This window comes from Lentzea sp. NBRC 102530 (assembly GCF_030269365.1).
In the GTDB taxonomy this organism is placed as follows: Bacteria; Actinomycetota; Actinomycetes; order Mycobacteriales; family Pseudonocardiaceae; genus Lentzea.
The window spans coordinates 1-55,821 of sequence record NZ_BSTF01000020.1 but is presented as its reverse complement, the minus strand read 5'-3'; the positions used below and the strand labels follow the sequence as shown (position 1 = coordinate 55,821).

At 69.1% G+C, this 55,821-nt stretch carries 57 protein-coding genes, 2 tRNA genes and 1 riboswitch (1 of these 60 only partly in view); of the genes, 22 read left to right on the top strand and 37 right to left on the bottom strand.

Features of this window, described 5'->3' with window-relative positions:
• Window positions 1-212: the 5' portion of a DAK2 domain-containing protein gene (locus tag QSK25_RS38425; protein ID WP_285645780.1), read on the bottom strand. Its footprint begins 1,399 nt before the window's first position; only the first 212 of its 1,611 coding nucleotides appear in the window; it begins with the start codon at window positions 210-212; its stop codon lies off the left edge, out of view.
• 148 nt (window positions 213-360) lie between these two features.
• On the opposite strand from QSK25_RS38425, the gene rpmB reads away from it, so the two are divergent.
• Complete coding sequence (gene rpmB, locus QSK25_RS38420; RefSeq protein ID WP_030467945.1) at window positions 361-552, top strand: 50S ribosomal protein L28; 192 nt, start codon at window positions 361-363, stop codon at window positions 550-552.
• Window positions 553-570: 18 nt separating this feature from the next.
• On the opposite strand, the gene QSK25_RS38415 is transcribed toward rpmB, so the two are convergent.
• The 5 genes from QSK25_RS38415 to QSK25_RS38395 form a co-directional block, all read right to left on the bottom strand.
• Window positions 571-1,746 carry an MFS transporter gene (locus QSK25_RS38415; protein ID WP_285645905.1) on the bottom strand — a complete coding sequence of 392 codons (1,176 nt, stop codon included), beginning with the start codon at window positions 1,744-1,746 and terminating at the stop codon, window positions 571-573.
• A gap of 26 nt (window positions 1,747-1,772) precedes the next feature.
• Window positions 1,773-2,447: a uracil-DNA glycosylase gene (locus QSK25_RS38410; protein ID WP_191300977.1), complete on the bottom strand. Its 675-nt coding sequence runs from the start codon at window positions 2,445-2,447 to the stop codon at window positions 1,773-1,775.
• 183 nt (window positions 2,448-2,630) lie between these two features.
• Window positions 2,631-3,152 (bottom strand): gamma carbonic anhydrase family protein, encoded by a 522-nt coding sequence (locus QSK25_RS38405; protein WP_285645777.1) that lies wholly within the window; start codon window positions 3,150-3,152, stop codon window positions 2,631-2,633.
• 10 nt (window positions 3,153-3,162) lie between these two features.
• On the bottom strand, window positions 3,163-3,573 hold the full coding sequence (locus QSK25_RS38400; protein ID WP_285645776.1) for a GNAT family N-acetyltransferase: 411 nt from the start codon (window positions 3,571-3,573) through the stop codon (window positions 3,163-3,165).
• A gap of 55 nt (window positions 3,574-3,628) precedes the next feature.
• The gene (locus tag QSK25_RS38395; protein ID WP_285645774.1) at window positions 3,629-4,597 is read right to left on the bottom strand and encodes a thiamine-phosphate kinase; all 969 of its coding nucleotides are present in this window, start codon (window positions 4,595-4,597) and stop codon (window positions 3,629-3,631) included.
• Window positions 4,598-4,694: 97 nt separating this feature from the next.
• On the opposite strand from QSK25_RS38395, the gene QSK25_RS38390 reads away from it, so the two are divergent.
• Window positions 4,695-4,928, top strand: a complete 234-nt coding sequence (locus QSK25_RS38390) for an Lrp/AsnC ligand binding domain-containing protein (RefSeq protein ID WP_030467939.1) — start codon at window positions 4,695-4,697, stop codon at window positions 4,926-4,928.
• 23 nt (window positions 4,929-4,951) lie between these two features.
• Window positions 4,952-5,515, top strand: coding sequence for a DUF3515 domain-containing protein (locus tag QSK25_RS38385; RefSeq protein ID WP_285645771.1), 564 nt, complete (start codon window positions 4,952-4,954; stop codon window positions 5,513-5,515).
• On the opposite strand, the gene QSK25_RS38380 is transcribed toward QSK25_RS38385, so the two are convergent.
• Window positions 5,512-6,561: a D-alanine--D-alanine ligase family protein gene (locus QSK25_RS38380; RefSeq protein ID WP_285645770.1), complete on the bottom strand. Its 1,050-nt coding sequence runs from the start codon at window positions 6,559-6,561 to the stop codon at window positions 5,512-5,514. The genes QSK25_RS38385 and QSK25_RS38380 overlap by 4 nt on opposite strands.
• Before the next feature lie 155 nt (window positions 6,562-6,716).
• Entirely contained in the window at window positions 6,717-8,087 is a 1,371-nt protein-coding gene (pdxR, locus tag QSK25_RS38375; protein ID WP_285645769.1) for a MocR-like pyridoxine biosynthesis transcription factor PdxR, read from the bottom strand.
• A gap of 67 nt (window positions 8,088-8,154) precedes the next feature.
• Between pdxR and QSK25_RS38370 the strand changes: the two genes are divergently transcribed.
• A complete protein-coding gene (locus QSK25_RS38370) occupies window positions 8,155-8,799 on the top strand; it encodes a pyridoxamine 5'-phosphate oxidase family protein (RefSeq protein ID WP_285645768.1) in 645 nt (214 codons plus the stop codon).
• Here the strand turns inward: QSK25_RS38370 and QSK25_RS38365 are convergent.
• From QSK25_RS38365 to QSK25_RS38350, 4 genes are all read right to left on the bottom strand, one after another.
• On the bottom strand, window positions 8,780-9,238 hold the full coding sequence (locus QSK25_RS38365) for a cysteine dioxygenase (protein ID WP_285645766.1): 459 nt from the start codon (window positions 9,236-9,238) through the stop codon (window positions 8,780-8,782). The genes QSK25_RS38370 and QSK25_RS38365 overlap by 20 nt on opposite strands.
• A 119-nt stretch (window positions 9,239-9,357) precedes the next feature.
• Window positions 9,358-10,425 (bottom strand): cystathionine gamma-lyase, encoded by a 1,068-nt coding sequence (locus QSK25_RS38360; protein ID WP_285645765.1) that lies wholly within the window; start codon window positions 10,423-10,425, stop codon window positions 9,358-9,360.
• Window positions 10,422-11,432 carry an NAD(P)H-dependent glycerol-3-phosphate dehydrogenase gene (locus tag QSK25_RS38355; protein ID WP_285645763.1) on the bottom strand — a complete coding sequence of 337 codons (1,011 nt, stop codon included), beginning with the start codon at window positions 11,430-11,432 and terminating at the stop codon, window positions 10,422-10,424. The genes QSK25_RS38360 and QSK25_RS38355 overlap by 4 nt, the downstream gene beginning before the upstream one ends.
• 2 nt (window positions 11,433-11,434) lie before the next feature.
• Window positions 11,435-12,142, bottom strand: coding sequence for a lysophospholipid acyltransferase family protein (locus QSK25_RS38350; RefSeq protein WP_285645761.1), 708 nt, complete (start codon window positions 12,140-12,142; stop codon window positions 11,435-11,437).
• A gap of 72 nt (window positions 12,143-12,214) precedes the next feature.
• Between QSK25_RS38350 and cofC the strand changes: the two genes are divergently transcribed.
• The 3 genes from cofC (at window position 12,215) to QSK25_RS38335 (ending at window position 15,178) form a co-directional block, all read left to right on the top strand.
• On the top strand, window positions 12,215-12,838 hold the full coding sequence (cofC, locus tag QSK25_RS38345; RefSeq protein ID WP_285645760.1) for a 2-phospho-L-lactate guanylyltransferase: 624 nt from the start codon (window positions 12,215-12,217) through the stop codon (window positions 12,836-12,838).
• Between the two features lie 54 nt (window positions 12,839-12,892).
• Entirely contained in the window at window positions 12,893-13,867 is a 975-nt protein-coding gene (locus QSK25_RS38340; protein ID WP_285645758.1) for a hypothetical protein, read from the top strand.
• 144 nt (window positions 13,868-14,011) lie between these two features.
• Complete coding sequence (locus QSK25_RS38335; protein ID WP_285645756.1) at window positions 14,012-15,178, top strand: acyltransferase family protein; 1,167 nt, start codon at window positions 14,012-14,014, stop codon at window positions 15,176-15,178.
• Here QSK25_RS38335 and QSK25_RS38330 read toward each other — a convergent pair.
• Complete coding sequence (locus QSK25_RS38330; protein WP_285645754.1) at window positions 15,100-16,632, bottom strand: LVIVD repeat-containing protein; 1,533 nt, start codon at window positions 16,630-16,632, stop codon at window positions 15,100-15,102. The genes QSK25_RS38335 and QSK25_RS38330 overlap by 79 nt on opposite strands.
• Before the next feature lie 322 nt (window positions 16,633-16,954).
• Here QSK25_RS38330 and QSK25_RS38325 point away from each other — a divergent pair, with 322 nt between their 5' ends.
• Together QSK25_RS38325 and QSK25_RS38320 are read left to right on the top strand one after the other, a co-directional pair.
• Window positions 16,955-19,240, top strand: a complete 2,286-nt coding sequence (locus QSK25_RS38325; RefSeq protein ID WP_502881941.1) for an RNA degradosome polyphosphate kinase — start codon at window positions 16,955-16,957, stop codon at window positions 19,238-19,240.
• Entirely contained in the window at window positions 19,240-20,157 is a 918-nt protein-coding gene (locus QSK25_RS38320) for an NUDIX hydrolase (RefSeq protein WP_285645903.1), read from the top strand. Before QSK25_RS38325 ends, QSK25_RS38320 begins: the two co-directional genes overlap by 1 nt.
• A 455-nt stretch (window positions 20,158-20,612) precedes the next feature.
• Here the strand turns inward: QSK25_RS38320 and QSK25_RS38315 are convergent, their stop codons facing one another.
• The 3 genes from QSK25_RS38315 to leuC all read right to left on the bottom strand — a co-directional run bounded on the left by QSK25_RS38315 (window position 20,613) and on the right by leuC (window position 23,502).
• Window positions 20,613-21,302 carry an HU family DNA-binding protein gene (locus tag QSK25_RS38315; RefSeq protein ID WP_285645752.1) on the bottom strand — a complete coding sequence of 230 codons (690 nt, stop codon included), beginning with the start codon at window positions 21,300-21,302 and terminating at the stop codon, window positions 20,613-20,615.
• A gap of 188 nt (window positions 21,303-21,490) precedes the next feature.
• The gene (gene leuD, locus QSK25_RS38310) at window positions 21,491-22,093 is read right to left on the bottom strand and encodes a 3-isopropylmalate dehydratase small subunit (RefSeq protein ID WP_285645751.1); all 603 of its coding nucleotides are present in this window, start codon (window positions 22,091-22,093) and stop codon (window positions 21,491-21,493) included.
• Window positions 22,094-22,095: 2 nt separating this feature from the next.
• Entirely contained in the window at window positions 22,096-23,502 is a 1,407-nt protein-coding gene (leuC, locus tag QSK25_RS38305; RefSeq protein ID WP_285645748.1) for a 3-isopropylmalate dehydratase large subunit, read from the bottom strand.
• Window positions 23,503-23,575: 73 nt separating this feature from the next.
• Between leuC and QSK25_RS38300 the strand changes: the two genes are divergently transcribed.
• The gene (locus tag QSK25_RS38300) at window positions 23,576-24,277 is read left to right on the top strand and encodes an IclR family transcriptional regulator (protein WP_166043375.1); all 702 of its coding nucleotides are present in this window, start codon (window positions 23,576-23,578) and stop codon (window positions 24,275-24,277) included.
• 802 nt (window positions 24,278-25,079) lie between these two features.
• Here the strand turns inward: QSK25_RS38300 and QSK25_RS38295 are convergent.
• The 3 genes from QSK25_RS38295 to QSK25_RS38285 all read right to left on the bottom strand — a co-directional run bounded on the left by QSK25_RS38295 (window position 25,080) and on the right by QSK25_RS38285 (window position 26,260).
• Window positions 25,080-25,152 (bottom strand) — tRNA-Glu (locus QSK25_RS38295).
• 147 nt (window positions 25,153-25,299) lie between these two features.
• A tRNA-Gln gene (locus QSK25_RS38290) sits at window positions 25,300-25,371 on the bottom strand.
• A 151-nt stretch (window positions 25,372-25,522) separates the two neighbouring features.
• Window positions 25,523-26,260, bottom strand: a complete 738-nt coding sequence (locus tag QSK25_RS38285) for an HAD family hydrolase (RefSeq protein ID WP_285645741.1) — start codon at window positions 26,258-26,260, stop codon at window positions 25,523-25,525.
• A gap of 379 nt (window positions 26,261-26,639) precedes the next feature.
• Between QSK25_RS38285 and QSK25_RS38280 the strand changes: the two genes are divergently transcribed.
• Entirely contained in the window at window positions 26,640-27,896 is a 1,257-nt protein-coding gene (locus QSK25_RS38280) for an FAD-dependent oxidoreductase (RefSeq protein WP_285645739.1), read from the top strand.
• Here QSK25_RS38280 and QSK25_RS38275 read toward each other — a convergent pair.
• From QSK25_RS38275 to QSK25_RS38250, 6 genes are all read right to left on the bottom strand, one after another.
• Complete coding sequence (locus QSK25_RS38275) at window positions 27,886-28,545, bottom strand: response regulator transcription factor (RefSeq protein WP_285645738.1); 660 nt, start codon at window positions 28,543-28,545, stop codon at window positions 27,886-27,888. The two genes, QSK25_RS38280 and QSK25_RS38275, sit on opposite strands and share 11 nt — an antisense overlap.
• A 67-nt stretch (window positions 28,546-28,612) precedes the next feature.
• A complete protein-coding gene (locus tag QSK25_RS38270) occupies window positions 28,613-29,371 on the bottom strand; it encodes a fumarylacetoacetate hydrolase family protein (RefSeq protein WP_285645736.1) in 759 nt (252 codons plus the stop codon).
• Window positions 29,372-29,388: 17 nt separating this feature from the next.
• The gene (gene cimA / locus QSK25_RS38265; protein ID WP_285645735.1) at window positions 29,389-30,972 is read right to left on the bottom strand and encodes a citramalate synthase; all 1,584 of its coding nucleotides are present in this window, start codon (window positions 30,970-30,972) and stop codon (window positions 29,389-29,391) included.
• 221 nt (window positions 30,973-31,193) lie between these two features.
• Window positions 31,194-32,174, bottom strand: a complete 981-nt coding sequence (locus QSK25_RS38260) for an ABC transporter substrate-binding protein (protein ID WP_285645734.1) — start codon at window positions 32,172-32,174, stop codon at window positions 31,194-31,196.
• A complete protein-coding gene (locus QSK25_RS38255) occupies window positions 32,175-32,909 on the bottom strand; it encodes an ABC transporter ATP-binding protein (protein WP_285645733.1) in 735 nt (244 codons plus the stop codon). It lies immediately after the preceding gene.
• On the bottom strand, window positions 32,909-33,931 hold the full coding sequence (locus tag QSK25_RS38250) for a FecCD family ABC transporter permease (protein ID WP_285645731.1): 1,023 nt from the start codon (window positions 33,929-33,931) through the stop codon (window positions 32,909-32,911). Before QSK25_RS38250 ends, QSK25_RS38255 begins: the two co-directional genes overlap by 1 nt.
• Before the next feature lie 30 nt (window positions 33,932-33,961).
• Window positions 33,962-34,079, bottom strand: a riboswitch (cobalamin riboswitch).
• Window positions 34,080-34,242: 163 nt separating this feature from the next.
• Between QSK25_RS38250 and QSK25_RS38245 the strand changes: the two genes are divergently transcribed.
• The gene (locus QSK25_RS38245) at window positions 34,243-34,662 is read left to right on the top strand and encodes a YciI family protein (protein WP_285645729.1); all 420 of its coding nucleotides are present in this window, start codon (window positions 34,243-34,245) and stop codon (window positions 34,660-34,662) included.
• 82 nt (window positions 34,663-34,744) lie between these two features.
• Here QSK25_RS38245 and QSK25_RS38240 read toward each other — a convergent pair whose 3' ends face one another.
• The 3 genes from QSK25_RS38240 to serA form a co-directional block, all read right to left on the bottom strand.
• Window positions 34,745-35,782, bottom strand: coding sequence for a 3-isopropylmalate dehydrogenase (locus QSK25_RS38240; protein ID WP_285645728.1), 1,038 nt, complete (start codon window positions 35,780-35,782; stop codon window positions 34,745-34,747).
• A 281-nt stretch (window positions 35,783-36,063) separates the two neighbouring features.
• Entirely contained in the window at window positions 36,064-39,396 is a 3,333-nt protein-coding gene (locus QSK25_RS38235) for a S8 family peptidase (protein WP_285645726.1), read from the bottom strand.
• A gap of 185 nt (window positions 39,397-39,581) precedes the next feature.
• Window positions 39,582-41,177 carry a phosphoglycerate dehydrogenase gene (serA, locus tag QSK25_RS38230; protein WP_502881940.1) on the bottom strand — a complete coding sequence of 532 codons (1,596 nt, stop codon included), beginning with the start codon at window positions 41,175-41,177 and terminating at the stop codon, window positions 39,582-39,584.
• A 35-nt stretch (window positions 41,178-41,212) separates the two neighbouring features.
• Between serA and QSK25_RS45650 the strand changes: the two genes are divergently transcribed.
• Together QSK25_RS45650 and QSK25_RS38225 are read left to right on the top strand one after the other, a co-directional pair.
• On the top strand, window positions 41,213-41,536 hold the full coding sequence (locus QSK25_RS45650; RefSeq protein ID WP_502881939.1) for a hypothetical protein: 324 nt from the start codon (window positions 41,213-41,215) through the stop codon (window positions 41,534-41,536).
• A gap of 334 nt (window positions 41,537-41,870) precedes the next feature.
• Window positions 41,871-42,437, top strand: a complete 567-nt coding sequence (locus tag QSK25_RS38225) for an ATP-binding protein (protein WP_285645723.1) — start codon at window positions 41,871-41,873, stop codon at window positions 42,435-42,437.
• Here QSK25_RS38225 and QSK25_RS38220 read toward each other — a convergent pair.
• The 4 genes from QSK25_RS38220 to QSK25_RS38205 form a co-directional block, all read right to left on the bottom strand.
• Window positions 42,370-42,633, bottom strand: a complete 264-nt coding sequence (locus tag QSK25_RS38220; protein WP_285645721.1) for a DUF397 domain-containing protein — start codon at window positions 42,631-42,633, stop codon at window positions 42,370-42,372. The two genes, QSK25_RS38225 and QSK25_RS38220, sit on opposite strands and share 68 nt — an antisense overlap.
• A gap of 152 nt (window positions 42,634-42,785) precedes the next feature.
• The gene (ilvC, locus tag QSK25_RS38215; protein ID WP_285645720.1) at window positions 42,786-43,799 is read right to left on the bottom strand and encodes a ketol-acid reductoisomerase; all 1,014 of its coding nucleotides are present in this window, start codon (window positions 43,797-43,799) and stop codon (window positions 42,786-42,788) included.
• Between the two features lie 22 nt (window positions 43,800-43,821).
• Window positions 43,822-44,328 (bottom strand): acetolactate synthase small subunit, encoded by a 507-nt coding sequence (ilvN, locus tag QSK25_RS38210; protein WP_030467896.1) that lies wholly within the window; start codon window positions 44,326-44,328, stop codon window positions 43,822-43,824.
• Window positions 44,328-46,160 carry an acetolactate synthase large subunit gene (locus tag QSK25_RS38205; RefSeq protein ID WP_502881938.1) on the bottom strand — a complete coding sequence of 611 codons (1,833 nt, stop codon included), beginning with the start codon at window positions 46,158-46,160 and terminating at the stop codon, window positions 44,328-44,330. The genes ilvN and QSK25_RS38205 overlap by 1 nt, the downstream gene beginning before the upstream one ends.
• A 231-nt stretch (window positions 46,161-46,391) precedes the next feature.
• Between QSK25_RS38205 and QSK25_RS38200 the strand changes: the two genes are divergently transcribed.
• From QSK25_RS38200 to ilvD, 3 genes are all read left to right on the top strand, one after another.
• The gene (locus QSK25_RS38200; protein WP_285645714.1) at window positions 46,392-46,844 is read left to right on the top strand and encodes a PH domain-containing protein; all 453 of its coding nucleotides are present in this window, start codon (window positions 46,392-46,394) and stop codon (window positions 46,842-46,844) included.
• Window positions 46,841-47,266, top strand: a complete 426-nt coding sequence (locus QSK25_RS38195) for a vitamin K epoxide reductase family protein (protein ID WP_285645713.1) — start codon at window positions 46,841-46,843, stop codon at window positions 47,264-47,266. The genes QSK25_RS38200 and QSK25_RS38195 overlap by 4 nt, the downstream gene beginning before the upstream one ends.
• A gap of 77 nt (window positions 47,267-47,343) precedes the next feature.
• The gene (gene ilvD, locus QSK25_RS38190) at window positions 47,344-49,188 is read left to right on the top strand and encodes a dihydroxy-acid dehydratase (RefSeq protein WP_285645712.1); all 1,845 of its coding nucleotides are present in this window, start codon (window positions 47,344-47,346) and stop codon (window positions 49,186-49,188) included.
• Here ilvD and QSK25_RS38185 read toward each other — a convergent pair.
• From QSK25_RS38185 to QSK25_RS38175, 3 genes are all read right to left on the bottom strand, one after another.
• A complete protein-coding gene (locus tag QSK25_RS38185) occupies window positions 49,185-49,427 on the bottom strand; it encodes a hypothetical protein (protein WP_285645711.1) in 243 nt (80 codons plus the stop codon). The genes ilvD and QSK25_RS38185 overlap by 4 nt on opposite strands.
• Before the next feature lie 10 nt (window positions 49,428-49,437).
• On the bottom strand, window positions 49,438-50,163 hold the full coding sequence (locus QSK25_RS38180) for a DoxX family protein (protein WP_285645710.1): 726 nt from the start codon (window positions 50,161-50,163) through the stop codon (window positions 49,438-49,440).
• 99 nt (window positions 50,164-50,262) lie between these two features.
• Window positions 50,263-51,207, bottom strand: a complete 945-nt coding sequence (locus QSK25_RS38175; protein ID WP_285645707.1) for a 2-hydroxyacid dehydrogenase — start codon at window positions 51,205-51,207, stop codon at window positions 50,263-50,265.
• Between QSK25_RS38175 and QSK25_RS38170 the strand changes: the two genes are divergently transcribed.
• Entirely contained in the window at window positions 51,206-52,108 is a 903-nt protein-coding gene (locus tag QSK25_RS38170; RefSeq protein WP_285645706.1) for an alpha/beta fold hydrolase, read from the top strand. The two genes, QSK25_RS38175 and QSK25_RS38170, sit on opposite strands and share 2 nt — an antisense overlap.
• Before the next feature lie 10 nt (window positions 52,109-52,118).
• On the top strand, window positions 52,119-53,279 hold the full coding sequence (locus QSK25_RS38165) for a PQQ-dependent sugar dehydrogenase (protein WP_285645704.1): 1,161 nt from the start codon (window positions 52,119-52,121) through the stop codon (window positions 53,277-53,279).
• 4 nt (window positions 53,280-53,283) lie between these two features.
• Here the strand turns inward: QSK25_RS38165 and QSK25_RS38160 are convergent, their stop codons facing one another.
• Complete coding sequence (locus tag QSK25_RS38160; RefSeq protein ID WP_285645702.1) at window positions 53,284-54,231, bottom strand: LysR family transcriptional regulator; 948 nt, start codon at window positions 54,229-54,231, stop codon at window positions 53,284-53,286.
• Between the two features lie 146 nt (window positions 54,232-54,377).
• Here QSK25_RS38160 and QSK25_RS38155 point away from each other — a divergent pair, with 146 nt between their 5' ends.
• From QSK25_RS38155 to QSK25_RS38145, 3 genes are read left to right on the top strand one after another with little or no spacing between them, the layout of a single operon-like run.
• Window positions 54,378-54,902, top strand: coding sequence for an MPN domain-containing protein (locus tag QSK25_RS38155; RefSeq protein WP_285645700.1), 525 nt, complete (start codon window positions 54,378-54,380; stop codon window positions 54,900-54,902).
• Complete coding sequence (locus tag QSK25_RS38150; protein ID WP_285645698.1) at window positions 54,899-55,267, top strand: SgcJ/EcaC family oxidoreductase; 369 nt, start codon at window positions 54,899-54,901, stop codon at window positions 55,265-55,267. The genes QSK25_RS38155 and QSK25_RS38150 overlap by 4 nt, the downstream gene beginning before the upstream one ends.
• The gene (locus QSK25_RS38145; protein WP_285645696.1) at window positions 55,264-55,632 is read left to right on the top strand and encodes a VOC family protein; all 369 of its coding nucleotides are present in this window, start codon (window positions 55,264-55,266) and stop codon (window positions 55,630-55,632) included. The genes QSK25_RS38150 and QSK25_RS38145 overlap by 4 nt, the downstream gene beginning before the upstream one ends.
• 101 nt (window positions 55,633-55,733) lie before the next feature.
• Here the strand turns inward: QSK25_RS38145 and QSK25_RS38140 are convergent, their stop codons facing one another.
• Entirely contained in the window at window positions 55,734-55,820 is an 87-nt protein-coding gene (locus QSK25_RS38140; RefSeq protein WP_502881823.1) for an IS3 family transposase, read from the bottom strand.
• Window position 55,821: the final 1 nt, after the last annotated feature.

The window sequence follows — 55,821 nt, the reverse complement described above, 5'->3', positions numbered from 1 at the left end:
GCCAGCGCCGACAGCGCGTCCCCGACGGTCGACATGGGCGAGCGCAGCAGCGCGTCCAGCGCCGACTGCATCGTGTGCAGCAGGTTCGTACCTGTGTCACCATCCGGGACGGGGAAGACGTTGATCTGGTCGATCGACTCCCGATTGGCGTCCAGCGACCGCACGCAGGCGTCCGCCCACCTGCGCACCGCGACCGCATCCATGACCTGCATGGCGGCGAGAGTATCCACCCGGTTTGGTCGCGGGTGAGCCCACCGGCTACCCTCATTGAGTTGCCGTGCCCGGTTGAGGCTTGTGCACGCTTGCGCGCCCACCGGGACGCATGACTTACCGCTTGAGGAACCTGAAGGAGTGGCTGACGTGGCTGCCGTGTGCGACGTCTGTGGCAAGGGGCCGGGCTTCGGCCATTCGGTTTCGCACTCCCAGCGGAAGACGAACCGCCGCTGGAACCCGAACATCCAGTCTGTGCGCGCGAAGGTCTCGGCCTCGCAGCGCCAGCGGATCAACGTGTGCACGTCCTGCCTGAAGGCCGGCAAGGTCGTGCGCGGCTGATCACCGCCACAGTTCGTTCTAGTTCGAAGAGAGCTCGGCCACGGCCGGGCTCTCTTCGCGTTTCAGGGCCCTGCGCACGAACACCAGGCAGACGGCACCAGCGACGAACGCCCCGGTGCCACCGACCGCGAACACCGCCCGCGGCCCCATGACCAGCAGCAACCCGCCGGCCGCCGCCGTGCCCACCAGGTTCGCACCGGTCACCATCGACCCGACGGCGGCGAACGCACGCCCGCGCATCTGCTCCGGTGTGCGCGACCGCACAATGGCGTTCATCGCCACGTTGTCGACGCCGTTCGACACGCCCCCGATGAACCACCCGATCACCGCGGCGGCGACGAACGGAAACGTCGCCGGGATCAGCACGGCAACGCCCGTGGTCATGCCGGTGATCGCCAGCGCCTGAGCGAGCTGGGACGCCGACACCAGCCGCGCCGCCACCCGGTTGCCGAAGAGGATGCCGACCATCCAGCACGCCTGCATGGCGCCCAGCAGGAACTCGTTGCCGTGCAGCACGAACCTCACGAACGCGGGGTCGGCGACGTTGATCACCACGGTGGCGCCGACGAAGCACGCCAGCCCGAGGATCGCCGCGAACAGCACGGAATCGCGCCGCACGTGCCGGATGCCCGCCATCGCGCTGGGCCGCTCCGAGTGTTCTCCGGACGGCCTGCGCTCCGAACGCACGAACGCCAGCAACACCGCGTAGGCGAGGAACGTGCAGCCGTCGATCAGCATCGCGGCCGGATGCCCGAAGAACCCGGCGAGCAGCGCTCCACCGGTGACACCGGCGATGTTGCCCACACTGCGGGTCGTGCCGAGCAGGGCGTAGGCCCGCGTGGAGTTCTCCTCGCCCGCGATGTGCGGCACGAGAGCGGAGATGCAGGGCTGGGCGATCGCACGGCCACACCCCGAGGCGAACACCAGCGCCACGACGAAAACAGGCTGCCCCATCAACGGCGCGATGGCCGCGATCGCGACGCCCTGGCAGAGCAGCGCGATGATCAGCAGGCGGCGGTTGGGCAACCGGTCGACGAGCAGGCCCGCCAAAGGTGCGCCGAGCACGAACGGCAGCAGTTCGGCGACGAGGACCGCGGCCACCAGCAACGAGCTGATCGGCGTCGCCCAGAAGAGCAGGACCAGCAACGACAAGGCGTTGCCGAACTCGCTGACGGCCGCACCGGCGGCCGTCAGCGTCAGATCACGGCGAGCGGGAGCAACTACGGGAGCTTCCAGTCGATCGGTTCGGCGCCCTGCTTCTCCAGCAGTTCGTTGGCCCGGCTGAACGGCTTCGAGCCGAAGAACCCGGAGTGCGCCGACAGCGGCGACGGGTGCGCGGACTCGATGGCGGGCAACGGTTCCAGCAACGGACGCAGGTTGCGCGCGTTGCGGCCCCAGAGGATGGACACGAGCGGTGCGTCACGGGCGGCCAGAGCCTTGATCGCCTGCTCCGTCACGGCCTCCCAGCCCTTGCCCTGGTGGGAGTTCGCCTTGCCGGGCTGCACGGTGAGCGCCCTGTTGAGCAGCAGCACACCGCGCTCGGACCACGGCGTCAGGTCGCCGTTGGACGGAATCGGGTGACCGAGGTCCTCCGCGTATTCCTTGTAGATGTTGATGAGCGACTTGGGAATGGGACGGACGTCCGGCGCGACCGAGAACGACAGGCCGACCGCGTGGCCGGGCGTCGGGTACGGGTCCTGGCCGACGATCAGCACCTTCACCTGGTGGAACGGCTGCTGGAAGGCACGCAGCACGTTCTCGCCCGCGGGAAGGTAGGTGCGACCGGCGGAAACCTCCGCGCGCAGGAACTCACCCATGGCGGCGATCTGGTCAGCGACGGGGGCGAGAGCTTCAGCCCAACCGGCTTCGACAACTTCGTTGAGGGGACGAGCCACGGCTGTGAACCCTATCTCACCCAGTGCCGCGTCAGTCGGCCTTTGCCCCGTGTTCGGTGTTCAGACGGTCGCATCGCGGTGCCGGCCCCGCGTCCCTGTACTGGTTGTACCGGGGCGCGGGGCCGGTGCCGCGAGGTGGCCCGCTGAGCGCCGAAGACGCGGCGAAGGTCGACTGACGCGGCACTAGTCGAGGCGGCGGAGCTTCTCCCGGTACAAAGCGATGTTCTGCACGTATTTCTCGACGATGAATTCCCAGGCCCGTTCCGGCACGACGTGTCCGGCGCGTTCGCGGGCCGGAACGCCCAGCACCATCGTGCGTTCGCGGACGTGGCCGTCGAACGAGACCACCGCGCCGGCGCCGACGATCGCGCCCTTCTCCACGATGGAACCGTTGAGCACCACCGAACCCGAGGCGATCAGGCACTCGTCGGCGACGGTGGCGCCCTCGATGTGCACGTTGTGGCCGACCACGCAGGAGGATCCGATGTGCACCGGGTGAACCTCGGTGCAGTGGATGACCGTGCCGTCCTGGATCGACGTGCGCTCGTCGACCACGATGCGCCCGTAGTCGCCGCGCAGCACGGCCTGTGGCCACACCGACGAGAACGCGCCGATGCGCACGTCGCCGATCACGGTCGCGTCCGGGTGGACGTACGCGTCCGGGTGGATCTGCGGCGTGTAGTCCCCCAACGCATAAATGGCCATGCGCCTGAACCTACAACGACTTCCCGAAGCAGCGGCTGTCCGGGTGGTCGCGGTACACGCCGAAGTTGGGGATCCGCTCGTACCCGCTCGAGGTGTACAGGCTGATGGCCTCCGGCTGGCGCGTCCCGGTCTCCAGCACCATCCGCGCCAGGCCCGCCTCGCGCGCGGTGGCCTCCAGGTGCGCGAGCACGAGCCGGGACAGGCCCTTGCCGCGCGCCGAGTCGACCACGTACATCCGCTTGATCTCGGCGGCACCGTCCAGCTCGTCGTTGACCCGCCAGCCGCCGCACGCGACGGGCACGCCGTCGAGGTAACCGATGACGAAGTACCCGAGCGGCGCGGCGAACTGCGCGGGGTCGACCGGCGTGATGTCGACGTCGCCGTAGCGCTCGACGTAGACCTGCTGGAGGTCGTCGATCATCTTGACGGAGTCTGGATGGTCATACGCGCGCGTGAATAGTTCCACGCCTGGAATTCTACGCGCGCCAGTGCTCCCAGCCGGGAGGTTTCTCGTAGGCCCTGCCGTCGACCGTGACGCCTTCGCCCGCGCGGACCGTGCCGATGGTCGTCCAGTTCGGCGGCACGGCCTTGGGGCCGGGGAACGTCGCCGCGAGCGCGTGGTCCTCGCCCCCGGTCAGCGCCCAGTGCCGGGCGTCCCCGCCGAGCGCCGACGCCACGTCGAGCAAGCGCGGGTGCAGCGGCAGCAGTTCCGTGCGGACGTCGATCGCGACGCCCGAGGAGTCCGCGATGTGGCCGAGGTCCTGCAGCAGGCCGTCCGAGATGTCGATCATGGACGTGGCGCCGGCCTCGGCGGCCCTGGGGCCCTCCTCGTACGGCGGCTCCGGGGTGCGCTGGGCGTTCACTATCCCGACCGGCGAACGGAAGCCGCGGCCGAGCACGGCGAGCCCGGCCGCGGCCCAGCCGAGCCGTCCGGTGACCGCGACGACGTCCCCGACGAGCGCGCCGGACCTCGTGATCGGCTCGAGTCCGTTCATGTCACCCATGGCGGTGATGGAGATCACGAGCGTGGCGGAGCTGACCATGTCGCCTCCGACGACGCCCGCGCCGGCCTTCGCCGCTTCCTCCCACAACCCCGCCATGATCCCCTGCACGACGGCCGCCGGGGTGTCCGCGGGACACGCGAAACCGACGAGCAGAGCGGACGGCAACGCTCCCATCGCGACGACGTCGGCGAGGTTCACCGCGGCCGCTTTTCGGCCCACCTGCTCAGGACTGGACCAGTCGAGTCTGAAGTGGACACCCTCGACGAGGACGTCCATCGAGGCGACGACCCGTCCGTCCGGGACGGCGACGACGGCCGCGTCGTCACCGGGCCCGAGGATGGTCGTCTCCGGCTGCGCCCGACCGGCCGTCACCCGGTGGATGAGAGCGAACTCACCCACATCGGCGACCGTCTCCGCGTCGCGCGGCGGCTCCGGACGCAAAGTTGCCTCCCAATCTGAGCATTCGGAACCCCAACTGGGGTACGTTGCGTGACACGTTCCTACCTCGACCCAACCTGTCGCGACGAAGGGGCACGCCGTGGTGCATGCATACATCCTCATCCAGACCGAGGTCGGCAAGGCCGCCGCAGTCGCCTCCGAGATCTCCGGGATCGCCGGGGTAGCCACCGCAGAAGACGTCACCGGTCCGTACGACGTCATCGTGCGCGCCGAAGCGGAGACCGTCGACCAGCTCGGCCAGCTCGTGGTCGCGCGCATCCAGAACGTCGAGGGCATCACCCGCACGTTGACCTGCCCGGTGGTCCATCTCTAGTTCGCCCGTGTTGTCATAGCCGGGTGACTCAGCAGGAAACCACGTCAGCGCTGTCCCGGCCGTTGCTCGCGGCGGTCGGGCTCGCTGTCGTGCTCGCCATCGGTGTCGCCGGCCTCGGTCTGTGGCTGGGCACGGGAAACCAGACGGAGGACGTGCCCGGTCGCACGGGCCCCCTCGCGCTGGTCTCGATCGACGCACCGTCGGCGGGCTCACCGGAATGCGCTTCCCTGGTCGAGAAGCTGCCGGTGGGGTTGCCGTCCGGGAAGGACATGCTGCCGCGCCGCGAGCTCGCCGCACCGGCACCTCCCGCGGCCGTCGCGTGGGGTGACGCCAAACACGATCCGGTGGTTCTGCGCTGCGGACTGCCGAGGCCGTCCGAACTGTCGGCGACCTCGCAGCTGCGCGTGATCTCCGACGTCCAGTGGCTCGAACTGCCCGGTGCGGACAGTTCCACGTGGGTGATCGTCGACCGCGGCGTGTACGTGGCGCTGACGGTGCCCGCCGACGCGGGCACCGGACCGTTGCAGGACATCTCCACGACGGTGCGCGACCTGCTGCCCAAGCAGCCGGTCAAGACCACTGCCTAACGCAGGCCTGAGCCGCGGGCGATCGCGGTCTCGATCAGGGTGGTCAGCAGGCTCTGGAAGTCGAGACCCGTCGCCTCCCACGCCTTGGGGTACATGGAGATCGGCGTGAAGCCCGGCATGGTGTTCAGCTCGTTGAGGACGATCTCCCCCTCCTCGGTGAGGAAGAAGTCCACCCTGGACAGACCCTGGCAGTCGAGCGCCTTGAACGCCCTGACCGCGAGCTCGCGCAGGCGCGCCGCGACGTCGTCGTCCAGCTTGGCCGGGATGTCGGCCTCGTAGGAGTCGTTGACGTACTTGGCCTCGAAGTCGTACCAGTCGGCCCCTTCGCCGACGGGACGCAACTCGGCGGGCACCGACGCCTCGATCCGGCCGTCCGGGAACTCCAGCACCGCGAGCTCGATCTCGCGGGGGTTGTGCACCGCGGCCTCGACGATGACCTTGGGGTCGTGCTGCCGGGCCTCGAAGATCGCCGCGTCGAGGTCGTCCCAGCTGCTGACCTTCGAGATGCCGACCGAAGACCCCGCGCGCGACGGCTTCACGAACACCGGCAGCCCGAGGTGCTCGCGCTCGTCCAGCGTCAGCGTGGTCGCGGCCCGGTCGAGCGCGACGAACCGGCCGACCTCGATGCCCTCCGCCGCGAGCAGCTTCTTGGCGAAGATCTTGTCCATCACCGCCGCGCTCGCGAACACGCCGGGCCCGACGTACGGCAGCCCACCGAGCTCCAGCAGGCCCTGGATGGTGCCGTCCTCACCCCACGGGCCGTGCAGCAGCGGGAAGACGACGTCGACGTCCTTGAGCGCGACGCCGGGCTCGACCGCGACGACGGCCTGGTTGCGCAGCGTGGGGAGGTTGCTCGCACCGGGCTCCAGCACGGCCGGGTCCGTGCCGAGCGACCACTGCCCCTGCGGCGTGATGCCGACGGGCACCACCTCGAACCGGTCCGCGTCCAGGTGCGGCAGGACGCTCTTGGCGGACTGGCAGGAGACCTCGTGCTCGGAGCTGCGGCCGCCGAAGACCACGGCCACCCTCGTCTTGCGCTGCGTCATGCGGGCGACCCTACCCGTTTGGGCGATTGTGCCCACCAGCCAGTTGTCCACCGTCAACAGCACCGAGAGGTGCCACACAAAGCGGTGGCAACCCCAGCCCGACCGGCAAACGCGACCAGCCCCGCTGGAACCGCGAACACCGCGGCGCCACCGCGTCAACCACCAGCCGTGAGCAGCTCGGTCAACACCGGCAACGCCCCGGCCAGCTGTTCCCGCGAACAAGCGCTGTACCCGATCGCGAGCCCGTGGAACTTCGGCCTGTTCACGTAGTGCCGCGCCAGCCCGTCCACCCGCAGCCCACGCTCCAACGCCAGCCGCATCACCTCGCGCTCCCGCTCGAGGCTGGGCAGCAGCACGACCACATGAGCTCCGGCGTCGTCGCCGAGCATCTGGATGCCGGCCGAAGCGAACGTGTCCACGATCAGCGCCCGCCGCTCCGACAACTCACGCCGCAACTTCCGCAGGTGCCGCCCGAGGTCCCCCGTCCGCGCCAACTCGACGACGACGCGCTGCCCAGCGGCGGCCGGACTGGTTCCGGTCAGGTCGCGGTGTTCGAGGATCGTCGTGGCGATGTGCTCGGGCGCCACCATCCACCCGGCGCCCAGCGTGGGCGTCAGGATCTTGCTGGTGGTGCCGAGGTGGACGACGACGTCCGGGGCGAGCGCGGCCAACGACGGCAACGGCGCCACGTCGTAACGGAGTTCACCGTCGTAGTCGTCCTCGATGATGAGCCAGCCGTCCCGCCGCGCCCTCTCCACCAACGCCACCCGCCGCCCGGCGGACATCCGGCCGCCCAACGGGTACTGGTGCGCCGGCGAGCAGTAGACGGCCTTGATCCCATCGGGCACTGCGTCGGGCAGCAGCCCCTCGGCGTCCACAGCCGCCTGCACCACCCGAAGACCGTTGGCCCGGAACACGCCCACGGCCCGCTGGTACCCCGGTTCCTCCACGGCCACGGCGTCGCCGCGCTTCAACACCGCGACCGCGATCTCGGTCAGCACGGCGGTGGTGCCGCCGGTCGCGAGCACCGGATCAGCGTTGACGGCCAGCCCTCGGTGCCGCAGCAGGTGTTCGGCGATGGCCTCGCGGTACTCGGGCAACCCAGCGCGTTCGGGACGGGACAACGGGGCCGCGTCCGCCGCCGCACGCCAGGCCCGGCGCCAGGCCGCACGGTCAAGCCCACCGGCCCACGGAGCACCGGTGCCGAGGTCCACGAAATCGGTGATGGCAGGTGCAACGGGCTTGCGCGAGCGTTTGCGCATCGGGCCGGGCGGCGTCGTCGTGACGTAGGTGCCGGAGCCGTGTCGTCCGGCGATCCAGCCTTCGGCGTGCAACTGTTCGTACGCGGCGGCTGTGACCGTGCGGGACACACCGAGCGAGTCGGCCAGCGCGCGCGTTGACGGCAGACGGTCGCCCGCGCGCAGGCGGCCCTCCGACGCGGCGGAGCGCAGGGCGTCGGCCAGCTGGACGGCGAGTGGTTCGGAGGAGTCGCGGTCCAGCGCCACGGGCAGCGCGGTCTCAGCCAAAGTGGCCTTCTCAAATCGACGGAAAATGGCGCTTCAATAATGCCACTTCCCGAACGACAGTAGAACCATGACCACTGACGTGCAGCTCTCCCCCACCCCGCGCAGCACCGTCGTCCGCGGCAAGAAGCGAGCCGTCGAAGACCGCCAGGTGCTCTACGACATCCTCGACGCGGGCCTCGTGTGCCACCTCGCCGTGGAGGTCGACGGGGCGCCGTTCCTCATCCCCACCGCGTACGGGCGGGACGGCAACCGCATCTTCCTGCACGGGTCGACGGGCTCACGGTCCATCAGGAGCATGCTCGAGGGCAAGCAGGTTTGCGTCGCGGTCACGCTCGTGGACGGCGTCGTCTACTCGCGGTCGGTGTTCCACCACTCGATGAACTACCGGTCCGCGATCATCCACGGCACCGCGAAGATCGCCGACGACCCGCAGCACGCGCTGAAGGTCATCGTCGAGCACGTCACGCCCGGGAGCTGGGACTACGCCCGCGAACCGTCCAAGAAGGAGCTCGCGCAGACGGCCGCGCTGGAGATCGACCTGACCGAGGCGAGCGTCAAGGTGCGCGACGGCGGGCCCGGCGAGGAGCCGTCCGACCTCGAGGCGAACCTCGTGTGGGCCGGGCACATGCCGCTCGTCACGACGTGGGGCGCGCCCGTGCCGCACGAGACGGACAAGGACGTGCCGCCGCACGTCAGCGCACGGGGCCGTTGAGCGGGTCGTAGTGGTACGGCGTCATCGCGCGTGTGCCGTGGCGGTACACGTGGATCGACACGGCCGGGTCAGCACCGTCGTTGCGCACCTGGTGCACGTACCCAGGACCCCACACGCGCGACTGGCCGGCGTGCAGTGAGTGCACGACCTGGATGCGGGTGGTCACGACCTCGGTCAGCAGGCCGCTGACCACGGTGAACGCGCCGGAGGTGTGGTCGTGGTCGTGCAGTGACGCGGTCTGCCCGGGGAGCCAGCTCATCAGCCAGATCTCCTGGTCGTCGGTCTTGTCGACCAACGCCGAGAAGCGCTCCTCCGGGTCGTAGCGGAGCAGGTGCTTCCAGCGGTCGCGGTCGGCCGCCCACGCCAGCGCCACCCGGACGGGGTGCAGCAACGGGGTGTTTTCAGGCAGAACGACGCTGTTCTCAGGAACGGCGAACATCGGGAAAAGGGTCCTAACCAGGCGAGTGCGCGAAAAGAGGACGCGGGACTATCGCCAGGTACAACAGCAACATGCGTTGAAGGACATGAGCAGGAGGGTCCCGGAACCGGGACCCTCCGTCAATCCAGTCCCAAGGCGTGGGACACGTCTGTCACCAGGTCGTGCGTGTCCTCGCAGCCGGCCGAGAGGCGCACCAGGCCCTCGGGCACCGGGTCGCCCCACTGGGCCCGCCGGTCGGCCGTCGTGTGCAGGCCGCCGAACGACGTCGCCGCCGACACGAACCTCGACTTCTCGATGAACGCCTCGACCGCGGCGGCGTCCGGGAGCTCGAACGTCAGCACCCCGTTGAAGCGCCGCATCTGCTGCGCCGCCAGCAGGTACGCGGGGTCGGCCTCGGCACCCGGCCAGCGCAGCCCGGAGACCTTGCCGGACAACGCCTCGTACAGCGCCGCCGCGTTGCGCGCCTGCCGTTCCAGCCGCAGGTCGAGGGTTCCCAGGCCGCGCAACACCAGCCAGGTCTCGAACGGGCCGGGGATCGCGCCGCTCAACGTCCGCGCGTCCCGCAGCTTCGCGGCCAGCTCGGAAGACGACGCCGTGATGTGTCCGAAGAGGACGTCGCTGTGCCCCGCGACGGCCTTGGTGTCCGACGCGACCACGATGTCCGCGCCCAGCTCCAAGGGCCGCTGCCCGAGCGGCGTCGCGGTCGTGTTGTCCACCGCCAGCAACGCCCCGGCCGCGTGCGCCTCCTCGGCCAGCGCCGCGATGTCGCAGACGTCCAGACCGGGGTTCGACGGCGTCTCCAGCAGGACCAGCCGCACGCCCTCGAAGGACGGGTACGGCCCGGCCGTCGGCGCCTCGACCACGGTCACGTCCATTTCGGACACGAACCTGCGGCTGAGGAAGTAGCCGTCCGACGGGAGGACCAGGGTGTCCCCAGTGGACAGAACGGTCCGCAGCAGCGTCGAGATCGCCGCCATCCCGGAGGGGAAGACGACGGTCTCACCGCCCTCCAACGACCCCAGCGCCGTCTCCAGCGCGCGCCAGGTCGGGTTGCCGCCGCGGGCGTAGTGGTCCTGGCCGCCCAGGTGGAACGCCGACGCGAACACCGGCTGCGCGCCGAACGGGTCGCCCGGCCCGCCGGAGACGGAGTGGACGACGCGCGTGCCGTCGCCGAGTTCGGGGGTCACTGGCGCTCGTGCTTCCGGTCGCGGCCCAGCAGGGCGGCACCGAGCTCGCGCACGCTCAGCCCGTCGTGGCAGACCTGGTGAACGCCTTCGGTGATCGGCATGTCGACGCCGTTCGCGGCGGCCAGCTCGCGGATCGACGAGCACGACTTCACGCCCTCGGCGACCTGCCCGTGCGCGGCCTCCTGCGCCTGCGCGAGCGTGTCGCCCTTGCCCAGGCGCTCGCCGAAGGAACGGTTGCGCGACAACGGCGACGCGCACGTCGCCACGAGGTCGCCCAGCCCGGCGAGGCCCGCGAACGTCAGCGGGTCGGCGCCCAGCGCGGCCCCGAGCCGGGCGGTCTCGGCGAGGCCGCGGGTGATGATCGACGCCATGGTGTTGTCGCCGTACCCCATGCCGGCCGCCATGCCGCAGGCCAGCGCGATGACGTTCTTGCACGCCCCGCCCAGCTCGCAGCCGACGACGTCGGTGTTGGTGTACGGGCGGAAGTACGAGTTGGAGCACGCGTGCTGGAGGTCGACGGCGCGGTCGTGGTCCGTGCACGCGATGACCGTCGCGGTCGGCTGCCCGACGGCGATCTCCTTGGCCAGGTTCGGCCCGGACACCACGGCCACCTGCGACTCGTCGACGCCGGCGACCTCGCGGATCACCTCGCTCATCCGCTTCAGCGTGCCGAGCTCCACGCCCTTGGACAACGACACGAGCGTCGCGTCCGGCGGCAGCAACGGCTTCCAGCCGGAGAGGTTGGCCCGCAACGTCTGCGACGGCACGGCGAGGACCACCGCGTCCGCCCCGTCCAGCGCCTTGGCCGGGTCCGAGGTGCAGGTGAGGTTGGCGGGCAACGAGATGTCCGGCAGGTAGCCGGAGTTCACGCGGGTCTCGGTGATCTCCGCGGCCACCTCCTGGCGGCGCGCCCACAGCACGACCTCGGGGCCGGAGTCCGCCACGACCTTCGCGAACGCCGTGCCCCACGAACCGGAACCCAGCACCGCCACACGTTCGATCGCCATGTTCAGGCCTTCCTCGGTCCGTAGAAGCCCTCGGGTGCCTCGACGCCGCGCACCTCGGAGAGAAGACCCTTGACGTTCGTCATCAGCAGGTCGGTGACCTCGCGCAGCACCGCGAGCGACTCCTCGCGCGCCTTGAACTCGCTGAGGTCGATCGGCTCACCCACGAGGTAGGTGACGGTCTTGCGCGGGAACGGCCGGAACCGCTTCTTGTAGTGGTCGTAGATGTCGACCGTGCCCCAGCGGGCGATCGGGATCACCGGGCCGTCGTGCTGCAGCGCGAGCCGGGCGACGCCGGTGCGCGAGTTCATCGGCCAGGCGTCCGGGTCCTTGGTGATAGTGCCCTCGGGGTAGATCACCACGACCTGGCCGTCCGCCAGCGCCTCGTGGGCGGCGCGCAGGCTCTGCTGGGCGTCCGACGTGCCGCGGTAGACGGGGATCTGCTTCGCGCCGCGCAGGATCCGCCCGGCGATCGGGATGTTCCACAGGCTGTGCTTCGCGAGGAAGTGCGGCACCCGGCCGTTGCGGTGCGTGAACACCGCGTCGTAGATCGGGTCGAGGTGCGAGATGTGGTTCATGACCAGCAGTGCGGCCCCCTCGCGCGGGATGCGGTCGCCGTGCAGGTACTTGCGCCTGCCCAGCAGGCCCGACAGCGGGTACACGATCGCCGCGGCGACCCCGACCCAGAAGCCGCCCTTCTCCCTTTTGGCCACGAGGCCTCTCCTAACCTGCGGTTGATCTGCGCCCGAGAGCACATTAGTCGCCAGATCGTGGACTATGGCGAGGTGCGAGACGAAGTCGACCTCCTGGTCCCGGTGAAGACCCTGGACCGGGCCAAGACCAGGCTGACCAGCGCGACCGGCGGCGATCCGGTGTCCCACGCGGCGCTGGCGCTCGCGCTCGCGATGGACACGGTGAGCGCGGCCCTGCGCGCACCGGGCGTCCGCCGAGTGGTCACGATCACATCCGATCCGGCGGTGGCGTCCGAAATGGCCGGACTCGGCGTCGAGTCGCTGGCCGAGCCGCCGGAGCCCGGGCTCAACGAGGCGCTCCTGCACGGCGCGCGCACGCTCGGGTCGTCCCGCGTCGGCGCGCTCCAGGCCGACCTGCCCGCGCTCAGGCCGGACGAACTCGGGTCGGCCATCGAAGCCGCTCGCGGCCGCCGCGCGTTCGTCCCCGACCGGCAGGGCACCGGCACGACGTTGCTCCTCGCCGCACCGGGTGCGGAACTCGACCCGCGCTTCGGGGTCGGCTCGGCCGGGCTGCACGCGCTCACCGGCGCTCTCCCACTGCTCGGGCCGTGGCCGTCGTTGCGCTGCGACGTGGACACCGAAGAGGATCTTCGGCTCGCGCTCGGCCTGGGTCTCGGCACGCACACCGCGAACGCCTTGCCCGCCTGGACAACCTGAGCCGCCGCCGCGCGTCTTCCGGGTCATCTGGGGTGACCACGACTTGGGAGACCGATGCGAGCGCTCATCGCGCTGGCGGCTGTCACGGCCCTGGCGGGCTGCGTCGCCGCCTATCCGATCGACCGTCCGTCCGACTACACGGCCGAGAGCAAGCTCAGCACGTGCCAGGTCGAGTTACCCGGGAACTGGAAGGACGCGCTGGCGCGCGACGAGACGGAGACCGGTGCGCACGAGAAGGTCGTCGTGGTCGCCGCGAACGAGGACGCCGCCACGACGCTGGTGAAGACCACCCGCAACCGGACGACCGAACTCGTGCTGCGCGACGACAGCAAGCGCCAGCAGGTCATGGCGGTGCAGGACGACGCGCAGCTCTTCGGCGTCGAGTTCGACGGCCGCTGGGTGACGTTCTCCACGACACCGCACCCGGAGAACCTCACCACCACGACCTACGCGTGGGACTCCAGGAACGACGGCGCGCCCGTGAAGATCGGCGACGGCGGCGCCGTGGTGCACAACGGCAAGGCGGCCTGGTCGGACAGCCTGGGCGTGCACCTCTACGACCTCGCGAAGAAGAAGGACAGGGTCGTCGGTCCCGGTCGCACCCCGGTGTTCCTCGGTGACGGCCTGGTCTGGTCGCAGGACGGCGAGTTCCGTTCCGAGGGCGCGCTGCCCGAGCAACTGGCGTCCGCGAAACCCGGCGGCAGCGTGGCTTCCGACGGCCGCACGGTGGTGTGGACGCAGGGCGACGAACTGCACGGGTGGCGCGACGGCTGGGAGGACGCGCGCCGGCTGGCGGCGATCAGGTCGGTGCCGCGCACGGAAGGCATCGTGTTCCCGCGGGTCAGCGGCGACTTCGTGTCGTGGCAGTCGGAGTCGTCGTACGTCACGGACATCCGCAGCGGTGCGACCGTGCACACCAGCGAAGGCGGCTACTGGCTGGAAGTCCACGGCGGGGCTTTGACGCGGCAGGGGTGGCGGGTGGCTTCTTCCGCACCGTTGAACCGTTTGTCGTCGTTGTCCGCGTGCTGACGGCCGTGACGAACACCACGAAAATGTTGGTTTGAGCAACGCAACGGGGAACCCCGGCACCTTTACATCCGTATCCCCCTGTGTGCCGAACGACGTAACCCCTGACGTCGTTTCCCCGACGCATCACCCCTGAGGTGTTCCTGCATGAGTTCACTGACGCACGCCGACTACCTGGCGCTGCGCCGCTTTCCCGCTCTCGACGGCCTGCGCGCCATTGCCGCGGTGCTCGTCGTCTTCTTCCACTACGGCGGTCCTGACCGGCTTCAGGGCTGGGCCGGCGTCCAGATGTTCTTCGTCCTCAGCGGATTTCTCATCACCACGCTGATGCTGCGTGAGGAGCGCAGGTCCGGCCGGATCTCGTTGAGCGAGTTCTACCTGCGCAGGGCGTTCCGGATCCTGCCCGTGTACTTCGTGGTCCTGCTCGTGACGGTCGTGGCGTCCCTGCTGTACGGGACGTTCGTCAGCAACGGGATCGGCCCCGCGCTCAAGCACTTCCTGACGTTCACCAACGAGTTCGCGGACGCGAGCCCGTACGGGCAGTCCTGGTCACTCGGCATCGAGCAGAAGTTCTACCTGGTCTGGCCCCTGGTGGCGATCGCGCTCGGCACCGTCGTGCTGCGCCGCCGCGCCGGTGCGGCCGTCCTCGGCATGCTGCTCGCGCTGGTGCTGGTGAACTTCACGACGGCGCACAGCAACCCCGGCTGGCCGTTGCACTACTTCTCGATCCTGACCGGCGTGGTGCTCGCGATCGCGTTGCACAGCCCGCGGGGGTTCGCGCTGCTGCGGCCGCTCACGAACCCGCTCGCGCAGGTGATCGTCGCCGTCGGATTCACCGCCGTGCACCTGGGCGTCAAGCCGATGTCCGCGTTCCTGGACGGCATCAACGGGGTTCCCGGTCACGTGCTGGTCATCCCGGTGTACGCGCTCGCGACGGCGGTGCTGCTGACCGCGATGATCGCGCCCGGCCCGATGACGACGTTCCTGTCGACGAAGCCGATGCAGTTCGTCGGTGAGCGTTCGTACTCGCTGTACCTGGTGCAGACGATCGCGGCGACGATCGTGTGGTTCTTCTGGCCCGCTGCGTCCGGTCTCGGCCAGTCCTTCGTGGTCACCGGCGTGGGGCTGGCGCTGGCGAGCGTTCTCTACGCGACCGTGGAGATCCCGATGATCGACCTCGGCCGGCGCGTGATCACCCGCCAGCGCGCGAAGGCCGCCGTGCGCGCGGGCGTGGCTCAGCAGGGCGCGCCGCAGGCCCCTGCTCCGCAGTCCGAGTCGTCGCGGTTCGCGACCATCGGGCAGGCCCAGCCGTAGAACGGGTTCGGGGCGAGCGGCACGGGTTCCCTGTCGCTCTCCCGGATCAGTTCCCTGGCGTGGTGGGCGGTCAGCGTCACCGCGGTGCCTGACGCCTGCGCCTCGTAGGCGCCCTTCTCGAGCTGCAGGATCTCGACGCCGCGGGAGATGTCCGCCACGAACACGGTGCCGCGGTGCCAGTACGGCGCCCACGAGGTCGCGGTGTCCGGCCGCCAGTACCCGATCTGGATCGGCTTGGCGGGGTTCGAGATGTCGAGGAACCTCGTGCCCTGGTTGTACCAGGAGTAGGCCACGATCCTCTTCTGCACGTCGAAGTAGTGCGCGGAGCACGTGACGTCGCCGGGGATCGTGCCCTCCTGGTCGTCGGGGCTCCAGATGCCGACGGTCTTCATCTCCTTCGGCGTCTCGCCCCAGCCCTCACCGTTGTGCGTGCCCTGCAGCGAGGAGATGACGAACCGGCCCTCGGTCTTGCAGGTCGGCGAGCCGAACGCCTCCTCGGTGTGCAGCAGCAACGAGCCGGCCGGGTTCTCCCGGGTGGGCTTCGGCCCGTCGAGCAGCGTCCGTCCGACGGGGCGGAACGAGTTGTGCGTGAACGAGGTCGGCATGTCCGCCTTCGGCACGCTGCCACCCGCGTACGGGACGGGGTCCCACGCCTTCGCCTCGCGGTACTTGCCGCTCAACGGGTCGCGATGCCAGCCCTGCGTGTGGTAGCCGCGGGTGCCGTCGTCGCCCGCCACCCACGCGATGCCCTGGGCGTCGACCTGGACGTCGTGCGTGATCTTGCCTTCGCCCGCCCTGCCGCGGACGTCCACCGAGACCGGGAGTTCCTTCGGCGTCTTCGGATCGCGGATGTCCGTCACGAAGATCCGTCCGGTCTTGGCGTCCGACCTGTCGAGGCCCGCCGTCCAGAGGAACTGGCAGTCGTTGACGCAGGTGCTGGTGTGACCGGTGTTCTGTCTGTGAAAGCTGAGGATCTTGAGGTCGGCCGGGTCCACAGCGGACACGATGTAGTTGCCGGTCGGGCGGTCACCCGGCAGCGCGCGGCCGAACGAGTTGACCTCGCGCGCCAGGAACGCGAGCTTGCGCTTCGGGTCGACGTTGATGTCCTCGTTCTCCCAGAAGCGCTTCGTCGGGTCGTCGCCCGGCAGCGCCATCTCCTCCTTGGTGAGGTGGTCGAGGAGCTTCGGCCGGTCGAGGTCGCTGACGTCGAACGTCTTGAGCCCGGTCTCCATGCTCACGAACGCCACGTCGCGCTTGCCGTACTGGGCGAACGCGATCGAGATGGCCCGTTCGGTGCCGGGAAGTGAGGCTTTCAGGCGAACGTTCTTCGCCGCCGCCTGGAGTCGTGGTTTGTCCACCACGGGGGTCTTGGGTTCGGCGGAAGCCGCCGAAGCCAGGCCTGCCGTGGTGAAGGCCAACAGGGTCGCCGCGGTCAACGTGGCAATAACCTTCATGGATCGACCCTGGCAGTGGCTCGAACGGGACGTGTAGGCCCGAACGTCTAGGCTCCTGCTCCGTGCAGGCGACTGTGTCCACATTTAACGGCGATGGTTCCGCCACGGTCCTTCGAGATGACGGCGTCCTCGTCGACGTGAGTGCGGAGGCCGTCACGGCCGGTGGCTGGCGAATGCTGCGTCCGGGCCAGCGGGTGACCCTCGAACGTAGTCCCGACGGGGCCGTCACAGCTCTTCGCATGCCTGTTCTGTGACGAGGAGTTCACCAGACGGACGTCCTGGTTGGGGGCGCTAACGGCGAACTTGAGACACAATGCGTGACGTGAGCACGGACGACAACGACGGCAAGGCGACCCCCTCCCGACGCCGCTCCACGCGCGGCAAGGCAGCGGCCACCCCGCGCGCGGCGGCTCCGAAACGGCAGCCTCGCGCGGCGACCAGGCGAGCGTCCAACCCCCGGACGAAAGCCGAACCGCCGCAGGAGCCGGTCGCCGCGCCCACGCGTGGCGTGCCCTCGGCGCCGCCCGCGGTGACGTCGAGCGTCCTGCCCACGGACCTGCCGGACGACCGGTACTTCAACCGTGAACTGTCCTGGTTGGACTTCAACGCCCGCGTGCTCGCGCTGGCCGAGGACTCCTCGCAGCCGTTGCTGGAGCGGGCGAAGTTCCTCGCGATCTTCGCCTCGAACCTCGACGAGTTCTACATGGTCAGGGTCGCGGGCCTGAAGCGCCGCGCGGAGACCGGTCTCACGGTGCGCAGCGCGGACGGGCTCACGCCGCTCGAGCAGCTCGTCGCGATCTCCAAGCGCTCGCAGGAACTCGTGGAGCAGCACGCCCGCGCGTTCCTCGACCACATCCGCCCCGGCCTGGAAGAGCACCGGATCAGCATGGTGAGGTGGGGCGACCTCACCGACTACGACCGGCTGAGGCTCTCCAACTACTTCAGCGAGCAGGTGTTCCCGGTCCTGACGCCGCTCGCGGTCGACCCGGCGCACCCGTTCCCGTACATCTCGGGGCTGTCGCTGAACCTCGCGGTCACCGTGCGGGATCCCGAGGGCGGCGGCGAGCGGTTCGCCAGGGTGAAGGTGCCGGACAACGTGCCGCGGCTCGTGCGCGTGGAGGCGGACCGGTCGTCGTCCTCCGCGACCTTCCTGCCGTTGGAGGAACTCATCGCCGCGCACCTGGGCGAGCTGTTCACCGGCATGGAGGTCATCGAGTGCCACGCGTTCCGGGTGACGCGCAACGCGGACCTCGAGGTCGAGGAGGACCGCGACGAGGACCTGTTGCAGGCGCTCGAACGCGAGCTCGCGCGGCGCCGGTTCGGCCCGCCGGTGCGCCTCGAGGTGGCCGACGACATGACCGAGCACATGCTCGAACTGTTGCTGCGGGAGATGGACGTCGACCCGCACGACGTCGTGACCGTGCCCGGTCTGCTCGACCTGTCGTGCCTGTGGCAGCTCTACGGCATCGACCGCAAGACGTTGAAGGACCCGGCGTTCGTGCCGGCGACGCACCCGGCGTTCGGCGAGCGCGAGACGCCGAAGAGCGTGTTCGCGACGCTGCGCGAGGGTGACGTGCTGGTGCACCACCCGTACGACTCGTTCTCCACGTCGGTGCAGCGCTTCATCGAACAGGCCGCGGCCGACCCGCACGTGCTCGCCATCAAGCAGACGCTGTACCGCACCTCCGGTGACTCGCCCATCGTGGACGCGCTGATCGACGCGGCCGAGGCGGGCAAGCAGGTCGTGGCGCTGGTGGAGCTCAAGGCCCGGTTCGACGAGCAGGCGAACATCAAGTGGGCGCGGGCGCTGGAGAAGGCGGGCGTGCACGTCGTCTACGGCCTGGTGGGCCTGAAGACGCACTGCAAGACGTCGTTGGTGGTGCGCCAGGAGGGCTCGACGATCCGGCGCTACTGCCACATCGGCACCGGCAACTACAACCCCAAGACCGCGCGGCTGTACGAGGACGTCGGCATCCTCACGGCCGAACCGACGATCGGCGCGGACCTCACGGACCTCTTCAACGTCCTCACGGGCTATGCGCGCCAGGACGAGTACCGCTCGTTGCTCGTGGCGCCCTACGGCGTCCGCAAGGGCATCGTGGACCGGATCAACGCCGAGATCGAGCACGCGCAGGCGGGCAAGCCGTCCGGCGTGCGCATCAAGGTGAACTCGCTGGTGGACGAGCAGGTCATCGACGCGCTGTACCGGGCGTCGCAGGCGGGCGTGCCCGTGGACGTGGTCGTGCGCGGCATCTGCGGCCTCAAGCCGGGCATCAAGGGGCTGTCGGAGAACATCCGGGTGCGCTCGATCCTCGGCCGGTTCCTGGAGCACTCGCGGGTCTTCCACTTCGTCGCCGGCGAGGAGTACTGGATCGGCAGCGCGGACATGATGCACCGCAACCTGGACCGCCGCGTCGAGGTCGCGCTGCGCGTGGCCGACCCCCGCCTGACCAAGCAGCTCGGCGACATGTTCGACTCCGCCCTCGACTCGCACACGCGCTGCTGGGTGTTGCGGCCCGACGGAGAATGGGACGCCTCGCCCTCGGACGGCTCGTCCGTGCGGGACCACCAGATGGAACTTCTCCACAAGCACGGAGCTCTTGGGTGATCAAAGCTGCTGGGGCGGTGCTCTGGCGCGATGCCGACGGTGACGTCGAAGTCGCGGTGGTGCACCGCCAGCGTTATGACGACTGGTCGTTGCCGAAGGGAAAGCTCGATCCCGGCGAAACCATCCCCGCCTGCGCGGTGCGCGAGATAGCCGAGGAAACGGGGTATTCCTCCGTGCTCGGCCGGCATCTTCGTCAGGTGTCGTACTCGGTTCGCGGCGTGCCGAAGACCGTCGACTACTACGCGGCTCTCGCGGTCTCCGGCTCGTTCGCGGAGAACGAGGAGGTCGACGAACTCCGCTGGCTGCCGGTGGCCGAGGCGTCCGCTCTGCTGACGTACGAGCCGGACCGCGAGGTGCTGGAGGAGTTCTCCCGCCTGCCGGCCGACCTCCTCGTCGTGCTGCTGGTCCGGCACGCGAAGGCGGGCAAGCGTTCCGAGTGGCACGGCGACGACGACCTCCGCCCGCTCTCGGACGCGGGCCTGCGCCAGGCCGCGGCGCTCCGCACGTTGTTGCCCCTGTGGGCACCGACGCGCGTCCACACCGCCCCCAGGGTCCGTTGCGTGGACACGGTCGCGGCCGTGGCGACGGACCTGGACGTGGAGATCGTGGAGGAGCCACGCCTGTCCGAGGAGGGCTACTGGCCCGACCCGGACGCGGGCCTGGTGCGCCTGCTGGAGGTGGCCGCGCTGGAGGGCAGGGCCGTCGTGTCCTCGCAGGGTGGCGTGATCCCGTCCGTCGTGCAGTCACTCGCCGAACTCGGCGGTCTGCGCCTCGACGAGATCCCCTGCAAGAAGGGCAGCACCTGGGTGCTCGCCTTCACCAGGCCGTTCGGCTCCTGGTCCACTTCGGACTCGCCTTCGCGCTGGCCAACGCTGGTGTCGGCGCATTACCTGGCCTCACCGCTGCCCCGTCCCTGACGCCCGTCCGACGCCTTCGATCCCGCCGTCTTCCCGCTCCGCCGAAAGTTCGCCTGTGGCAACCAACTCGGCCGGGAAGACGGCGGTTTCGCTTCTGGCGGGGGCGTTCGCAGGCCTGTATGCGTTATTTCTATTGGTGGGCACGGGAGTTCGGGCCGGGAATTCGGAAGCTGTGCCGCGGTCTCACTCCGGACGCTTCTCCGAGTCGCCGGATCGTCATGTCCGCTGACATTCCTGGCACCGCCCGGCTCTGCCGCCGATGCTTCCGCGCCGGTTCTCGGGCGCTACTCCGGCGCTTCTCGGGCACGCCCAACCGATCTCCCCTGGCCCGTCGCGGCTCTTTCAGGCGTGCCAGGCGGTGCAGTTGCCCGGACACGCGGAAGGCCCCGGTGTGCGCACACCGGGGCCTTCCGCGTAGTTCTGGAAGTAGCGCAGCCTCCCTCAGGAGGCCCGTCTCACTTCTTCTTGGCAGCCGTCTTGCGAGCGGCCGGCTTGGCAGCCGTGGCCTTCGCAGCGGGCTTCGCCGCAGCCGTCGTCTTCGCCGCGGCCGTCGTCTTGGCGGCGGCCGTGGTCTTGGCGGCAGCGGGCTTGCGAGCCGTGGTGGTCTTCGCAGCAGCCGGCTTGGCAGCGGCCTTGGTGGCGGTCGCCTTCGCGGGCGCCTTGGCAGCAGCGGGCTTCGCCGCAGCGGCCGTGGTGGTGCGACGGGTCGCGGGCGCCTTGGTGGCGGCCGCAGCCGTACGCGTGCGCGTCGTGGTCGTCGCGCGGGTCGTCGCGGCCTTGGTCGCCGGAGCCTTGGTGGCCGCGGGCTTCGCGGCGGCAGCGGCGGCGGGCTTCGCGGCGGCCTTGGCCGCAACGGCCTTCGGCAGCTTCTTCGCACCGCTGATGACGTCCTTGAACGTCGAGCCGGGGCGGAACGCGGGCACGTTGGTCTTCTTGACCTTCACGGTCTCACCGGTGCGCGGGTTGCGCGCCGTGCGAGCCGCACGGGCACGCTTCTCGAAGACGCCGAAGCCCGTGATGTTGACCTTCTCGCCCTTGTTGACGGAGCGCACGATCACATCGACGAGCCCGTCAACAGCAGCACCCGCGGTCTTCTTGTCTCCCAGGCGCTCGGCGAGCGCCTCGATGAGCTGGGCCTTGTTCACCTTCAGTCCCTCCCAGGACGCTCACGGCCCATAAGCGTCTGGGCCGACTAGAACGCAACGGTAGGCCCAAATCGCGAGAAATACCAATCGCCACGCCAAAATTTTCGTTGTGGCGTGGCTAATTGCGCCCCTTCGAGGGACAGGAGGCGCCGGATTCGCCCCTCTCAAGGGGAGAATCCGACCCCCTCTCAGACCGCCGGAAGCGGATCCGTTGTGGGCAGCCAAGTCTGGCGATTGCCCTCGAAATCGCTGATCTCGGCCTCGTGGCGCAGCGTCAAAGCGATGTCGTCGAGGCCCTCCAGCAGGCGCCAGCGGGTGTAGTCGTCGATGTCGAACGGGGCTACCAAGTCCTTGGCGCGAACGGTCTTGTCGGTGAGGTCGACGGTGACCGGCGTGCCGGGTTCGGACTCCAGCAACTTCCACAGCAGCTCGACATCGGACTGGCTGCACTGCGCCGCCACGAGCCCCTGCTTGCCCGAGTTGCCCCGGAAGATGTCCGCGAACCGGGACGAGATGACGACCCGGAAGCCGTAGTCCATCAACGCCCAGACGGCGTGTTCCCGAGAGGACCCGGTGCCGAAGTCAGGGCCCGCAACGAGGACGCTGCCCGCCTTGAACGGCTCCTGGTTGAGGATGAAGTGCTCGTCGGAGCGCCAGGCGGCGAAGAGCCCGTCCTCGAACCCGCTGCGGGTCACGCGCTTGAGGTAGACGGCCGGGATGATCTGGTCGGTGTCCACGTTGGACCTGCGCAGCGGCACACCGACGCCGGTGTGGGTGGTGAAGGCGTCCATGGTCAGTTCTCCAGGTCTGCGGGGGCCGACAGGGTGCCGCGCACGGCCGTGGCGGCGGCGACGAGCGGCGAAACGAGATGCGTCCGGCCGCCCTTGCCCTGCCTGCCCTCGAAGTTGCGGTTGGAGGTCGACGCGCTGCGCTCACCCGGTGCGAGCTGATCCGGGTTCATGCCAAGGCACATCGAGCAGCCGGCCTGCCGCCACTCGGCGCCCGCGTCGAGGAAGACCTTGTCCAGGCCCTCGTCCTCGGCCTGCTTGCGCACCCGCATCGAACCGGGGACGACCAGCATCCGTACTCCTGAAGCGACGTGCTTGCCCTTGATGACGTCCGCCGCGGCGCGCAGGTCCTCGATGCGCCCGTTGGTGCAGGAGCCGAGGAACACGGTGTCCACGCGGATGTCGCGCAGCGGCGTGCCGGGCTCGAGGCCCATGTACGTCAGCGCCTTCTCGGCGGCCACGCGCTCGTTCTCGTCCGCGATCTTCTCGGGGTCGGGGACGGTCGCGCCCAGCGGCAGACCCTGACCGGGGTTGGTCCCCCACGTGACGAACGGGGTGAGGTCGTTCGCGTCGATGGTCACCTCGGCGTCGAACGTCGCGTCGTCGTCCGTGCGCAGCGTCTTCCAGTACTCGACGGCCCTGTCCCAGTCCGCGCCGGACGGTGCGTGGTCACGACCCTTGATGTAGTCGAAAGTCGTCTCGTCCGGTGCGATCATGCCGGCGCGGGCGCCCGCCTCGATCGACATGTTGCAGACCGTCATGCGCGCTTCCATCGACAGCGTCTCGATGGCCTCGCCGCGGTACTCCAGGACGTAGCCCTGACCGCCGCCGGTGCCGATCTTCGCGATGACGGCGAGGATGATGTCCTTCGCCGTGACGCCTTCACCGAGCGAGCCGGTGACGTTGATGGCCATCGTCTTGAACGGACGCAACGGCAACGTCTGCGTCGCCATCACGTGCTCCACCTCGGACGTGCCGATGCCGAACGCCAGCGCACCGAAAGCACCGTGCGTGCTCGTGTGGCTGTCGCCGCACACCACCGTCATCCCCGGCTGCGTGAGGCCGAGCTGCGGCCCGACGACGTGCACGATGCCCTGTTCGAAGTCGCCCATCGGGTGCAGCCGCACGCCGAACTCCGCGCAGTTGCGCCGGAGCGTCTCGACCTGCGTGCGCGACACCAGGTCCGCGATGGGCTTGTCGATGTCGACGGTGGGGACGTTGTGATCCTCGGTGGCGATCGTGAGATCGGGCCTGCGCAGCTTGCGGTCGGCAAGGCGCAACCCGTCGAACGCCTGGGGGCTGGTGACTTCGTGCAGCAGATGGAGGTCGATGTAAAGCAGGTCCGGCTCCGCGCCACTTCCGTGGCGCACAACGTGTGCCTCCCACACCTTCTCCGCGAGCGTGCGGCTCATCGCGACATCTCCCACAGTATGGACGTGCCGACAGATCTGGACTTCTCACTGTCTGGGAAGTTAGTATCGGCTTGTGGGACAGCATAGCGGGATCGGCGTGCTGGACAAGGCAGTGGCCGTGTTGAACGCCGTAGCAAAAGATCCTTGTGGCCTGGCCGAGTTGTGCAACCGCACCGGCCTCCCCCGGGCAACCGCGCACCGCCTGGCCGTAGGCCTCGAGGTGCACCGGCTGCTGCGCCGAGGCTCCGACGGCCGCTGGCGCCCCGGCGCGGCACTGGCGGAACTGGCGGGCGGCGCGACGGACCCGTTGCTGGACGCCGCTTCCTCGGTCCTGCCACGCCTGCGCGACATCACCGGCGAGAGCGTGCAGCTCTACCGCCGCGACGGCATGCAACGAGTCTGCGTCTCCTCGGCAGAACCCCCGTCGGGCCTGCGGGACACCGTCCCGATCGGCGCAAGGCTCCCCATGACCGCGGGCTCAGGCGCCAAAGTCCTGGCCGCATGGGCGGACCCGGGCACCCAACGAGCCGTGCTCGCCGACGCCGTCTACGGCGAACGCACCCTCCTGGAAGTCCGCCGCCGGGGCTGGGCCCAGTCCGTGGCAGAACGAGAACCGGGCGTGGCCTCGGTCTCAGCCCCGGTGAGGGACTCCTCGGGCGCGGTGGTGGCAGCCGTCTCGGTGAGTGGCCCCATCGACCGCATGGGCCGCCGCCCGGGAGCCCGCTGGGCAGCGGACCTACTGGCAGCAGCCGAAGCCCTGCAAAGCCGCCTCTAAAGCACCAACCTCCCGAAGGCCGCCGCCCTCCCAGGGCAGGCGGCCTTCGCGCGTTCCACCCCCGACACGCCGCCCAACCACCCCGACACGCGGACCACCACGTCTCAACACGCACGACCCCAAACGGCCCAACCACCCCCGGAAACAGCCCACCGCAACGAAAGAGGGCACCACTTCAGGGGCGAGAGAGATGGCGCACTGGAGAGGGACAGACAGGGCTCGGAAGGGGCGGGACGCGGGACGGGGACAGGGCACGGAGGAGGAGCCGAGGAAGGGCCCGCGCGAGTGACGGAGGCTTCAGCAGCGAGGCGCAGGGCGCGAATGCGGGGCGCGGGCTTGAGGATGTCGGGTTGGGGATGCGGGCTGGAGAACCAAGCCCGCAGGAGCTGATCAGGATGCGGGACACACGACCGGGACGCGGGGAGTGCGGCGCAGGAGAGAAATGCGGATGTGCGATGCCCTACGCCCGACTTGAAGTGAGATGCGTGATGCGGATCGCACAGAGATAGGCCCAGCGGTGAAAATGGACAGATCCGCAGAATTGGCCGCACAAACACAGCCCCAAGCCAAAAGGTGAACTACCGCACACCCACGCAAGGCCCCACGGGCGAGCGAAGCAAGCCCCAGCACATTCTCGCCCGTGGCGAGCGAAGCGAAGCCCCACCCGCGAGGATCGGGCAACTCCAACTCCGGGGGTCCGGGGGCGGAGCCCGCCGGCCGGGGGTCTGGGGGCTTGGCCCCCAGAGGACAAAGCGAAAGAGGCCTGTCAGCGTTTTCCGCTGACAGGCCTCTCCCACCTCTGTAGCCCCGAAGGGATTCGAACCCTCGCTACCGCCTTGAGAGGGCGGCGTCCTAGGCCGCTAGACGACGGGGCCCTAGAACTTCTTGCTGGAGTGAACCTTATCAGATCTCTCTGTCCGGTCCAAATCCGGCTATTCAGTTCTGTGTGGAGCTTTTCTTGCCTACTGCTTTGCTTTTCAGCAGCTCCGGAAGCTTACCCGAGGGCAGTTCTTCCTTCGCAGCTGGGGTACCAGGACTCGAACCTAGACTAACTGAACCAGAATCAGTCGTGCTGCCAATTACACCATACCCCATTGGCTTTCACGATCGACTTCGTTGTCCGGTAGGAGTTCCGAGGTCCTCGTTGCTGCCGAGAGAAATACTAGACCACGCCCCCGCCAGAAGTGAAATCGGCCCCCACCAAAGCGCATCTGCGCAGGTGGGGGCCGGTCTCGGGGGTGAACCTCAGGCGTTGGCGGCGGACAGCTCGCAGACGAGGAGCTCCGGCAGTTCGGCGAGGTTCGTGATGGACGACAGGCCGGCGGGGAGGGAGCCTCCGGTCGGGCCAGTGCGGTTGAGCCACACGCCGTGCATTCCGGCGTCGCGCGCGCCGATGGCGTCGGCGTGCAGGCGGTCTCCCACGTGCACGGTGTCGCCGGGTGGCACGCCCAGGGCGAGGCACGCGGTGTGGAAGATCACGCGGTCCGGCTTGGCGCAGCCGACCTCGCCGGCGATGAGCACCGCGTCGAAGTATTCGGACAGGCCGAGCTGGGCGATCTTCACGCGCTGGTGGCGGCCCGACGCGTTGCTGATCGCGGCGATCGGCAGGCCGGTGGCGCGCAGCCAGTCGAGCATCGGGATGACGTCCGGGAACAGGCACCACCCCGCGGAGAGGACCTCCTGGCGGCCGACCTCGCGGTGCGTCGCCTCCTCGAGCGTCAGGTCCTCTCCCAGCGCGGCGAAGAAGGCCTGCGTGCGGATGTTGCGCATCTGCTCGTACTGGAGGTCGCCGGCGAGCTGGCGGGAGACGTGGTCGTCGGTGATCCGCTGCCACAACGACCAGGCGTCGGCGTTACCGACCATCGATGCCAACGCGGCTCGCGAAGAAGTGCTGTAGTCGACAAGTGTGTCGTCGACGTCCAGGCACACAGCGCGGATCTCGCCGGTTCTCTTACGCGTGAAAGTCGGGGACGCAGTTGTCACCCCGGAAGGTTAGGTGCGAGGGGGCCTCGTCCGATTCGGCTAACGAGGTGATTCCTATAGGTCCTTGCACGATCAAGCGGACCTTGAGGGCCCGAACGAACCAGTGACACTCCTCCGAGCGCCGAAAGCAATCGGCCGGACGAGTGTTGTTCGGCGACACAAGGATCTTCGTCTCAACCGGCGGTTCCGCGAGCGCGACACTCTAGCTCGCACAACGACATTTCACATCAACCGCAACCCATTCGGGGCCTTGGGCACCAGACCGTCCACTTTGGATCGACCCAAACGAGAGCCACGCCACTCGGAACTCCGCTTGACGCTCCAGGCGATCAGGAGCATGCTGAGTTTATTCAACAGAGGTTGAAAAGAGGGGATCGACATGGAGAGGACAACCTGTCTCGTCGTAGGTGGCGGACCTGCCGGGATGGTGCTGGGGTTGCTGCTCGCACGGGGTGGCGTCGAGGTCACGGTGCTCGAGAAGCACGGCGACTTCCTGCGCGACTTCCGCGGCGACACGGTGCACGCGTCGACGCTCACGCTGCTGGACGAACTGGGGCTCGGCCCGGCGTTCGCGCAGGTGCCGCACCAACTGGTGGACAAGATCGAGTCGCTGATGGAGGACGGCAGTCGCATCCCGATCGCCGACCTGAGCCGGCTTCCCGGCGCCCACAAGCACATCGCGATGGTGCCGCAGTGGGACTTCCTCGACCTGCTGGCGGACGCGGGCAAGCTCGAACCGTCGTTCTCGCTGCGGATGAACACCGAGGTCACCGCGATCACCAAGAGCGGCAACAGGGTCACGGGCGTCCGGTACCGGGACCGCGTCGACGGGACCGAGGGCGAGATCGCCGCGGACCTCGTCGTGGCGGCGGACGGACGGAGCTCGATCCTGCGCGACGCCGTGAACCTACCGGTCTACCGCTTCGGCGCGCCGATGGACGTGTGGTGGTTCCGCTTGCCGCGCAAGGAAAGTGACCAGGTCAGGGGTGGCGCGGGCCGGTTCAGCGCGGGCAGCGCCCTGGTGCTCATTCCACGTGGGGACTACTTCCAGTGCGCTTTCCTGATCCGCAAGGGAACGGATCAGCAACTGCGCGCGGAAGGTGTGGAGAAGTTCCGTGAGCGCGTGACCACGCTCGTGCCGTGGCTGGCCGACCGGGTCGACCACATCCGGAGCGTCGACGACGCGAAGCTGCTCGACGTGAAGCTGGACCGCCTGAAGAAGTGGCACGTCGACGGACTGCTGTGCATCGGTGACGCGGCGCACGCGATGTCGCCGATCGGTGGCGTGGGCATCAACCTGGCCGTGCAGGACGCCGTCGCGGCCGCCAGGCTGCTCGCGAAGCCGTTGCGGGAGGGCACCGTCAGCGGCGCCAGGCTCGCGAAGGTGCGTCGCCGCAGGTGGTTCCCGACCGTGCTGATCCAGACGATGCAGCGGGTCATCCAGGGCAGGTTCCTGAGCCGCGTGGTGGACGGCGACGCGACGATCTCGTCGGACGAGCTGCCCGTGCCGCTCAAGCTCGCCCAGCGCTTCCCGCGACTGCAGGCGATTCCCGCCTACGTGGTGGCGATCGGCCCACGTCCTGAGCACGCACCGGACTTCGCGCGCAGGGCACCGCAGACCATCGTCAGGTCGTGACGAACGCCTCGGAGGACTCGCCGAGCACCATCGCCACGGCGTGGGCGCGGTCACGGGCGCCCAGCTTGCGCAGGATCGCCTTCACGTGGGTCTTCACGGTGTCGTTGCTGATGAAGAGCCGCTGGGCGATGCGCGCGTTGTCCATCCCCTTGGCCATCTCGGCCAGCACGTCGAACTCGCGTGCCGACAGCTGGCCGAGCGAGGCGGGCGGGGGCATCCGCGACGGCAACCGCGCGAGTGACCCCACCCGCGCGTCGATCGTGGCCGGAGCACCCCGCACCGCGGCCGCGATCAGCGGTAACAGCTCGGCCACGGGCGAGGTTTTCAGCAGGTAGGCGACCGCGCCGGCGTCCAGGGCCGCGCGGGCCCAGCTCGGACTGTCCGCATTGGACAGCACGACGACGCGGGCGCTCGGCCGGAGCTGCGCCGTGTCGCGCACGGTGCGCAGCGGTCCGGCGCCCGGGACGTCGAAGTCCGTCACGACCAGGTCCACCAGCGTGCCGCGCAGGCTGCGAGCAGCCTCGGCCACGGTGTGGGCGATGCCCACAACGCGGAAGCAGTGCGTGCGGTGCAGCGAAAGCCGCAGCCCTTCGGTGATGAGCTGCGAACCGTCGACCAGCAGCACACGGGTGGACGCCAGGTCCGTCATGACACCGGGAAGTTACTCGCGGGTACCGGGATGCGTAAGCTGCCGGACGCCGGATTGCTCCGTACGGCTACCTATTTGCGACCGGATTGGTGAGCGTGCCAAGGCCGTCCACAGTCACGGAGACCGTCTGTCCGGCCGTCATCGGTCCGACACCGGCCGGCGTGCCGGTCAGGATCAGGTCGCCCGGCAGCAACGTCATGATGCCGGAGACGTACTCGACCAGTGACCCGATGTCGTGCACCATCAACGAAGTACGTCCGTCTTGTTTGACTTCCCCGTCGACTTCGGTGACGACGCGGACGTCCGACGGGTCGAACTCGGTCTCGATGAAGGGACCCAAGGGACAGAACGTGTCAAAACCCTTGGCACGCGTGAACTGCACGTCCTTCTTCTGCAGATCTCGCGCGGTGACGTCGTTGGCGATCGTGTAACCCATGATCACGCTCGCGGCCTTGGCCTTCGGCACGTCGCGGCAGGGCTGACCGATGATGACGGCCAGTTCTCCCTCGAAGTCGACGCGCTCGGACGCGGCCGGCAGCTTGATCTCGACGTTCGGCCCGATCACCGACGTGTTGGGCTTGAAGAACAGCAACGGCTCCGCGGGAACCTCGTTGCCGAGTTCCTTCGCGTGGTCCGCGTAGTTCCGCCCGACACCGATGATCTTGGTCGGCAGGATGGGCGCGAGCAGCCGCACGTCGGCCAACGGCCACTTCCGGCCGGTGAACGTGGGCGTGCCGAAGGGGTGTTCGGCGATTTCCGCGGCCTCGTCGCCTTGAACGGCGACGAAGGCCACGCCAGCGGGATGAGCAATTCGGGCAATGCGCACACTGCCAGCTTACGAGGTCAGCCCGACCGCATCGACTTGTGCACGAGCGCGTCACACAGCGCGAGCCAGGACGCCTCGACGATGTTCCCGTGCACGCCGACGGTCGTCCACTCGCGCTCACCGTCCGTGGACTCCACCAGCACGCGCGTCACCGCGTCCGTGCCGGGGTGCTCGGTCAGGATGCGCACCTTGTAGTCGGCCAGCTCGACGGTGTCCAACCAGGACAGGTGCGGCAGCAACGCCTTGCGCAGAGCGGCGTCCAGGGCGTGCACGGGCCCGATGCCCTCGGCCGTGGCGATCACCCGCTCCCCCGCGACGTGCACCTTGACCGTGGCCTCGGACACGATCTCCCCGTCGGAGCGGTGGTCGAGCACGACCCGGTAGGACTCCAGCGTGAACGGCGGAGTGTCCAGTTCGGACAGCTCGCCGCGCAGCAGCAGCTCCAGCGACGCGTCGGCGGCCTCGAACGACCACCCCTTGGCCTCCAGCTCCTTGACGCGCGCCAGCGCCGTCCCTACCTCGTTCCCCCGGCCGGCCAGGTCGAGCCCGAACTCACGTCCCTTGAGTTCGATGCTCGCCCGACCGGCCATCTCGGTGACCAGCACCCGCATGTCGTTGCCGACGGTGTCCGGATCGATGTGGTTGTACAGCTCCGGATCCACCTTGATCGCGCTCGCGTGCAGACCCGCCTTGTGGGCGAATGCTGACGACCCGACATAAGCCTGGTGGGTGTCGGGTGCGATGTTCGCGATCTCGGCCAACGCATGGGAGACACGGGTGAGCTCGGCCAGCGCCCCGGTCGGGAGCACCTCCATGCCGAGCTTGGTCACGAGGTTTCCCACGACGGCGAACAGGTCGGCGTTACCCGCTCGCTCGCCATAACCATTGGCAGTGCACTGCACATGCGTCGCGCCCGCCTGCACGGCCGCGATCGTGTTGGCCACCGCGCAGGACGTGTCGTCCTGGCAGTGGATCCCCACGCGAAAACCGGTCTTCTCGACGACCTCGGCCACGGTGCCCGCGAGCCCGAGTGGCAACTGCCCGCCGTTCGTGTCGCACAGCACGACCACGTCCGCGCCACCCTCCACAGCGGACTCCAGCACCCTCAGGCTGGTGTCCGGCGAGAACGCGTACCCGTCGAAGAAGTGCTCGGCGTCGAGGAACACCCGCCGCCCGTGGTCCTTCAGGAACCTGACGGTGTCGCGCACCATCTTCAGGTTCTCCTCGGTGTCCGTCCTCAGGGCACGTTCGATGTGCCGCAGATCCGACTTGGCCACCAGCGTCACCACCGGCGCCTGCGACTCCAGCAACGCCCTGACCTGCGGGTCGTCCTCGACCCTGACCCCGGCCTTGCGCGTGGCCCCGAACGCGACGAGCTTGGCGTGCTTCAGTTCCAGGTCCCCTGCCGCCGCCCGCGCGAAGAACTCCGTGTCCTTGGGCAGAGCGCCGGGCCAGCCGCCCTCGATGAACCCGACGCCGAGCCCGTCCAGCAAGCGCGCGACCGCGAGCTTGTCCGTGACGGAGTACGAAATGCCCTCACGTTGTGCGCCATCGCGCAACGTCGTGTCGTAGACGTGGAACTCGTCGGCAGGGCCTGCCATCGGGGTCATCTCCTCATCTGGGCAAACAAAAAGACCCCCCGCGGGATGCGAGAGGTCTGCGCGTCGGGTGCCAGGGGCGGCAACTACCCGACGCGCTCGTCAATAATGATGGCGGTGAACTGAGCCATGCCGGGGATGCTGCCACAGCTCAGTCCGGCGTACCAAGCGACGGGAGCAAATCTCCCACTATCTGGTCACGGGTTCACGCCTGTGACAGCGCGTCAGCTCCCGGACAGGAACTTCGCGAACGCCTCCACCGAAGCCGCGTTCCGAGGCCCCTCCACCAACGCCGCGTACGGCAACGAGAAGAACTTCTTCCCCTTCACCGCCGGCGAGTTGGCCAACGGCGCGAACCCCTCCAGGAAGGCCTGCTTCTGCTCGGGTGTGTTCGCCTCCCCGTCCGCGTAGTCCACGATCAGCACCACGTCGGGGTTGCGCTGCACCACCGTCTCCCAGCTGACGGTCGTCCAGCTGTCGTTCAGGTCGCCGAAGATGTTGTCCCCACCGGCCTTCGAGATGATGTCCTGCGGCGCCGCGTTCTTCCCGGACGTGAACGGCTGGTCCTGCCCGCTGTCGTACAGGAACACCCGAGGCCGCGGCTTGCCCTCCACCAGCTTCCCGGCGCGCTCGATCTGCGCCTGGTACTCCTTCACCAGGGACTCGGCCTTCTCCTCGACCCGGAAGATCTTCCCGAGGTTGCGCAGGTCCGTGTACAGCGCGTCGAGCGCGGGCATGATCCCCCGCTGCTTGCCGACGCCGTTGCGGCACGCCTCGGTCAGCTGGTAGGTCGCGATCCCGAGCCCCTTCAACGCGTCCGGCGTGAACCCGGTGCTCTCGGAGAAGCCGTAGTTCCAGCCGGCGAACACGAAGTCGGCGTTGACGCCCTGCACGACCTCCTTGGAGATCTTGTCGGACAGGTGCTTCACCGAGGAGAACTCGGCCTTCCACGGCGACGTCCGCACGTCCACGGTGTCGACCCCGTTGACCACGTAGCCCGCCATGCGGTCCTGGAGGCCCAGCGCGAACATCAGCTCGGTGATGCCGGTGTCGTTGGTGACCACTTTGGACGGAACGGTGGGGAACGTGACCTCGGCACCGCAGTTGGTGACGGTCACCGGGTCCGAGGCCGACGGGCCGGCGGCGACCGTGGCTCCGCAGCCCGAGACGAGCAGCAGTGCGGAGACGACGAGAGCGGTTCTCAACTAACAGACCTCCTGGTCGAACAGGAGCTGGGGCACTCCCGTGGTCGGGTGGTGCACGACGTGTGCCGTGACGTGGAAGACCTTGGCGATCAGCTCGGGCACCAGGACCTCGTGCGGGGTGCCGGAGGCGACGACCCGTCCCTCGTCCAGCACGTACAGGCGGTCGCAGTAGGACGCGGCGAGGTTCAGGTCGTGCAGCACGGTCAGCACCGTCACGCCCAGGCCTCTGGCGAGCGACAGGACTTCCAGCTGGTGGCGGATGTCCAGGTGGTTGGTCGGCTCGTCCAGCACGAGCACGCGCGGTTCCTGGGCGAGGGCGCGGGCGATCAGGACGCGTTGGCGTTCGCCGCCGGACAGGCTCAGGAAGCTGCGCGACGCCAGGTGCTCGACGTCCACGGTCTCCAGCGCGGATGCCACCACGGACGCGTCGCGGGGTGAGCGGTCGTGCGGCAGGCGGCCCATCTCCACGACCTCGGTGACCGTGAAGTCGAACTCGACCTGCGACTCCTGGGTCAGCGCCGCGAGGTCGCGGGCCACGTCGTGTCGCTTGTGGACGTCCGCGCCGTCGATCCGGACCGCGCCGGAGGCGGGTTTGAGGGCGCGGTAGACGCAGCGCAACGTCGTGGACTTGCCGCTGCCGTTCGGGCCGACGATGCCGACGACCTCGTCGGACGCGTGCAGCGTGATGTCCGAGATGATCCCGGCGACGGTGACCTGGTCGACCTCGACGTGCATCAACGTCCTCCGAACACGTAGGTCCGACGCCGCATCAGGAAGATGAAGCAGGGCACCCCGATCGCCGCGGTGATGACGCCGAGCGGGAGTTCCTCGGGCGCGGCCAGCATGCGGGCGGCGACGTCGACCCAGACCAGGAACGACGCTCCGGCGAGGGGGGCGAGCGGCAGCACCTTGCGGTGGTCCGCGCCGACGACCATCCGCGTGAGGTGCGGCAGCATCAGGCCGACGAACCCGACCGCGCCGCTGACCGCCACCAGCACGCCGGTGATGCCGGCGGTGACGACGAACAGCTGCGTGCGGAACCGGTTGACCGTCACGCCCAGCGTCGTGGCCGTCTCGTCCCCCATCGCCATCGCGTTCAGCTGCCTGGCCCGCGTCATCAGGTAGACGATGCCCAGCAGGGTCACGACGAACGCGATCGGCAACGACGTCCAGGTCGCGCCGCCCAGGCTGCCGAGCAGCCAGAACATCGCGCTGCGCGCGGCCTCGCCGTGCGGTGCCTGGAACACCAGCAGCATCGCGACGGCCGAGAACCCGTACGCCAGCGCGGTTCCGGTCAGCACCAGCCGCAACGGTGTGAGCCCTCGGCTCGTGCGTGCGGTGAGGTAGACCAGAGCCGTGGCGCCGAGTCCGGTCGCGAACGCCCCGACGGAGAGCGCGTACACGCCGAGCCCGGACAGGACGCCGAGCGTGGCCACGGCCGTCGCGCCGACGCTCGCCCCCGACGAGATGCCCAGCACGTAAGGATCGGCGAGGGCGTTGCGGACCATCGCCTGGATCGCGACGCCGACCGCGCTCAGCCCGGCTCCCACGACCGCGGCCAGCAGCACGCGCGGCAGCCGGATGTCCCAGACGATGTGGTACTGCCCGGCGAGGTCGGCGGGCACGGTGCCGCCGGTCAGCGCGGCCCGCAGGAGGTCCAGGGTGACGTCGAACGGAACGGACACGGGGCCGAGCGCCACGCCCGCGACGATGCTGACGGCGAGCACGCCGACGAGCGCGCTGATCTTCCCGATCACTGATGCCCTTCCCGCAGTCCACGGCAGGAGTTCCTGGTTGCACCGGGCGCGGGTATTCGGGCTCGTCTCTCTCCAACGGGAGACCTACCGTTGCGGGTCAGCGCCGGAATCAGACCGGACTTCCCCCACGCACGACCCCAGCACTCTAACCCGGCGCGATCACCCGCCCGTGCGATGCGGGCGTGAGGCGCATCTCAAGCCTCTGACCTGCACGGGAAGAAAACCTCCAAAAAGTTCGGGGGCCGTGTCGATCCGGCGGGACCGCCGTTCGACCTCTGGACGTCGACGAACGAGACGCAGGGAGACACACCGTGAAGTACATGCTGATCATGCGCGCCACCGACGAGGCCTTCGCCAACATGGGCGAGTTCGACCTCGACAAGATGCTCGAGACCGTCGGCGCGTACAACGAGGAACTGATCCGCGCCGGCGTGCTGCTCGCCGCCGAGGGCCTCTCCGACCCGTCCGAGGGCGTCGTCGTCGACTACTCCGCCGAGCCCGCGGTCATCACGGACGGCCCGTACGGCGAGACCAAGGAGCTGTTCAACGGCTTCTACCTGCTGAACGTGGCCTCGATCGAGGAGGCGATCGAGTGGGCGCGCCGCATGCCGATGACCGGACCCGGCTTCAAGACCGAGATCCGCCGCGTGCCGACCATCGACGAGTTCCCGCAGGACAACGAGTGGATCCAGAAGGAGCGCGCGTGGCGTGAGGCCAACGGCCAGGTCTGACCGGCGCCGACCTCCAGCGCGGAAACGCCGAAGCCCGGCCGGAGAGCATCCGGCCGGGCTTCAAAACGTTCCAGCGAGAACCTCAGCCCGTGCGCACGTTCGACGACACGAGAGCGGCGAGCCTGTCTCCGATCGCGTAGGTCGCGCCCGGCGACTGGTGGTCGCGGGTCGCGAGGTCGAACGCCACGGAGGCCTCGATCCGGCGCGCCGCCTCGTGCTCACCGAGGTGGTCGAGCAGCAGCGCGACCGACAGCACGGCGGCCGTCGGGTCCGCGATGCCCTGGCCGGCGATGTCCGGGGCGGACCCGTGCACCGGCTCGAACATCGACGGGTTGCGCCTCGTGACGTCCATGTTCCCGGATGCGGCCAGGCCGATGCCACCCGTGACGGCGGCGGCCAGGTCGGTCAGGATGTCGCCGAACAGGTTGTCGGTGACGATCACGTCGTAGCGGCCCGGGTCGGTGACCATGTGGATGGTCGCCGCGTCCACGTGCTGGTAGGCCACGGTGACGTCCGGGTGCTGCAGCGAGACCTCCTCGACGACGCGCGACCACAACGAGCCGGCGTGCGTGAGGACGTTCGTCTTGTGCACCAGCGTCAGGTGCCGGCGCTGGCGGTTCGAGGCGCGCGCGAACGCGTCCCTCACCACCCGCTCGACGCCGAACGAGGTGTTCAGCGAGACCTCGGTCGCGATCTCGTGCGGCGTGTCCTTGCGGAGCAGGCCGCCGTTGCCCGCGTACGGGCCCTCGGTGCCCTCGCGCACCACCACCATGTCGATCTCCGGCGGGTCCGCGAGCGGGCTGCGGACACCGGGGTAGAGACGAGCAGGGCGGAGGTTCACGTGGTGGTCGAGTTCGAAGCGCAGCCGCAGAAGCAGGCCCCGCTCCAGAATTCCACTCGGCACCGACGGGTCGCCCACCGCGCCGAGCAGGATCGCGTCGTGCTGGCGAAGCTCTCCCAGCACCGACTCGGGCAACAACTCTCCCGTGGCGTGCCAGCGCGCCGCGCCGAGGTCGTAGCGAGTGATCTCGGCCGCCGGAACGACCTCACCGAGGACCTTCAGGGCCTCAGCGATGACCTCGGGCCCGATCCCGTCTCCTGGGATCACTGCGAGCCGCATCCACACACCTCCCAGGTGTCAGTCCCCAATTGGTGGGACTACTTTCCTCCGCGAAAGGCTACCGGCAACGCGACCGCTCTCCGCATGCCGGACACCCCTTCGGGGTGTTATCTCCCGTACTGCGGGACACCCACACGGCCCATTCCCCACTTTCGAGTGTCACTCGACCGCAGGAAGGGGGTCGCGTCAAGGGGTGACGCCCTCCCTCACAAAACGCACGCGGGGACCTTTCGTTCGCGTCAGCCGAACGAAAGGTCCCCGCGTGCGGTCGAACGGTGGGGCTAGTGAGCGCCCCGGCCACCGGACTTCACCAGGACGACCGACGCGCGGTCACCGTTGGCGTTGTGGTGGTTGAGGACCAGCAGGCCGTCGGACTTGTCGGCCTTCAGCGAGGCCTCGTTCTTGTTGACGACCAGCGCGGTGCCCGGCTTCGCGAGGTACGAGAGCGCCGCGTCGCCGCCGCCCTGCGCCCACAGACCCGGCTTGAGCGGGTCGAAGGACAGCTTGCGGTCGATCACGTCGATCAGCTTGTTCGCGTTGCCCGGCGCCACGTAGTAGCCCGCGGTTCCCACGGTGTACGAGACGCGCGCCGAGTCCTTCGTCGCGTCGATGCCGAGAGCGCTGAGCAGCACCGGCAGGACGACGACGTTGGTGTCCTGGACGTTCGTGTCGACATCGCCCCACTGGCCGTTGACCGGCTGCATGTCGACCTCTTCACCGGTCTTGAGGTCGACGGTCGTCGCGATCAGCAGGTCCGTGTCGGTCAGGCGGGTCGCGAACACCTCGAAGTCCGCCGTGCCGTCACCGTTGGTGTCGATGTCGACGAACGGGATGGTGTTCTTGCCCAGGTTGTACCAGTTGCCCCAGGTGGCGACACCGAACGCGAGCGTGGCCTCCTCGGGCTTGCCCTGCGCCTTGGCCAGCGGGGCCGTCGAGGCCGCGCCGACGTAGCGGAGATCGCCGCCCTTGGCGGTCTCGTTGAGCGCGCAGTTCTCGGTGACGTTGCGCTTGCAGTCGCGCAGCTTCGGTGACTGCGCCTGGAGCTCCAGGACGCTGATCAGCGAGCGGTACGCCTGCGAGCCGGTGCCCTGGTCGAGACCCTTGCCGGTCACGTTCAGGACCGCCTGCTTGTCGTTGCCCCGGAACTTGAGGCTGGACGCGGTCTTGATGTCCGCGACCGGCTTCGGCGCCGAGTACACCGAGAGACGCAGCGGCACGGTGGCGCCGGCGGTCGGCGTGAACGTCACGCGGCCGGAGGCGTCCGCCAGGAACTGCCGCGCCACGCCGAGCTGGTCCGCCTCGACCGTCGAGTCGACGGTCTTGCGCAGCGCCTTCGGGTCGGTGATCTTCAGCGTCACCTTGACCTTCGCGATGCCGCGCGGGCTCAGCTTCACCTTGTCCTGCGAGAGCACGTAGCTCACGCCGGGGATCGTCGTGGCGGCCGTGTAGCCGACCTTGTACTCCACGGACTTGGTGGACTTGTTGACCAGCTTGATGGTCTTGGACTTCTCGACCGCCTTCGCGACCTCGACGACGCCGAAGTTCGCGCTGACGTAGCCGTTGTCCTCCTCGACGTAGGCGAGGACCTGGTTGTCGATCGCGGACTTGCCGTCCACGCGGCCGGTGCCGACCCGGTTCGGAGCGAAGGTCTTGCCGTTCTCCTTCACGTCCGCACCGGCGGTGTTCATGATCGAGGCCTTGACCTCTTCGAGCGTCCAGTCCGGGTGCGCCTGGCGGACCAGGGCCGCGATGCCCGCGACGTGCGGGGACGCCATCGACGTGCCGGAGATCACCGAGCGGTCGTTGCCGGAACCGACGGCGGTCGACGAGATCGTGTCACCGGGCGCCGCGACGTCCGGCTTGATCGAACCGCTGCGGGTGCCGCGGCTCGTGAACGAGCTCGGGGTGTCCGAAATGGACTGGTCGTACGTCGGCGTCGAGGTGCGCAGGTCACCGGCGAGGCGGACGACCAGCGTGCCCGCGTCGAGCGCCGGGCGGATCGCCGCGGTGGCGGTGCCGGTGAACTGGAACATCGGGATGCCCGCGTTGCCCGCGATGCCCGCCGCGAAGTTCTCCAAAGTGGACGAGAGGAGCACGCCCTGACCACCGGCGGCCTGCACGTTGTTCGCGCGGGCGGCCGAACCACAGCGGCGCGTGGCGTCGTTGTCGTCCCACTCCAGCCACACGAACTTGCCGGCGACGGCGGCGTCGGTGATCGGGAGGCAGCCGTCGGCGTTGCCCGCCTGGGTCACCTTCGCGACCGGCAGTTCCTTGTCGTAACCGAGGTAGCCGGTGAAGTTCTGGCTGTACTGGCCGGGCTTCTGGCCCTGGCCCTTGACCTCGGCGCCGTCGCGCAGGACGTAGGAGTCGCGCACGGACGCGACGGTCAGCGCCTCGGGCGTGTTGCCCGGCGAGCCGCCGATGTCGTAGAGGTCGCCGCCGTTGCCCGCGGAGAAGACCGGCATGACGCCGACCTTGTACAGCTTCTTCACGAAGAGGCTGTCGGGGTCGTCCGGGGCGCCGTAGTCGGAGCCGAGCGACAGGTTGACCACGTCGAGGTGGTCGGAGAAGTCGCCGTCGCCGTCGGGGTCGAGCGACCAGTCGAGGGCCTGCGACGTGACGTTGGTGGAGCCCTCGCAGCCGAAGACCTTCAGCGCGTAGATCAGGGCCTTCGGCGCGGTGCCGGGGCCGATCTTCATCGCGTTGAGCTCGTCGGCGTCGAGCTTGGTGTAGTCGCCCTTGAACGTGCTGCCGTCGGCGTTCTCACCGAAACCGGCCGTGGTGCCCGCGACGTGCGAGCCGTGGCCGTTGCAGTCGATCGGGTTGGGGTCGGGCTTCGGCGTGTTGATCGCCGGGTCGGTGCTCTCGCCGTCGTAGTCCTCGCCGACGAAGTCGTAGCCGCCGACGACCTTCGAGGTCGGGAAGTTCGGGTCCGCGGCGCGCGGGTCGACGGCCTTGAACGCGTCGACCGTGCCGGGACCACCGAAGTTGGCGTGCGTGTAGTCGACGCCGGTGTCGATGATGCCGACGCGGATGTCGTCGCCGAGCTTGCCGTACTGCTGCCAGACGTTGAGCGTCCTGGTGAGCTGGACGGCGTTCGAGTTCTGGCGCTTCTTCGGCACGACCGGGTAGACCGCGAGCACGTCGGCGCGCTGGGCCAGGTCGCGAACCTTCTGGGCGTCCGCCTTCACGACGACGCCGGGGACGCCGTTGGAGGTGCGGTACAGCTCCTTGGTCTTGGTGTCCGCGCTCTTGAGCTGGCCGACGACCTGGTCCGCGGTGGCGGCGACGTCGCTCTTGGCCTGCTTGGCGGCCTGCTTGGCGGCCTCCTTGCCCTGGCTCTTCTTCTCGTCGAACGCGTCGACGGCCGGCTTGCGGTCGAGCGCGACGAACGCGGTGACCGAACCGGTCTGGTTCAGCCTGGGAGAAACCTTGAGCTGCAACGCTTTCGCGTCCAGCCCGTGTGCACCCTTGACCGGCTGCGCGAGCTCTGGGCTCTGCGCCTGTGCCGTGGCAGGTGCGATCAGCAGTGTGGTGATGGCAGAGAACACCACCAAACTCGATCGTCTCTTCACAACGTTGCCCCAACCGAGGTGTGTGCCTTCGACCCGCATCCAGACGTGCCGTGCCCTCTACGGCACCGGGTCAACCTCGTGGGGACGCTAATCGCTGATCGTGTCTTTGCGACTGCCCCGAAAGTATGAATGTTGTCTACAGATAGTTGCCTGTTACGACTTCGTTGTGAACGACGATGTAACCGGGAAGGGGACTTTGTCCGTCCCCTTCCCGGTTGTCGTGACTATCCGAAGTCGACAGAGCGGACCGTGCGCGCGCCGACGGCGGCGCCGATCGGGTCGAGGACCTGCGTGTCGACCGGGCGGTCCACGCGCAGCACCATGACCGCGTCGGAGCCGGTCTGGCTGATCTGCGCGGCCTCGATGTTCACGCCGGCCTCGCCGAGCAGCGTGCCGACCGTGCCCATGACGCCCGGACGGTCCGGGTACTCCAGCAGCAGGACGGTGCCTTCGGCCCGCAGGTCGAAGTTGCGGCCGTTGATGTTCACGAGCTTCTCGACCTGCGCGATGCCGCTCACCGTGCCGGAGACGCTGTTCGTCGTGCCGTCCGCCTGCACGGCCCTGACCGTGACGAGGCTGCGGTGGTTCGGGCTCTCGGTCTCCTTGGTGAGCTCGACCGTGACGCCCAGGTCGGCCGCGAGGCTCGGCGCGTTCACGAACGTCACCTGCGACTCGACGACCTTGCTGAACACCCCGCGCAGCGCGGCGAGCGGCAGGATCGCGACGTCCTCATTGGACAGTTCGCCGCGCACCTCGACCGTGACGCTGGTCGGCGCCTTGGGCGACAGTGCACTGAGGACGGTGCCGAGCTTCTGCACGAGCGGCAGGTACGGGCGCACCTCCTCGCCGACCGCGCCACCCTGGACGTTGACGGCGTCCGGCACGAACTCGCCGGCCAGCGCGAGGATGACGCTCTTCGCGACGTCGGTGCCCGCGCGGTCCTGGGCCTCCGCGGTCGAGGCGCCGAGGTGCGGCGTCACGACGATGCCGGGAACGTTGAACAGCGGGCTCTCGGTCGTGGGCTCGGTGGAGAAGACGTCCACGCCGGCGCCGCCGACCTGGCCCTCCTTCACGGCCTCGGCGAGGGCCTCCTCGTCGATGAGGCCACCGCGGGCCGCGTTGACGATGATGACGCCGCGCTTGGCCTTCGCCAGCTGCTCGGACCCGATGAGCCCCTTGGTCTCCGGCGTCTTCGGCAGGTGGATGCTGATCGCGTCGGCCCGCTCGAGCAGTTCTTCGAGGCTGACGAGCTCGATGCCGAGCTGGGCGGCACGGGCGGCGGACACGTACGGGTCGTAGGCGATGAGCTCGACGCCGAACGCGGCGATGCGCTGCGCGAACAGCTGGCCGATCTTGCCGAGGCCGACGACGCCGACCGTCTTGCCGTTGATCTCGACGCCGTTGAACTTGGAGCGCTTCCACTCGTGGTTCTGCAGCGTCTCGTGGGCGGCCGGGATCTGCCTGGCCACGCTCAGCAGGAGAGCCACCGCGTGCTCTGCTGCTGAGACGATGTTGGACGTCGGGGCGTTGACGACCATCACGCCGTTCTGGGTCGCCGCCGGGACCTCGACGTTGTCCAGGCCGACACCGGCGCGGGCCACGACCTTGAGCTTGCGGGTGGCCGCGAAGACCTCGGCGTTCACCTGGGTGGCGGAGCGGACGAGCAGCGCGTCCGCGTCGGCTACGGCGTCGAGGAGGGCTGCGCGGTCGGTGCCGTCGACGTGGCGGACTTCCACGCCGTCACCGAGAGCGTCCAGGACGGACGGCGCGAGCTTCTCGGCGATGAGGACAACAGGTCGGCTCGTGTTGCTCACGGACATCGCTCCCAGGAAGGGTCGGATCGTGGGGCGCGGGCGTGGTCGGGGGCGGCTGGCCCGCGCCGACCGGAGCACCGCAATGTGTCCGGACTGTTAACGAGCATAGACAGGGGGCTTGCTTCGGGATTCCGGCGGGTGGCTCAGGTCACCTGTGGCGTCCTGGAGTATGGGACGGAGGGGCGGCGTACGTGCCGTTCACTCGGTCAGGTGACGTCCAGTCGCTGGGATGCTGGTTCTGGGTTCGGCGTGTGTGGGCTGGTTGCGGTTCCACCGGGCTTGGTCGCGTTTTGCTGGTCGGGCTGCGGTTGCGAGGGTGCTCGCGCGGGTCGGTCCGGATGAGTCGGGATGCGATTGGGGCTTGACCTCGAGCCTCTGGCGGGATGCGTATCGGCCTCGAAAGCCGGGGTGAAAGGCGCCCCGGCCGGTCTGAGATGGTGGCATCCCGCCCTCGAGGTCAAGCCCCAATCGCCAAGGCAGGGGGAACCGGCCAGGTGGTGGGAAGCAGCCCGTTCGGGCTCGCTCCGCTTCGCCACGCCAGGACTCGTAGGTGGCTGGCTCACGTCTGCGGCTGTCCGGTCGGCACCGCGCGCCGGGCCAAGACGGTGGTTGGCTGACGTTGGCGAGTGCGGTTGCGTGCGCGTGCCTGGCTTGGGCAAATCAGTCGATTGGCGCGTCTCGGCGTGGGACGCTCCGGCGATGCCGTTGGTGTGGGTGACCGGGGTTTCCGGGTCAGGCAAGTCCGCGGTCTGCGAGGTGCTCAAAGCCCGTGGGGAGAGGGCCGTCGACGCCGACTGGGAGGGCTTCAACCGCTGGGTCTGCCGGGAGAGCCGCGAGGTCGTCGTCGAGCCCCCCGATCCTGTGCCCGCCGGGTGGCTCGACCGGTACGGGTGGGAGATCAGCCGGGAGCGGGTCGAGGCGCTTGCCACTGTCTCGGGGGACGGGACCGCGTTCCTGTTCGGCGGGGTCGAGAACGAGGACGAGGTGCGCGACCTCTTCGACGTGGTGGTGTGCCTGGTGATCGACGACGAGACCTTGAAGGAGCGGTTGGCCACGCGGACCAGCAATTCCTTCGGGAAGCACCCCGAGGAGCTGGCGGCCTCGTTGTGGCACAACGCTCGGATCGAGGACCGCTATCGGGGGCTCGGCGCGGTGGTCGTGGACGGGACGCTGCCGTTGGACGAGGTGGTGGAGGCGGTCACCACGGCTCGTCGAACTCGCCGTCCTTGGCGCCCAGCACGAAGGCGTCCCACTCGGCCATCGTGAAGGTGAGGACCGGCTCCAGCTGCTTGGAGTTGCGCATGGCGACGTAGGTGGCGCCGTCGGTGTGTTCGACGAAGGCGATTTCCACGTGGCCGTCTTCCGGTTCCGGCTCCGGCGGACGCTTCCACTCGGCGTTGCGCAGGTCCAGCTTGCCGCGGACGTGGGCCTTGTCGTCGTAGATCGGCGCACTTTCAGACATGAGAGCCAAGCTAGCGGATGGAAGCGAACGAAAAGCGGAAAGGCCCGCGGAGCGTCACACACGCTCCACGGGCCTCCCTTGGGGGAAGTCCTCGGTGACCTGGCCGGAGCCGGTCTGGTGAGACGGCGCTGGGCCATCTCGGTGAGAAGGACTCAGGCCGTCTCGGTGATCGGGCGGTCGACCCACGACATCATGTCGCGGAGCTTCTTGCCGGTCGCCTCGATCGGGTGGTTCTCGCCCTCCTGCTGGAGCTTGCGGTAGTTCGCGCGGCCGTTGTCGTCCTCGGCCACCCACTCGTTGGCGAAGGTGCCGTCCTGGATCTCGCCCAGGATCTTCTTCATCTCCTCCTTGACGGCGGGGGTGATGACGCGCGGGCCGCGGGTCAGGTCACCGAACTCCGCCGTGTCGGAGATCGAGTAGCGCATGCGGGCGATGCCGCCCTCGTACATGAGGTCGACGATCAGCTTGAGCTCGTGCAGGCACTCGAAGTACGCGACCTCGGGGGCGTAGCCCGCCTCGGTGAGGACCTCGAAGCCCGCCTGGACGAGCGCCGAGGCGCCACCGCACAGGACGGCCTGCTCGCCGAAGAGGTCGGTCTCGGTCTCTTCCTTGAACGTCGTCTTGATGACGCCCGCGCGGGTGCCGCCGATGCCCTTGGCGTAGGACAGGGCGAGGGCCTGCGCGTTGCCGGAGGCGTCCTGCTCCACGGCGATGAGCGCCGGGACGCCCTTGCCGTCGACGAACTGGCGGCGGACCAGGTGGCCCGGGCCCTTCGGGGCGACCATGGCGACGTCCACACCGGACGGTGCGGTGATGAGGCCGTAGCGGATGTTGAAGCCGTGGCCGAAGAAGATCGCGTCGCCCTCGTTGAGGTTGGCGGCGATCTCGTTCGCGTAGATGTGGCGCTGCGCGGTGTCCGGCGCCAGGATCATGATCACGTCGGCCCACGCGGAGACCTCGGACGGCGTGCCGACCTCCAGGCCCTCCTCCTCGGCCTTGGCGCGGGACTTGGAGCCCTCCTGCAGGCCGATGCGGACCTCGACGCCCGAGTCGCGCAGCGACAGCGCGTGGGCGTGGCCCTGGCTGCCGTAGCCGATCACGGCCACCTTGCGGCCCTGGATGACGCTCAGGTCGGCATCGTCGTCGTAGAAGATCTCAACGCTCACTGTATTTCCTTCTTTGTGGTTTCTAGCGGACCGCGGTGGCGGTGATGGAACGAGCGCCACGGCCGATGGCGACCATGCCGGACTGGACGATCTCGCGAAGCCCGTAGGGCTCCAGCATGCGCAACAACGCGTCGAGCTTCTCAGAGGTGCCCGTCGCCTCGATCGTGACGGCCTCGGGCGAGACGTCGACGACCTTCGCGCGGAAGAGCTGAACGGTTTCGAGGACCTGCGACCGCACCGTCGCGTCCGCACGAACCTTAATCAACACCAGCTGCCGCTGAACGGAGGCCGTCGGCTCCAGTTCCACGATCTTGATGACGTTGATGAGCTTGTTGAGCTGCTTGGTGACCTGCTCCAGGGGCAGCTCGTCGACCGACACCACGATCGTCATGCGCGAGATGTCGGGGTACTCGGTGCGGCCGACCGCGAGCGACTCGATGTTGAAGCCGCGGCGGGAGAACAGGCCGGCGACGCGTGCGAGCACACCGGGCTTGTCCTCGACCAAAACGCTCAGCGTGTGCCTGGTCATCAGATGTCCTCGTCGAACAGGGGGCGGATGCCGCGGGCGGCCATGATCTCGGAGTTGCCGGTGCCCGCTGCGACCATGGGCCACACCTGGGCGTCCTTGCCGACGACGAAGTCGATGACGACGGGGCGGTCGTTGATCTCCAGCGCCTTCTGGATCACCTCGTCCACCTCCGCCTGCGACTCGGCGCGGAGACCGACGCACCCGAGTGCCTCCGCCAGGAGCTTGAAGTCTGGGATGCGGTGCTTGTGCGTCCCCAGATCCGTGTTGGAGTACCGCTCGCCGTAGAACAGCGTCTGCCACTGGCGGACCATGCCCAGGTTGCCGTTGTTGATCACGGCGATCTTCACCGGCAGGCCCTCGATGGCGCAGGTGGCGAGCTCCTGGTTGGTCATCTGGAAGCAGCCGTCGCCGTCGATGGCCCACACCGTGCGGTCCGGCTCGCCCGCCTTGATGCCCATCGCGGCGGGGACCGCGAAGCCCATCGTGCCGAGGCCGCCGGAGTTGATCCACGTGCGCGGGTGCTCGTACTTGACGAACTGGGCCGCCCACATCTGGTGCTGGCCGACGCCCGCGGTGTAGATCGTGTCCGAAGGGGACAGTGCGCCGATCCGTTCGATCACGAACTGGGGCGACAGCGTGCCGTCCTCCGGCCAGTCGTAGCCGAGCGGGAACGTCTCGCGCAGCGACTTCAGCGTCTCCCACCACGGCGAGAGGTCGACGGCCTTCGCGGTCTCGCGCTCGGTGCGGACGGCCTCGATCAGCTCGGTGATGATCTCCTTGCAGTCGCCCACGATGGGGACGTCCGCGCGGCGGTTCTTGGAGATCTCGGCCGGGTCGATGTCGGCGTGGATGATCTGCGCGTCGGGGGCGAACGAGCCGAGCTGGCCCGTGACGCGGTCGTCGAACCGGGCGCCCAGGGCGACCAGCAGGTCCGACTTCTGCATCGCCGCGACGGCCGCGACGGTGCCGTGCATGCCGGGCATGCCCAGGTGCTGGTCGTGCGAGTCGGGGAACGCGCCGCGCGCCATCAGCGTCGTGACGACCGGGATGCCGGTGTCCTCGGCCAGGCGCAGCAGCTCCGCGTGCGCGTCCGCCTTGATGACGCCGCCGCCGACGTACAGGACGGGCTTGCGGGCGGCCACGATCAGCTTGGCGGCTTCACGCACCTGCTTGCCGTGCGGCCGGGTCGTCGGCCGGTAACCGGGCAGGCGCATCTCGGGCGGCCACGAGAAGCTGGTCTGCTCCTGCAGCACGTCCTTGGGGATGTCGACGAGGACCGGGCCGGGTCGGCCGGTCGCCGCGATGTGGAACGCCTCCGCGATCGCGCGCGGGATCTCCGCCGCGTCGGTCACGAGGACGTTGTGCTTGGTGATCGGCATCGTGATGCCGCAGATGTCCGCCTCCTGGAAGGCGTCCGTGCCGATCAGCGGCCGCGACTGCTGGCCGGTGATCGCGACGACGGGCACGGAGTCCATGTTCGCGTCGGCGAGCGGGGTGACGAGGTTCGTCGCCCCCGGTCCCGAGGTCGCCATGCAGACCCCGACCTTGCCGGTGGCCTGCGCGTATCCGGTCGCCGCGTGTCCTGCGCCCTGCTCGTGGCGGACGAGGATGTGCCGGACCTTCGTGGAGTCCAGGAGCGGGTCGTACGCGGGAAGGATCGTCCCGCCGGGAATGCCGAAGACCACTTCGCAGCCGACCGCTTCGAGCGATCGGACGAGCGACTGAGCACCGGTTACACGGATCGGTGCGCCCGTCGGCGGGGCCGGTTTGGGCCGCGGACCTGGACGTGGCGACGTGGGCTCGGGAGCCTGTCGCGATGGTGCGCTGGTCATCATTGCCTCGTGGGTTTCGGGGTCCGGACACGAAAAAACCCTCGACAACCCGAAGATGGGTCGTGCGAGGGTCGCGCGTCGACGCAGGCTGTTCGGCTCAGGCGTCGACGCGCCTGAGAAGTACGAGAACGAGCGTGCGCTGCATGGCTCGGGACGTTATCGCCTCTGACAAGAGGGCGTCAACTCTGCGGGACGGAATTCCCGGATCGTGGACGTGGAACAATCGACCGGGTGAAGAAGCTGGTCTTTCGCATCCCGGCAACGGCCCTGCTCGCAGCGGCTTTGATCGTCATCTGCGTCACCCCTGTGGCGTGGGTCGCTCCGGGGCTGCAAGCGCTCTACCTCCTGCCTCTCGCCTACGCGTACTGGGTGCTGCGCAACCGCACGACGGTCACCGAGGAGGAGATCGTCGCGCGCGGCGTGTTCGGCACCACGACGTTGAAGTGGACCGAGGTGAAGTCCATCCGGCTGGTCCAGAAGGGCTGGCTGCGGGCCGTGAAGACCGACGACTCCGAGGTGACGCTGCCCGCGGTGCGGTTCATGCACCTGCCGGCGCTGTCGGTGGTCAGCGGCGGGCGCGTGCCCGACACGACCGTTCCCGAGAAGGTCGAGGAGCCCGCCGAAGAGGCCGTGGAGGAGCCTGCCGAGGAGAAGGCCGCGGAGGTCGTGGAGTCGGAGAAGTGATCAAACGGGTTCCGCTGCTGAGCCTGCTGCTGTCCGTCGCCGGCCTGCTGACCTCGGCCTACCTGACGTACACGCACTTCAACGCGAGCGCGCTGCTGTGCTCGGCCGACGCGGTCATCGACTGCGAGACGGTCACCACGAGCGAGCAGTCCGAACTGCTGGGCGTGCCCGTCGCGTTCCTCGGGCTCGCGTTCTTCGCGTTCCTGACCGTGATCTGCCTCCCGTTCGCGTGGCGGGTCGACGCGCTGAGGTGGGTGCGTCTCGGGGCGGTCGGCGTGGGCGTCCTGATGGTGGTCTACCTGGTCGCGGCGGAGATCCTCGTCATCGGCAAGATCTGCCTGTGGTGCACCGTCGTGCACGTGATCACGCTCGCACTGGCCTGTCTGCTGGTCTCGGCGAGTCTGCGCACGAGTAGCCTTTGAGGCACCGCTCCCAGACTTGGTGACGCCTCACCCGGCCGTCCCGCGCGCACTTTTCTTGAACTGAATCTGGAGGAGCAGTGCCTCAGCTCCGCTCTCGCACCACCACGCACGGTCGCAACGCCGCCGGAGCCCGCGCCCTCTGGCGCGCGACCGGCATGACGGACAGCGACTTCGGCAAGCCCATCATCGCGATCGCCAACTCCTACACGCAGTTCGTGCCGGGCCACGTGCACCTGCGCGATCTCGGCGACATCGTGGCCGACGCCGTGCGAGAAGCGGGTGGCGTGCCGCGCGAGTTCCACACGATCGCGGTCGACGACGGCATCGCGATGGGTCACAGCGGGATGCTCTACTCGCTGCCGAGCCGCGAGATCATCGCCGACTCCGTCGAGTACATGGTCAACGCGCACCAGGCCGACGCGATCGTCTGCATCTCGAACTGCGACAAGATCACGCCCGGCATGCTCAACGCGGCCATGCGCCTCAACATCCCCGTCGTGTTCGTGTCCGGCGGCCCGATGGAGGCCGGCAAGGCCGTCGTCGTCGAGGGCGTCGCCGTCGCGCCGACGGACCTGATCACCGCGATCTCGGCGTCCGCGTCCCCCGCCGTGAGCGAGGACGGGCTCTCCGAGGTCGAACGCTCCGCGTGCCCGACCTGCGGTTCGTGCTCCGGCATGTTCACCGCGAACTCCATGAACTGCCTCACCGAGGCGCTCGGCCTGTCGCTGCCGGGCAACGGCTCGACGCTGGCCACGCACGCCGCGCGCCGCGAGCTGTTCTCCGAGGCCGGCCGCGTGGTCGTGGAGCTGTGCAGGCGCTGGTACGGCGAGGACGACGAGTCGGCGCTGCCGCGGTCGATCGCGAACCGCAAGGCGTTCGAGAACGCGATGGCGCTGGACATGGCCATGGGCGGCTCGACGAACACCGTGCTGCACATCCTCGCCGCCGCGCAGGAGGGCGAGATCGACTTCACGCTGCAGGACATCGACGACCTGTCCCGCCGCGTGCCGTGCCTGTCCAAGGTGTCGCCGAACAGCGACTACCACATGGAGGACGTGCACCGGGCCGGCGGAATCCCCGCGCTGCTCGGCGAGCTCCACCGCGGTGGCCTGCTGAACGAGGACGTCACGTCGGTGCACACGCCGACGCTGGCCGAGTGGCTCGCCAAGTGGGACATCCGCGCGGAGAACCCGTCGGAGGAGGCGTTGGAGCTCTTCCACGCCGCTCCCGGTGGCGTGCGGACGACGCAGGCGTTCTCGACGTCGAACCGCTGGTCCTCTTTGGACACCGATGCCGCCGGTGGCTGCATCCGCGACGTCGAGCACGCCTACACCAAGGACGGCGGCCTGGCCGTGCTGCGCGGCAACCTGGCCGAGCGCGGCGCGATCATCAAGTCCGCCGGCATCGACGAGGAGCTGTGGCACTTCGAGGGCCCGGCGCGCGTCGTCGAGTCCCAGGAGCAGGCCGTCTCGGCGATCCTGAACAAGGAGATCCAGGCGGGCGAGGTCCTGGTCGTGCGCTACGAGGGCCCGTCCGGCGGCCCCGGCATGCAGGAGATGCTGCACCCCACGGCGTTCCTCAAGGGCTCCGGCCTCGGCAAGAAGTGCGCGCTGATCACGGACGGCCGGTTCTCCGGCGGTTCGTCGGGCCTGTCGATCGGCCACATCTCGCCGGAGGCGGCGGGCGGCGGCACGATCGGCCTGGTGCAGACCGGTGACCGCATCCTGATCGACGTCCACGAGCGCCGGCTCGAACTGCTGGTGGACGCCGACGTGCTGGCCGAGCGCCGCGCCAAGATGGAGGCGTCCGAGCGGCCGTGGCAGCCGGTGGACCGGATCCGCCCGGTGACGGCGGCGCTGCGGGCCTACGCGCGGATGGCGACCGACGCGTCGACCGGTGCCGTGCGCAACCCGGACCTCTAAAGCACGAACGCGAGCGCCACGCAGATCCCGAACACGAGCCAGCCCGTCAGCGGTCCGCTGACGGGCTGCTCCGTCTTCTTGACCATGACGCCGCCGACGATCAGGCCCGCGAGCAGGCCGAGCGGCGGGAGCAGGGACTTCGCGGTCAGACCGAACGGCAACGACACCAGGTAGACGACCGGGAACCCGATCACCAGCAGGGCCAGCTGGAGCGCCGCTCCCGTCACGTTCCTCCGCATCCGCGCGTTCTCACCGGAAGACGAAGAACGTGACAGCGGCGCCACCCGCGCCGATCACGAGCGCGATGAACCCGGCCGCCAGCGGGTGCCGGAACCAGCTGCGGTTGTAGTCGAGCGCCGCGCGGCCAGGCCCGGCGAACAGCGCCGTGAACGCCATGCCCGCCAGCGCGAGTTCGAGCTCGACGCCGTTGGGGCCGAAGAAGCCTCCCTTGTACTTGAGCGCGATGACGTTGGCCATCACCGCGAGCAGACCCGCCGCCGCGAGCGGGGTGAAGAGGCCGAGCACGATCAGACCGCCGCCGGCGAGCTCCGTGACGCCGGTGACCCACGCCAGCACGGTCGGCTCGCGGTAGCCCATCTTCTCGAGCGACTGCGCGAAGCCGTTGATGCCCGGCCCGCCGAAGAGCCCGAACACCTTCTGCATCCCGTGCAGCAGGAAGATGCCGCCGAGCACCGCGCGCAGCCCGAGCAGGCCGAGGTCCGGCCCCGCCGTCCAGCCGAACTTCTTGCGGTCGTCGGCGAACAGGTCGTCGTCCCGTTTGTCCTCTGTGGACACGTCGAGCGGCGTGTAGGCCGTCGTGTCGAACGACTTCGTGGTCGAGTCGTACGGCGACGTGACGTCCGACCCGGCCCTGATCGTGCCGTCGTCGAAGTGGTGCACTCCACCGCCACCCGAGTAGAACGAGTCGTCGGAGAAAGCGCTCGAACCAGCCGAGCCTTTGTCGTGAGTAGCCACGCCCGCACGCTAGGGGGCCGCGTGCGGGCGCGCGAGAGCCGAACGGCAGCCCAGTTTCACCCAGTTGGACTAGCGACCGTTCTCTGTGCCGGGAAGTCCTCAGTACTTCCCGTGCACCAGATTGCGCGGCTCCTCGCCGTTCGCGAACCGCGTGATCTCCGCGCGGGCGATGGCGTACGCCCGATGTCCGCTGCCCGTGCACGACCCGGCCACGTGCGGGGTCAGGAACAGCCCCGGCGCCGTCCACAGTGGATGATCGGCGGGCAGCGGCTCCGGATCGGTCACGTCGAGGGCCGCGCGCAGGCGTCCCGAGGTGAGCTCCGCCAGCAACGCGTCGGTGTCCACGACCGGTCCGCGCGCGCCGTTGACCAGGATCGCGCCGTCCTTCATCGCGGCCAGGAACTTGGCGTCGACGAGGTGCCGGGTCTCCTCCGTCATCGGCGTGAAGATCACCACGACGTCGAACCCGGGCAGCAGGTCCGGCAATTCGTCCTGACCGTGCACACCCTCCCGCGCGGTGCGGCCGACCAGCGTGGCGGTGGCGTCGAACGGTTCGAGGCGCCTGCGCAGCTGCTCCCCCAGGTCACCGGCGCCGACGATGAGCACCTTCTTGTCCTGCAAGGTGTCCGTGCCGTGGTAGTCCCAGCGGCGCTCGACGCGGGCCTGTTCGAAGACGAGGAAGTCTCGGTAAATGGCCAGAAGAGCACCGATGGCCCACTCCGCCGTGCTGCCCCCGTGGGCACCGCGGCCGGTGGAGAGCAGCACACCGTCGGGCACCCTGCCGATGAAGTTCTCGGCCCCGGCGCTGAGCAGCTGCACGAGTTTGAGGTTCGGCAACTGCCCGAACACCTCGCGCGGGTCGGTGCCGGAGAGGAACTTCGGGATCAGGACCTCGGCGTTCAGGCCGTCGGCCGGCAGCGGCTCCCCCGGCACGTAGCGAACCGTCCGGACACCGTCCACCTGAGACAGCGCTTGAACTCCGAATTCATCTGGCACGAGCACGGTGAGCGTCACCAGTGCAACGTACGTCAGAATGTCTGCCATGCGGGAGCACGACATCATCGCGTGGGACGGCACGAAGATCCGGACCTGGCAGGCGCCGGGCGAAGGCACACCGGTGCTGCTCTGCCCCGGCGTGGGTTCGGGGCCCGAGTCCTGGCCGTCGCTGACCGGCCGCCCAGGCCTCGTCAGCTGGTACATGCGCGGCACGATGGGCTCGGACCGGCCGGTGGACGAGCGCAACATCTCGCTCGACGACCACGTCTCGGACGCGCTCGCCGTGTTGGACGACGCGGGCGTCGAACGGTGCGTCGTCGCCGGGTGGTCGATGGGCGTGACGATCGCCGCCGAACTGGCGTTGCGTCATCCGGAACGCGTGGCGGGCCTGCTGCTCGTCGCCGGTGCGCCGGGCGACTCGTTCGACGCCATGTTGCCGTTGGTCCCCAAGAACGTGCGGCGCCTCGTCGGGCTGACCGGCACGAAGTTGTTGCAGCAGGCCGGTCCGGTGCTGGACCGGGTGCTGCACCGGGTTCCGGTGACGGACGCGACGACGTTCCTGTTGCGGCACAGCGGGGTGATCAAGCCGTCGAGCGACCCGAAGGCCGTCACGCACGCCGTGAGCCGGTTCCTGCAGCACGACTGGCGCTGGTACTTCACGCTGGCGCTCGCGCTCGGCGAGACGCCCCGGCAGGACCTCTCCCCGATCGTGTGCCCCGTCACACTGCTGGCCGGGCGGGACGACCTGCTGGCGACGACGGAGAGCATGTCCGGGCCCGTGGGAGCGTTGCCGCAGGCCCGGCTGCGGGTGCTGCCGTGCAGCCACTACCTGCCGCTCGAAGCACCCGAGGTGGTGGCGGACGAGCTCGACCTGCTGCTGGACCGGGTGAGCTCGGTCGACTTCGCCACTTCGGAGGCGTTCACTTCGGGTTCACGGTCGCGCACCTAACCTGGGTCCCGTGGTTCGTTCCGTTGCGTTGCTGACCGCCGTCTGCCTTCTGGCAGCCGGCTGCGCGAGCTTCCCCGATGAGCCGGCGCCGACGCAGTGGAGCGCGCAACCGCAGCTGACCCCGCAGGCGGGGCCGAAGCCGGAGCTGCCGGGCGAGTACCGCCCGTCCCCCGGCGATCCCGGCCGCAACCCCCCGCCGCAGAGCGTGCCGCCGCCCCAGGGCTGCAAGGACTACCACCCGGCCGTCGTGGCCACCTGCCTCAACACCGTCACGGGCGTCGCCCCGATCGGCGCGGACGCGCAGGGCGGGGTCGCCGCGTACGCGGCCGAACGCGGTGGGCGCCTCGTGAAGGTGGCCAAGGACGTCGACCCCGTCGTGATCGCGCAGCTCGAGGTCGACGCGTCGACCGACGGCGGGCTGACCGGGCTCGCGCTGTCGGCGACGTTCGCCGAGGACCAGCTCGCCTACGTCTACGTGACGACCGCGACGGACAACCGGGTGCTGCGCATCGCGCCCGGCGACACGCCCAAGCCGATCCTCACCGGCATCCCGAAGGGCCCGTCGGGCAACCGGGGCGTGCTGGCGAGCGACCGCAAGGGCGCGCTGCTCGTCGCGACCGGGGACGCCGGCAACCCGGCCCTCGCCGCCGACCCCAACTCGCTCGCGGGCAAGGTGCTGCGCATCGACGGCTCCGGCCAGCCCGCCCAGGGCAACCCGACGGCCGGGACCGCCGTGGTGTCCACCGGCCTGCGCCTGCCCGGCGGGCTGTGCGTCTCGGCCGACACCTCGAAGATCTGGGTGACGGACTGGGCCGCGTCCGCCGACGTCGTCTACCGCGTCGTGCCGGGCAAGCTAGGCGACGCCGCGTGGGCGTGGCCGGAGCGGCCCGGCGTGATGGGGTGTGCCTCCTACAGCGACCAGCTGTCGGTGAACACGTCCAAGTCGCCCGGCTACCAGTCGTTGTCGATGAACGCCGCCGGGTCGTTCACCGGCAAGCCCGAGATCGCGATGGCCGAGGACGGGTTCGGCCTGCTCGGGCCGATGGAGATGCTGAACGAGTCGGCGTCGCTGGTCGGCACGGTGAACAAGGCCGGTGGCCAGCCCGTGTCGTCGGACGACCGGGTCGTGATCATCGTGCGCCCGAACAACGGCGGCGGCACCAAGGACTGAGCGGCTAGGGGCTGAGCGCGAACTCGGCTCCTCCCGCGTGCCACCAGCGCGCGTAGACCTCGCTCTCCTCGACCAGCTGCAGGTAGCCCGCGGCGACCTGCTCACCCAGGTCGTCGATCTCCGCGGCGACCGGCGCGTCCGTGCGCCAGGCCAGCACGACCTCGCGGACCAGCGGGTTCCCGATGAGCGGCAGGCGCGCGACGCCGGGCGGGGTGCCGCCGACCGGGTAGAGCGGGCAGACCGCGCCGGACTCCCTGATCAACGTGAGCGCGACGTGCGCCTCGCTGCTGAAGTGCGCGATCCTCTGCTCGAACCCCACCGCCGCGCACTCGCGGGCGAAGTGGGCGTTCATGCCGCTGTCGTCGGGTTCGGGCATGACCCACTTGTCCTCGGCCAGGGCTTCGAGCGGGATCTCCCGGGCGTGCGCGTGCGGGTGGTGACCGGGGACGCCGACGAACAGCGGTTCGCGGGTGAGCAGGCGGTGCCCGACGTTCGGCGGGAAGGTGAGCGGAGTACCGGGAAATCGACGCATCACCGCGATGTCGAGTTCGCCGGTCGTGAGCAACGCGGTGAGCGTTCCGGTCTCCTTGATGGTGCGACTCGTGACGTTGTCCTTTAACGCACCGACCAGTAGTCCGAAGTGATAGGCGGGGATTCCCGCGAGCCTGGTCGGAGCGCTGGGAGATTGCGCGTTACGGCGCGTTACGCGTTCCAGCGTGACGAGCTGGGTGAGCATCGACCGTGCTTCCTGGACGAAGTCCTGACCGGTCGGGGTGAGCTTGACGCCGTCCGCCGCGCGCAGGAACAGCGCGCCGCCCAGGTGGTCCTCGATGCGTTTGAGCTGCGTCGTCACGGCGGGCTGGGTGAGGTGCAGCCGGGCGGCGGCCTTGCGCAGGCTGCCGCAGTCGGCGATCGCCACGACCAGTTCGAGGTGCCGCACTTCCAGACGCATGCGTCCGATGTTATCGCTCAATGTAATAGGGCAAACACCCTTCGCGATCTGTCGTGAGACAGTGCGGTCTCGATACGTTCGGTCGCGTGATGGAATTGGCCGAGCGCCCGACGCGCACCGATGCGGTGCTGTTTTCGGATCGCGCAGTGAAAACGTTTCTGGAGGCCGCGTCCGCCGAATACTCGTTCATCACCGAGGACGAACCGAGACCGTGTTTCGCGGTGCTGCTGGGCCGGACCGAGGGTGCTGAAGCCGTGGTCACGGAGGTGGCGTTCGGCCGCAACGCCCGGCTGACCGACCCGTCGGCGCGCGAGGAGTTCTCCTCGACGATCGTGCCGCGGTTCGGGACGGCGTACGAGAACCCGGTGCGCGCGTGGTGGCTCGATCCGGCCGACCTGCTGACGATCACGCGGGCTGCGGACGCGCGGGACCTGGACGTGCTCGGGTCGATCCACCTGCACCCCGACTGGCACCGGCTCGGGCCGGAGTGCGAGCGGAACCGGCCGTTGAGCGACAGCCCGACACCGATGGACGAGCACATGTTCCGCAACAGCGGATGGCCCGTGAACGTCGTCTGCTACCTCGAACGCCGTCATGGCGGTCTCTACTACTCGCTCGCCGCGTGGGACGCCGAGTGCCTGCGCCTGCCGTTGAGGACGAACCACTCATGACCGAAGAGATCTACGCGCTGTGGCAGCGCATGGAGCAGGGCTGGGCCGATGGTGACGCACTGGCGTTCGCGTCGGTGTTCGCCGAGGACGTGGACTTCGTGAACGTCCGCGGTGAGGAGTTGTTCGGGCGCAAGGCGGTGTCCTCCGGTCACGCCGCCCTGTTCGCCGGGCCGTACCGCGACACGAAGCTGAGTGCCGAGATCAGCCTGGTCAGGCCGTTGACCTCGGACATCTCGGTCGTGCACGTCACTTCTTCGATCACCCCGGCGGGCATCACCACCCACGCGCAGGCCGTCGTCGTGCGGCGTGAGCACGGGTGGGAGATCGCCGCGTTCCACAACATGGTCCCGAAGGGAAAGTCATGAGCAGGCCCCGGTTGCGGCACATCGCGTTCGTCGTCCAGGACGCGAAGGAGATGGCCGACTTCTACACGTCGAAGTTCGGGATGTCGTTGTTCCACACCGATCCCGACGGCAGCCACTTCGTCACCGACGGGTACGTCAACCTGGCGTTGATCCAGCAGCGGCTGGACGGGGACGTGCCGACCGGGTTCAACCACTTCGGGTTCCAGGTCGAGTCGGTCGAGCCGTACCTGGAGACGCTGGAACCGAAGCCCGCGTTGCGGGGCGGGGACAGGCCGTTCGCCGAGTACCGGGCGATCGATCCCGAGGGCAACTGGTTCGACCTGTCGGCGCACGGCTTCCTGCCGCCCGGAGCGGCGGAGGTTTAGGCCTGCGCGGCCGGGGAACCCTCTGGTCGGGGTAGTGCAAGAGGGGCGGGGAAGGCGTCGGGGTGAACTGGTCCCCGGAAGTTGGACTGGCTAACTGAAGGTTAGGCCGTGAGGGCCTGGGCTCGGTATTCGACCGGGCTCAGGCCCTTGAGCGTGGTGGAGATGCGGGTGGTGTTGTACCAGTCGATG

Coding starts and splice junctions, on each gene's coding strand:
- QSK25_RS38405 (WP_285645777.1), bottom strand. CDS start 3,152: ATGGCCATTTATGCGTTGGGGGACTACACGCCGCAGATCCACCCGGAC.
- QSK25_RS38400 (WP_285645776.1), bottom strand. CDS start 3,573: ATGATCGACGACCTCCAGCAGGTCTACGTCGAGCGCTACGGCGACGTC.
- QSK25_RS38380 (WP_285645770.1), bottom strand. CDS start 6,561: ATGACGCAGCGCAAGACGAGGGTGGCCGTGGTCTTCGGCGGCCGCAGC.
- QSK25_RS38370 (WP_285645768.1), top strand. CDS start 8,155: ATGACCACTGACGTGCAGCTCTCCCCCACCCCGCGCAGCACCGTCGTC.
- QSK25_RS38365 (WP_285645766.1), bottom strand. CDS start 9,238: ATGTTCGCCGTTCCTGAGAACAGCGTCGTTCTGCCTGAAAACACCCCG.
- QSK25_RS38355 (WP_285645763.1), bottom strand. CDS start 11,432: ATGGCGATCGAACGTGTGGCGGTGCTGGGTTCCGGTTCGTGGGGCACG.
- QSK25_RS38340 (WP_285645758.1), top strand. CDS start 12,893: ATGCGAGCGCTCATCGCGCTGGCGGCTGTCACGGCCCTGGCGGGCTGC.
- QSK25_RS38335 (WP_285645756.1), top strand. CDS start 14,012: ATGAGTTCACTGACGCACGCCGACTACCTGGCGCTGCGCCGCTTTCCC.
- QSK25_RS38330 (WP_285645754.1), bottom strand. CDS start 16,632: ATGAAGGTTATTGCCACGTTGACCGCGGCGACCCTGTTGGCCTTCACC.
- leuD (WP_285645751.1), bottom strand. CDS start 22,093: ATGGACGCCTTCACCACCCACACCGGCGTCGGTGTGCCGCTGCGCAGG.
- leuC (WP_285645748.1), bottom strand. CDS start 23,502: ATGAGCCGCACGCTCGCGGAGAAGGTGTGGGAGGCACACGTTGTGCGC.
- QSK25_RS38280 (WP_285645739.1), top strand. CDS start 26,640: ATGGAGAGGACAACCTGTCTCGTCGTAGGTGGCGGACCTGCCGGGATG.
- QSK25_RS38275 (WP_285645738.1), bottom strand. CDS start 28,545: ATGACGGACCTGGCGTCCACCCGTGTGCTGCTGGTCGACGGTTCGCAG.
- cimA (WP_285645735.1), bottom strand. CDS start 30,972: ATGGCAGGCCCTGCCGACGAGTTCCACGTCTACGACACGACGTTGCGC.
- QSK25_RS38255 (WP_285645733.1), bottom strand. CDS start 32,909: ATGCACGTCGAGGTCGACCAGGTCACCGTCGCCGGGATCATCTCGGAC.
- QSK25_RS38240 (WP_285645728.1), bottom strand. CDS start 35,782: ATGCGGCTCGCAGTGATCCCAGGAGACGGGATCGGGCCCGAGGTCATC.
- QSK25_RS38235 (WP_285645726.1), bottom strand. CDS start 39,396: ATGCGGGTCGAAGGCACACACCTCGGTTGGGGCAACGTTGTGAAGAGA.
- serA (WP_502881940.1), bottom strand. CDS start 41,177: ATGTCCGTGAGCAACACGAGCCGACCTGTTGTCCTCATCGCCGAGAAG.
- QSK25_RS38225 (WP_285645723.1), top strand. CDS start 41,871: ATGCCGTTGGTGTGGGTGACCGGGGTTTCCGGGTCAGGCAAGTCCGCG.
- QSK25_RS38220 (WP_285645721.1), bottom strand. CDS start 42,633: ATGTCTGAAAGTGCGCCGATCTACGACGACAAGGCCCACGTCCGCGGC.
- ilvN (WP_030467896.1), bottom strand. CDS start 44,328: ATGACCAGGCACACGCTGAGCGTTTTGGTCGAGGACAAGCCCGGTGTG.
- QSK25_RS38205 (WP_502881938.1), bottom strand. CDS start 46,160: ATGACCAGCGCACCATCGCGACAGGCTCCCGAGCCCACGTCGCCACGT.
- QSK25_RS38185 (WP_285645711.1), bottom strand. CDS start 49,427: ATGCGGAGGAACGTGACGGGAGCGGCGCTCCAGCTGGCCCTGCTGGTG.
- QSK25_RS38170 (WP_285645706.1), top strand. CDS start 51,206: ATGCGGGAGCACGACATCATCGCGTGGGACGGCACGAAGATCCGGACC.
- QSK25_RS38175 (WP_285645707.1), bottom strand. CDS start 51,207: ATGGCAGACATTCTGACGTACGTTGCACTGGTGACGCTCACCGTGCTC.
- QSK25_RS38160 (WP_285645702.1), bottom strand. CDS start 54,231: ATGCGTCTGGAAGTGCGGCACCTCGAACTGGTCGTGGCGATCGCCGAC.
- QSK25_RS38150 (WP_285645698.1), top strand. CDS start 54,899: ATGACCGAAGAGATCTACGCGCTGTGGCAGCGCATGGAGCAGGGCTGG.
- QSK25_RS38145 (WP_285645696.1), top strand. CDS start 55,264: ATGAGCAGGCCCCGGTTGCGGCACATCGCGTTCGTCGTCCAGGACGCG.